The organism is Acidovorax sp. CCYZU-2555 (genome assembly GCF_018413525.1).
GTDB lineage: Bacteria > Pseudomonadota > Gammaproteobacteria > Burkholderiales > Burkholderiaceae_C > Comamonas.
Window position 1 is genome coordinate 1 of sequence record NZ_JAHCDD010000039.1, and the last position, 52298, is coordinate 52298.

Here is a 52298-nt window from a genome sequence, read left to right on the forward strand (position 1 = left end):
CTTGATCGCCAACCGCCGCCGCCGAAGCCGCCGCCACCACCACCGCCACCGCCGCTGCGGAAGCCGCCGCCGCGACGACCGGCCTGGGCCATGCTGTCCACGCTGGTGCGCATGGGATCAGGCTGGCCACCTGCCGAGTTGCCACGCGGCGTCACCGGGCGACCCAACTGGGTGCCCAGATGCGCGTTGGCGCGTGGGGGTTGGTCGTCAAAACGCGAATTGCCGCCTTCACGTGCCGGACGGCTCGATGGGCCGCGGTCGTCATGGCGGTCGCCACGGGGCTCCTGGCGATCACCGCCAAAACCCTGTCCGCCTTGGCGCGGACCCGCACCGCGGGGGCCGGCACCACGGGCACCTGCACCGCGCGGGCCATTGGGGTTGCTGCGGCCGGCGCCGCCATTGGCGGGACCACGGCCTTCGCCGTTGCCCTGGGCTGCACCGCGACCACCACCCGATTTGCCACCGCCATTGCCCTGGGGCTTGGCGCCGCGCTCGCCCGCTGCGGGCTTGTTGGCGCGGATGCGGTCCATCATTTCGGTGCGGGCGGCCTTGGCGGCTGCCTGCATCACGTCGCGGCTGGGCGGCTTGCCCGCACCGCCCCAGATGGTCTGGCGACCCATGGCGATGGGCTCGGCCTTTTCGCCTTCTTCAGGGCCGAAGTCCTGGAGCAGCTGGACGGGAATCTCCTGCTTGGTGAAGCGCTCGATGTCCATCATGAAGCCTTCTTCGTCCATGCAGACCAGGCTCACGGCCTGGCCTTCACGGCCGGCGCGGCCCGTGCGGCCGATGCGGTGCACGTAGTCTTCCGAAACGTTGGGAATTTCGTAGTTGACGACGTGGGGCAGTTCGTCGATGTCGATGCCGCGGGCCGCGATGTCGGTTGCGACCAGCGCGCGGATGTCACCGCTCTTGAAACCGGCCAGCGCCTGGGTGCGCGCGCTCTGGCTCTTGTTGCCGTGCAGCGCCATGGCGTTGACGCCGTTCTTGGTCAGGAAGTCGGCAACGTTGTTGGCGCCGAACTTGGTGCGCGTGAACACCAGCACCTGGCTCCAGTCGTGTTCCTGGATGATGTGCAGCAGGGCTTGCTTCTTCTTGCCGCGACCCACGGGGTGGATCACTTGGGTGATGCGCTGCACGGTGGTGTTGCTGGGCGTGACCTGGATGCTTTGCGGGTTCTTCAGCAGCGTGTTGGCGAGTTCGCGGATTTCGTCGCTGAACGTGGCCGAGAACAGCAGGCTTTGCTTGTTCTTGGGCACCAGGGCCAAAACCTTCTTCACGTCATGGATAAAGCCCATGTCGAGCATGCGGTCGGCTTCGTCCAGGATCAGGATCTGCACGGTCGACAGATCGAGGAAACCTTGCTGCTGCAGGTCCAGCAGGCGGCCGGGCGTGGCCACCAGAATGTCGACGCCGCGCTTGATGCGGTCGATCTGGGGGTTCATGCCCACGCCGCCGAAAATCACGGTGGAGCTGATGTTGTCGAGGTACTTGGCATAGCCACGCACAGACTCTTCGACCTGGGCCGCGAGTTCGCGGGTAGGCGTCAGGATCAGGGCGCGCACGCCCTTGTTGCCAAACTTGCTGGTGGCAGGATCGCCCTCTACCAGACGGTTGAGCATGGGCAGGGCGAACGCTGCGGTCTTGCCGGTGCCGGTCTGCGCGCCGGCAAGCAGGTCCTGGCCCTGGAGCACGGCCGGAATGGCTTGTGCCTGGATGGGCGTAGGCGTGTCGTAACCCTGTTCGAGCACAGCCTTCAGGATGGCAGGAGCCAGATTCAGTTCTTCAAATGTCATGTGATCAGGTGCGCCCATCCTGGGCGCGGGGGGTATCAGCCTGTCGTGGCAACCTTTGGGCGGTTGCCGGCCAGTCCTAGGCAGATGAGGTTCAAAGATGGGAGCCCGGAACTGCGTCCATTGTCCCCAGCTGGAATGCTGATGTTACGGACAACTGGAGCCCGTAACTGCGGGTATTGTCGCATGCGCGGATAATCACGGCTGGCGTGCAACCATTTTGTTGCCCAGTTTTTGAAGAATCAACAGACAAATCCATGGCCCAATACGTTTTTTCGATGAACCATGTCACCAAGACCGTGCCGCCCAAGCGGCAGATCTTGAAGGACGTTTCTCTCAGCTTTTTCCCCGGCGCAAAGATTGGCGTGCTGGGCCTTAACGGCTCCGGGAAATCCTCTCTGCTGAAAATCATGGCAGGGGTGGACAAGGAGATCGAAGGCGAAGCCATTCCGATGGCTGGCTTGTCCATCGGTTACCTGCCCCAGGAACCTCAGCTCAACCCCGAGCACACCGTGCGCGAAGCGGTTGAAGAAGCGCTGTCTGAAGTCAACAACGCGCGCAAGCGCCTGGACGAAATCTACGCCGCCTACGCCGAGGAAGACGCCGACTTCGACGCGCTCGCGACCGAGCAGGGCCAGATGGAAGCGATCATCGCTGCCGCCGGCACCGACTCCGAGCACCAGCTCGAAATCGCCGCCGACGCGCTGCGCCTGCCCGCATGGGACGCCGTGATCGGCAAGCTCTCGGGCGGTGAAAAGCGCCGCGTCGCGCTGTGCCAACTGCTGCTGTCCAAGCCCGACATGCTGCTGCTTGACGAACCCACCAACCACTTGGATGCCGAATCCGTGGACTGGCTCGAGCAGTACCTGCACCGCTTCACCGGCACCGTCGTGGCCATCACCCACGATCGCTACTTCCTCGACAACGCCGCCGAGTGGATTCTGGAACTTGACCGCGGCCACGGCATTCCCTACAAGGGCAACTACTCCGACTGGCTGCTGCAGAAGGGCAACCGCCTCGAAGCCGAAAACAAGGGCGAAGAAGCCCGCGCCAAGGCCCTGAAGAAGGAACTCGAGTGGGTGCGCCAGAACTCCAAGGGCCGCCAGGCCAAGTCGAAGGCCCGTATTGCGCGCTTCGAGGAACTGAGCGATCACGAATACCAACAGCGCAACGAAACGCAGGAAATCTTCATTCCTGTGGCCGAGCGCCTGGGCAGCAAGGTCATCGAATTCAACAACGTCACCAAGAGCTTTGGCGACCGCGTGCTGATCGACAACCTGAGCATGAACATTCCCGCGGGCGCCATCGTCGGCATCATCGGCCCCAACGGCGCGGGTAAGTCCACGCTGTTCAAGCTGATCGCCGGCAAGGAACAGGCCGACAGCGGCACGGTGGACATCGGCACGACCGTGAAGATGGCCTTCGTCGACCAGTCGCGCGATGCACTGGCCAACGAGAAGACCGTCTGGGAAGACATTTCCGGCGGCCTCGACATCATCAACGTCGGCAAGTTCCAGATGGCTTCGCGTGCCTACGCCGGCCGCTTCAACTTCAACGGCCAGGACCAGCAAAAGAAGGTCGGCAACCTCTCCGGTGGTGAGCGCGGCCGTCTGCATCTGGCCAAGACCCTGATCCAGGGCGGCAACGTGCTGCTGCTCGATGAACCCTCGAACGATCTGGACGTCGAAACCCTGCGTGCGCTCGAAGACGCGCTGCTGGAATACGCGGGCACCGTGATGGTCATCTCCCATGACCGCTGGTTCCTCGACCGTATCGCCACGCACATCCTGGCCGCCGAAGGCGACTCGCAGTGGGTGTTCTTCGACGGCAACTACCAGGAGTACGAAGCCGACAAGAAGCGCCGCCTGGGCGAAGAAGGCGCCAAGCCCAAGCGCATGCGCTTCAAGGCATTGAAGTAAAGCACCCCCTGAGCCGCTTCGCGGCTTCCCCCTCTCAACCTACGGTGGAGGGGGGCGCCCGGCTAGGGACGGCAGCCTCGGTGCGGGGCGGCCCTTCCTCGCTGCCCCCGAACGTTGGATACGCCAGTGCAACGGTTTTGCGTACAGCGCGGCATCATCGGTCATCGAAATCAGGCTCCTATCGGAGCCTGATTTCTTTACCGTTAGTCCTGAGCCATTACCGTTCGTCCTGAGCCTGTCGAAGGATGGACGGCCCGCCCTCAAGATCCCGCGCTGCCGGCAGCCAAAGCCCCTCGGCCGTCGTGATTCCGCGCGCGCAAAGCACGGCGCGCAGCGTGGCCCGCGCCGTGGCTTCGGCTGCCATGGTGGCCAGCGTCATCATGCCCAAAGTCTTGCCGCTGGCGCCCGTGCCCAGCGTGAACAGCGTGTCGCCGTCCGACATGGTGTGCACCGGGTTGATGGCGCGCGCCAGGCCGTCGTGCGACACCACGGCCAGGCGATGGGCCTGGGCCTTGGTGATGCGTGCGTCGGTGGCGATCACGCCTATCGTGGTGTTGGTGCCGGCAAGTACCGGCCGCGGCGCTTCGCCGCGCAGCAGCGCGCGGCGCGTATCGCGCAACTGCAGGCCGTCCTCGGTGCGCGCGCCCGCGATCAACCGGCCCGTGTCCGGGTCGAGCACATCGCCCAGCGCATTGCAGGCGATCAGCGCGCCCACGGTGACACCATCGACCGTCACCGAGGCCGTGCCTATACCGCCTTTCATGGCATGCGCCATGCCGAACACCTTGCCCACGCAGGCGCCCGTGCCCGCGCCCACATTGCCTTCGGCCGGCGGCGCGCTGCTGGCCGCGGCGCAGGCGGCATAACCTGATGCGGCGTCGGGGCGTATGCGCGCATCGCCCACGCCCAGATCGAACAGCACGGCCGCGGGCACCAGCGGCAGGCGCGCGTAGCGCACGTCCAGACCCACATCATGTTCTTCGAGCCAGCGCACGGCGCCGCTGGCCGCATCCAGCCCCCAGGCGCTGCCGCCCGCGAGCAGCACGGCATGCACTTGTTCGACCAGGTTGGTCGGGTGCAGCAGATCGGTCTCGCGCGTGCCCGGCGCCGCGCCGCGCACATCGACGCCGCCGACCGCGCCCGCGCGCGCGATGACCACGCTGCAGCCCGTGGGCCGGCGCGCGTCGGTGTGGTGGCCGACTTCGATGCCTTGCACGCGGGTGATGCTGCCCGCGTCGGCGAGTTCAGAAAAAGCAGGGGAGGGGAGGCTCATGCCGTCATTATGAAGACGGCCGATGCCCGGCGCGCAAGGCTAGACCGCGGTGTAGCGGCCCGGCCGGTGGTTCATGGCCAGCACCAGGTTCAGCACCAGCGCCGCGAGCACCGACCAGAACACGCGCGCCGGCTCGACGGTGAACAGCGCGAGCAGCAGGATGCAGCAGTCAACACCCATCTGCACCTTGCCCGCGCGCCAGCCGAAGCGCTCCTGCAGATACAGCGCGGCAATGCCCACGCCGCCCAGGCTGCTGCGATGGCGAAACAGCACCAGCATGCCCATGCCCATGATCACGCCGCCGGCCACGGCCGCGTACCAGGCGTCCATCTGCGCGATGCTGAGGAAGTGCGCCTGCACTTCGACCAGCAGCGACAGCATCAGAACAGCAGTGAACGTCTTGAGCGTGAAGCCCCAGCCCATCTTGCGCAGCGCGAGCCAGTAGAAAGGCAGATTGAGCAGAAAGAACAGCGGACCGAAGCCCAGACCCGTGGTGTAGTGCAGCACAAAGGCCAGTCCGGCCATGCCGCCGGTCAGCAGGCCGGCACTCGCCAGAAACGCAATGCCGACGGAGATCAGCACCACGCCCATGCAGAGTGCCAGCGCGTCTTCCACGCGCGAATGGGGGGCGGACTTGGCGGCAAGGGGCGACATGGGCAGTGCGGAGCAGGAAATGGAAGGCCCCGCTTTGCAGCGCGGCGGCGGCCCGTGCATGGCATCGGGCACGCCGCATGGGAGTGGCGCGTCATTCTATGCAATGGCGCGCCTGCCGTCCTGGCGGCGCGCCAGCAGCCACAGCGGCCGCCGGGGTTCAGCCCGGGCGGCGCGAGGTGTCCAGACGGCGCTGGGGGTCGAACAGCAGGTCCAGGCCGATCGCGCAGATCATGCCCACGGCCAGCGTGATCACCAGCAAGGGCAGGTCCATCACGCTGATCACGGTCGGGCTGGTGGGGATGGCCAGGCGATTGCTGGTGGTGCAGATGAACTCCGCAGCCGACATGCCGGTGTAGTGCATGGCGCACACGGCCAGCGCCATCACGGCGGCCGCGCCCATGCGCGCCACGGCGGTGCGGGTGTTGAACGCCAGCCACAGCGCGGCCGTGGCGGCGAAAATGGCAATCACCACGGAGATGGCCACCACATCGAGCGACCAGTTGAAATAGCCGCCGAAGCGCATGCCGTACATGCCCAGGTAATGCATGGTGGCGGCTCCCACGCCGAGCATGGCGCCAGCGCTGATCAGGCGGCTCCAGCTGCGCGGATTCTTGGCGACGATGGCCAGACCCCAGGCGGCGGCCAGACAGGCCGCCAGCAGCGAAATCACGGTCTCGACCATGGAGTAGCCCAGGCCTATGTCCATTTTCAGCGCCAGCATGCCGACGAAGTGCATGGACCAGACGCCGATGCCGCCCAGCGCAATGCCCGCAATGCCCAGGTGGGCCAGATGGCGCTTGCCTTGTTGTGCCTGCATTCGGTGGGTCGCCGACAGCGCCGCGTAGGAGCCTATCACCGAGATAAGGTACGCCAGAATCACCAGAGGCGTGCTGTACGTCGTCTGAATCACTTCGTTCATGGTTGCTCCTTCAAGAATGCTGTAACGCTTTGTCGGGCCATGGGTGCGTGGTGCACCGGAGTTATCCGCAAGCACGATAGCAAGTGATTCAATTTTTTCTTTTAATAACAATTTCGCGAGCGTACGTATTAGCCACATTTCATGGTTTTGCGCGTTCCGCAGGCTTTTACTGGCGCTTTTGAGACTTCATGGCTCAGGGGCGTAAGGCCGTTTTCTGCTGCGGCGCAGCGCGCTCCTGGGGTAAACCCTGTGTATGAAGACCGCTGGTTGTGATATTTCTCATGCAGCAGGGCAGGTCCGCCGCAGGCCGCAATTTCCCCGCATTTGCGTCGCCCAGGCGCGGGCCTGAGACAATCGCGGCCATGAGTGACCTGAGCGAAAACAATCCCCCCGCGAATCTCCCCGAATCCACCACGGAACTGCCGCCTGGCTGGTACGACGTGCTGTCCATGGACATGGACGCCCAGGGCGTTGCCCGGCAGGCCGATGGCAAGGTGGTCTTCATCGACGGCGCCTTGCCCACCGAGTTGGTGAGCGCCAACATCCACCGCAAGAAAAACAGCTTCGAACGCGGCAGCCTGACGGCCATCCACCGTGAGTCCTCGCAGCGCGTGACGCCCGGCTGCCCGCATTTCGGGCTGCATGAAGGCGCTTGCGGTGGCTGCAAGATGCAGCACATGCATGTGTCGGCCCAGGTGGCCGTCAAGCAGCGCGTGCTCGAAGACAACCTCTGGCACCTGGGCAAGGTCAAGACCGAAACCGTGCTGCGCCCCATCGAGGGACCGGCCTGGGGCTATCGTTACCGCGCGCGCCTGTCGGTGCGCTATGTGATCAAGAAGCAGAAAGTGCTGGTCGGCTTCCACGAGCGCAAGAGCCGCTACATCGCCGACATGGAAGTCTGCCGCGTGCTGCCGCCGCATGTCGACAACATGCTGATGCCGCTGCGCGCGCTGGTTTCGTCCATGGATGCGCGCGAGACCCTGCCGCAGATCGAAGTCGCCTGCGGCGACGATGTGACCGCCTTGGTGCTGCGCCACATGGAGCCGCTGTCCGAGGCCGATCAGCAGCGTCTGCGCGCGTTCGCGGCCGAACAGAACATCCAGTGGTGGCTGCAGTCCAAGGGCCCCGACACCGTGCAGCTGATGGATCCGCCCATCCAGGAACTGGCGTACAGCCTGCCCGACTTCGGCATCACCATGCCGTTCAAGCCCACCGACTTCACCCAGGTCAATCCCCACATCAACCGCGTGCTGGTGACGCGTGCGCTGCGCCTGCTCGCCGTGAAGAAGACCGAGCGCGTGATCGACTGGTTCTGCGGCCTGGGCAATTTCACGCTGCCCCTGGCCACGCAGGCACGCGAAGTGCTGGGTATCGAGGGCAGCGATGCGCTGGTCGCGCGTTCACGCGACAACTACACGCGCAACCAGGCCCAACGCCTTGAAGGCGATGCGCTCGCACCCACGGACTTCGTTGCCCGCAACCTGTTCAACATGACGCCCGAAATGCTGATCGCCGACGGCGTGGCCGACAAATGGCTGGTCGACCCACCGCGCGAAGGCGCGTTCGCGCTGGTGCAGGCGCTGGCCGACATCCACCAGGCCCGTATTGGCGCCGAAGACGCCGTGGCCTTGCCTGAAGGCAGCGAGTCCTGGCAGCCGCCGCAGCGCATCGTCTATGTGAGCTGCGCTCCGGCGACGCTGGCGCGCGATGCCGATCTGCTGGTCAACAAGGCGGGCTACCGCTGCGTCTCGGCGGGCGTGATCAATATGTTCCCGCACACCGCCCACGTCGAAAGCATGGCGGTCTTCGAGCGCGCCTGACGCGACAGCCTGGCCTCCTGCGCTGCAGGAAGGCCAAGCCAGGGCATCAGCTGCGATTGCGCGGCGTAGACGGCCGCAGTTCGGTCTCGATCTCGCTGTCGGGCGTGCGCGCGGGTTTCTCGCGCTGCGTGATGACCGACTGCGTGCCTTCGATCTTGTTCTCTCGCATGTACTGGTCCATCTCTTTCCAGCCCGCAAACACCAGCGCCTTGGTCGACTTGGGGTTGAGCGAATAGCAGTCTTCCAGGCCGCGCAAGGCATGGCGGCAGGCGCTTCCTACCGCCTTGGCCTCGTTCTCCCGCGCGATCGCCTGGGGCGTGGGCCCGAGTCCGGGAATGTTGCAGCCGGCAAGCAGCAGCAGGGGGAGGGCGTAGAGTGCAGACCGCATGGTGGTAGGGGCGTATTTGGACATGTCCCTTGCATTATCGGCAGCTTGCGTGAAAAGTTAAGGGCAAACTTGCGCAGCGGGTCTTGAGGCGCCCATGAAAAAAGGCCCCGCAGGGCCTTTTCGAGAGAAGTGGGGCCGCCGATTACTCGCGGTCGCCGCCCAGGCCCAGCAGGCTCAGCATGAACTGGAACACATTGAACAGGTCCAGGTACAGAGCCAGCGTGGCGCTGATGTAGTTGGTTTCGCCGCCGTCCATGATGCGCTTGAGGTCATACAGCATGAAGGCGCTGAAGATACCGATGCCGGCAACGGAAATGACCATCATGCCGACGGTCGAGCCGACGAACATGTTGATCAGGATGCCGACAAACAGCACCATCGCGCCGACGAACAGCCACTTGCCCATGCCCGACAGGTCGCGCTTGATCACGCTGGCCACGCTGGCCATCACGAAGAACACGCCGGCCGTGCCGGCGAATGCCGTCATGATCAGTTCGGAGCCATTGCTGAATCCGAGGATGTGACCCACCAGGCGCGAAAGCATCAGGCCCATGAAGAACGTGAAAGCCAGCAGCACGGGCACGCCAGCGGCCGAATGCTTGGTCTTCTCGATGGCATACATGAAGCCGAAGGCGCCCGCCATGAATACAACGAGGCCGACCACTCCGTTCAGGGATGCCGTGATGCCCGTGGCAACGCCTACCCAGGCGCCGAGTACCGTTGGCAGCAGGCTCAGGGCGAGCAGCCAGTAGGTATTGCGCAAAACCTTGTTGCGCTGTTGCTGCGAGACACCGTAGCCCGCAGAGCCCAGTGTGGTGACTTGATCATTCATTCGGACGCTCTCCTTTGTGCATGCACGATTGCATAGTCCATTCTAGGTGGCGATGACAAGTGGCTTTGCAATACCCGGTTGCAGTCAATTGGTTTTAGTTGTGAATCTTTTGCGCTGGAAGTGCCCAGTTGGCGTCGGTTTGCCCGTTATGCTGTCTGTTTTTCGCCGGAAATCTGGCCTTAACACGGAGCCTTTGCATGAAGACCAAGCACGAACTCGAACTCGCCGACGTGAAAGCCATTGCCGCAGCGGCAGAAGCCGAAGCCTTGAAGAACAAATGGGCAGTGAGCATCGCCATCGTCGACGACGGCGGCCATCTGCTGTGGCTGCAGCGCCTGGACGGCGCCGCCGCCACCTCGGCAAAGATCGCGACTTCCAAGGCCAATACGTCGGCACTGGGTCGCCGTGACTCCAAGGTCTACGAAGACATCGTCAACGGCGGCCGCACCGCGTTCCTGAGCGCTCCCGGCCTCAGCGGCCTGCTCGAAGGCGGCGTCGCCATCGTCAAGGATGGCCAGGTGCTGGGCGCCGTGGGCGTCAGCGGTGTGAAGTCGCACGAAGATGCGCAGATCGCGCGCGCAGGTATCGCTGCCATCGGTCTCTGATCGATCCAGCACTGCCGGGTCCGACCTGTGCGGGCCCCAATGAAAAAGCCGGTCAATGACCGGCTTTTTGCATGCTGCGAAGTGGAAAAAAGCCTGGCTACGCGGACAAACTCCGTTGGCTGGCAAAACGACCCGGATGTACGGGCCGCCCCACGATGAAACAGTGAATTATTTGGTGAGGATCAGCTTGCCCAGCTTGGTGGCCTGCAGGCGATAAGGCATGCCGTTGTGCAGGATGGTGACGGACTTGCGTCCCTGCAATAGTTCGGTGCTGTTCATGCCCAGGGCGCTTTCGGCGAGCAGTGCCGAGTCCAGGGGTTGAGACATCTGAATGGAAATTTGGCTGGCTTGGCCTGTACGGGGCAGGGAAAGGGTAGCGGGCATGTGTTGATCCTCAGGTCGGTGTGTGTGCTAATGATATTGATTCTCAATCACATGTCAATCGTTTGTGCTCCGGCTTTGTAAATAAATACTTCAGACAGATGCCGCGGGCCCGCAGCAAGCAAAAAGCCCTGCCTTCGCGAACGAAGTGCAGGGCTTTTTGCCGGAGTGTGCGGTTTATTGCACGGGGTCGGTCACGAAGCCGATCTTGCGCACGCCGGCGCGCTGGGCGGCCGCCATGGCCTGGGCCACGCGCTCGTAGCGCACGTTCTTGTCGCCGCGGATATGCAGGTCGGCCTGCGGATCCTTGGCGCCTTCGGTCTGAAGCTGCGTCAGCAGCGCTTCGTCCGTGATGGGCAGCGCGTTCCAGTGGTACTTGCCATCGGCATCGATGCTCAGGTTGACTGTTTCCGGCTTCACGTTCTCAGGCTGGTTGGTGGCCTGGGGCAGATCGACGTTCACCGAATGCTTCATCACCGGAATGGTGATGATGAAGATGATGAGCAGAACCAGCATGACGTCGACCAGCGGCGTCATGTTGATCTCGTTCATCACCTCATCGGACTCGTCCTGGGTTCCGAACGACATGGTCAGGCGCCTTTCTTCAGCGGCAGCACCTTGGCTTGCTCGCCGTCATTCTGGACATTCACGCGGGCACCGGTCACGAAGTAGGCGTGCAGGTCGTGCGCGAAGCTGTTGAGCGTGTTGAGGATGGACTTGTTGCCGCGCACCAGGGCGTTGTAGCCCAGCACCGCGGGAATGGCCACGGCCAGGCCCAGGGCGGTCATGATCAGCGCTTCGCCGATGGGGCCGGCGACCTTGTCGATGGTCGACTGGCCCGTGGAGCCGATCGCGACCAGCGCATGGTAGATGCCCCAGACGGTGCCGAACAGACCGATGAACGGTGCCGTGGAGCCCACGGAAGCCAGGATCGCCAGGCCGCCCTGCAGGCGGGCCGTGAATTCGTTGATGGTGTTGCGCAGGCTGCGCGTGACCCAGTCGCTGATGTCCAGCGAGTCATGCAGGTGGGCGCTGCTCTTGCGGTGGTGGGCCGTGGCTTCGCGGCCTTCGAGCGCGAGGTGGCGGAACGGGTTCGCGGGATCGGTGCCGAGCTTGGCCAGGCCGGTGCCGAAGTCTTCGCTGTGCCAGAAATCAAACGAGGCGCGCGCATGCTTGCGGTACTTGAAGATGTCCAGCGCCTTGATGATGATCACGATCCACGACACGAGAGACATGCCGATGAGAATGACGGCGATGGCGCGGGTGACGAAGTCCCCCTGGGTCCAGACGTTGGCAATGCCGAAATGGGAATCCATGAATACTCCTGAAAATTATTCGAGAACAAAATTGATGGGCACGATGTTCCACATTGCTTCGGGAACACCATTGCGCTTGCCGGGCACGAAGCGCCAGCGCTTGACCGATTCGATGGCCTGCTGATCCAGGCGTTCATAGCCGCTGGACTCGCGGATTTCTATGGTTTGCGGCTTGCCTTCGATGTCGATGAACACGCGCAGCACGACCTTGCCCTGCTCGCCCATGCGCCGGCTGATCGAGGGATAGCTGGGCTTGGGGTTGTTGAGGTAGGCCGCATTGCTCGATGGCAATTGGATCACGGGCGGTGCGGGAGGCGCTGGCGGCGCGGGTGGCGTCGGGGGTGCCGGCGGCGCGGGCGGAGCCGGCGGGGCCTGGGTCACGGGCGTAGGGTCGGGCTCGATCACGCCCACGGGCGCATTCGGGCGCGGTGTGGGGTCGGCAATCGCCTTGGGCATGGGCGCCTTGCGCTCCACGGGTTTGGGCTGTGGCTTGGGCGGCGGTGGAGGGGGCGGAGGCGGCGGTGCCACTTCCGGCGCAGGCGGGGCGATGAACTCGGCCAGCACTTCGGCGGGCACCACGAGTTCCACGGCTTTTCGCATCAGGCCGCTCTGCAGGGCCCAGATACCGGCCACGTGCAACAACACTACGGAGCCGGCAATGACAGCATTGCGGCTCATCCCCCCGGAAGAGGAAAATCTATCAGACTGGGACATATTCGAGAGGTGGGTCAGCGCGCACTACACCTGGGCAGGTTGAAAACAAAAGCCAGGTTTATTGGCGGAAAATCCACCAGGTGCATCCAATGACGAGGATCAGGCTGCCGAGCAGAACGGGGAAGAGGGCCATGCATTGCTTTCCAAAATATTGTTGGCAAGCTGGATCGGCTGGGTTGCGTTCTGGATATGGGCAACCGCTCCCGAAGCACTGCACTGCGCGACCACATCGCGGGCGCAGTTTTCACAGCGTCCGCATTGGGTGGCTACACCGAGTTCGAACTGGATTTCGTCAAAACTCATGCCCGCATGCGCGTGGCGTGCGATTTCGCGGTCAGAAACCCGGCGGCAAACACAGACGATCATGGCAGCAGGCAGTTGTGGCTGGCTATTGAAGGGATGAAAAGAATTATAAATGAGAACTCATCGCATTCGTAATTCCAATTTCAGCCGGGAATTATGAAGGTCTTTCTGAATGCGTGCACGCCTCAATCGTCGAACAGCGCAGATGTCGCGTCCGCAAGGGTTGCGCAGCCGGTCACCGCCATGGCGATCTCCAGTTCATCGCGCAGCAGCCGTAGTACATGAGCAACACCCGCGGCGCCGGCGTTGGCCAGTCCCCACACAATGGGCCGGCCTATCATCACCGCGCTCGCGCCCAGGGCCATGGCCTTGAGCACATCGGTGCCGCGGCGAATTCCGCCGTCGACGATCACGGGCAGCGCGCCGGCGGCCGCGTTTTGCAGCGCCTGCACGATGCGCGGCAAGGCCAGCGCGGTCGCGGGTGCGCTGTCGAGCGTGCGCCCGCCATGGTTGGAGACGATGATGCCCGCGGCCTGCAGGCGCGCGGCCTGCAGCGCATCGCGCGGATGCAGAATGCCTTTGAGCAGCACCGGCAGGCGGGTTTGTTCCAGCAGCCAGGCCAGGTCTTCCCAGGTGGGTGCGTGGCGCAGCACGCCGGCGCACAGGGCGCCGTCGGCCGGCGCGGCCGCCGGGACCGGGCCCAGCCCCTGGAGATTGACCGCAGAAATGCCCGCGGGCAAATGAAAGCCCGCGCGGCGCTCGCGGTCGCGAACCCCGGAAACCGGCGCGTCCACGGTCAGCACCAGGGCTTCGTAGCCCGCGCGCTCGACACGCTGCACCAGTTCACGCGTGAAGCCGCGGTCATGTTGAAGATAGAGCTGGAACCATAGCGGTCCGCGTCCCATGGTGCCGAGCACGGCCTGGGCCGGCAATTCCAGCGGCAGGCTGGACTGGGTGCTGAGCGTGAAGCCCGCGCCCAGCGCGGCCGCAGCATAGGCGCTGGCCAGCTCGCCGTCGGCATGGGCCAGGCGCTGGAAAGCCATGGGCGCGACCAGTAGTGGATGGGCATATTCCCGGCCCAGCAACTGAATGCGGGTGTGTCCCTGGGCCAGCGGGCGCAGCACGCGCGGCCACAGCGGCAAGGCGTCCCAGGCGCTGCGATTGGCTAGCAGGCAGCGTTCGTCGGCGGCGCCACCGCTGAAATACGCCCAGGCGTTGGCGTCCAGCACTTCGGTGGCGCGGCGTTCGTGGTCTGCGAGGCACACGATTTCGGGCGCTATGGCTTGCAGGGCGGGGAGGGAAGAGGTCATGCGGCGGCCGGGCGATATCGAAGAATGATTTATGCCACAGCGCGCAAGCGGGCGAACCGGAAGCCGCGGCTCAGACGTCGGCCCAGAGGCGCAGAAGATTATGGTAAGTGCCGGTCAGCTGCACCATGCTCGGGTGCTTTTCGCCGACTTCGGCGCGCAGCTTGAGCAGCGCCATGTCCATGTCGAACAGCATCTGCCGCTGCTCGGTGCCGCGCACCATGCTCTCGACCCAGAAGAAGCTCGCGATGCGCGCGCCGCGCGTGACGGGAGCGACCTGGTGCACGGTGCTGCTGGGGTAGAGGATCACGTCGCCTGCGGGCAGCTTGATGCGGCGCTCGCCCAGGGCTTCCTGGATCACCAGCTCGCCGCCGTCGTATTCCTCGGGAGCGCTGAGGAACAGGGTGCAGGAAATGTCGCTGCGCACCCATTGCGCCGGGTTCTGCGAATGCAGCACGGCGCCATCGATGTGGGCGCCGTAGAAATTGGAGTCACCGCTGTAGCGGTTGAACAGGGGATTGAAGACGCGCTTGGGCAGGGCCGCTGAAAAGAACAGCGGGTCCCTGGCCAGCGCGGCGCGCACCTGGGCCTGCAGCTGGCGCGAGACATCGCTGCCTTGCGCCAGTTGCAGGTTGTGCTTGAACGACTGGGCCTGACCGCCCGCGCTGGTCCTGCCATCCACCCAGGGCGCGTCGTCTCCGAGGAGCTGGCGCGCGTTTTGGACTTCGTCCGGAGTGAAAACCTGTTTGAGGTGCAGGAACATGGCGGGTAGGGGGCAGGATCAGAAGCGGGTCTTGACGGTCAGTTGCACGGTGCGCGCTGCGCCTGCCGTGTAGAAGCCGCGGTACAGCGAATCGGCATACAGCTTGTCGCTCAGATTGGTGACATTGAGCTTGAGCGATGTCTTCTGATCGAAAGTGTACTCAGCCATGGCATCGATGGTCGCAAAACCGCTGGCCACCAGGGCGCGCGAACCTTCGGGGCTTTGCTTGCCGCGATACGTCAGGCCCGCACCCAGGCGCAGTTTGGGAGTCACTGCATAGGTCGACCAGACGCTGCCGCTGTGCTTGGGGGTCAGCGCAGGGCGATCGCCCCGGCCTTGAGCGCCCGTGCCCGTGGCAGCCAGGGTGCTGCGATCGATTTCGGCTTCAGGAATCCAGGTGTGGTTGTAGAAGATGTCCCACTTCGGCGTGATGTGGCCCGCGAGGTTGAATTCCATGCCGGCGGCGTGGCGCTTGCCCGACAGCAGGTAGCCTGGGTTGTCCGGATCGGTATTGCGCTCGTTGAACTTCTCGCTGTAGAACGCAGCAACGCCCAGCAACGCGCGTTGCTCGAACAGCTCCCACTTGCCGCCGACTTCGAAGTTGCGGCTCTTTTCGGGCGGCGTGTTGGCCAGCGACTCGGTGCTTGGAGTCGTTGCGCTGCCCGCAGTGGGGTTGGAGAACTGGTAGGTGTCGCCCGACGTGTTGTACGAGGTGCCGAACGACACATAGTACGAAGTCAGCTCATCGGGCTGGAAGATGGCGCCGACGCGCGGGCTCCACAGGCCTTCCGATGTCGAGTCGCGCAGCGCACCCGTGGCATTGCGGTAGCTGGCCTTGAACTGGTCATAGCGCAGACCACCGACCAGCTTGACGGTCGAAGTCAGCGACATCGTGTCCTGCAGGTACAGGCCGATGTTCTGCGCCTTGAACGTGTTGAAGGCGACGGGCGCGCGGTTGTCAGGTGCCGAAGCGCCGTTGTTGGGCGAGCCCACGGAGGTCAGCAGGCTGGGATTGGCGGAGGAGTTGCCGGCCGCGTTGGCGTAGTTGGCGTTGCGATCCGCATCGTCGTGGTAGTAATCCACGCCCGCAATGATCTTGTGCTTGTTGCCGCCCCAGTTGAACTCGTTGGTGTAGTCGCTCTGGATCTGCGTCATCGTGCTTTCGCCGATGCGACCCTTGGAGGTGCGCGTGAGCGGCGTGGCGCTGGTGATCTGGTCCAGCGACGTGGGGCGGGTGCCCGAGAAGCCGATCACGCTGGCCAGCAGGTCGCGCTCGTACTTGCCGTGGCGCAGGCGTGTCTGCAGCTCGCCGCCATCGTCGAAGCGGTGGATATGGCCCAGCGTCAGGTATTGCGACGAGGTGTTGAGGTGGTCGCTGTTGAGACCGTAGTAGTTCTTCGCGGGCAACGTGGGGATGATCTTGCCGTTGCTGGCGATCCAGGGCGAGTTGTAGTTCGGACGGCCCTTGATGTCGAGGTAGTACAGGCCGACGGAGAATTCGTCGCGCGTGCCAATGCCCCAGGCGAACGTCGGCGCAATGCCGCGCTTTTCCTGCTTGGCGCCGTAGTTGTCCGCGTCGTGGATCATGGCGTTGACGCGCAGCGCCGCGTTCTCGCCGGTCTTGAAGTTGAAGTCGCCTTGCGCACGGTTGTACTTGCCGGTGCCCAGGGTGTACGAGATTTCGTGCTGATCGATCAGCAGCGGTGCCTTGTTGACCTGGTTGACCACGCCACCCGTCGAGCCCTTGCCGAACAGCATGGAGGCCGAGCCCTTGAGCACTTCGACGCGGTCGTTGTTGAACGTGTCGCGCTCGTACAGCGGAGCGTCCTTCATGCCGTCGACGTAGATGTCGCCGGCCTGGCCCAGCGAGAAGCCGCGCAGACGCACATCTTCCTCACCCGTTTCACCGGCCTGGAACGTGACGCCGGCGGTGGTGCGCAGCACTTCGCGGAAATCGTCCTGGTTGCGGTCGTTCATCAGGCGTTCGGTGAACACCGTGACCGACTGGGGGATGTCCTTGATGTCCTGCTTGCCCTTGCCGACCGTGGTCTGCTTGATCAGCAGCGTGTCCTTGCTCTGCACTTCCAGGGCATCGCGCACGGTCACCGTGCCCAGCGTGGCCTCGGGCGCCTGGGCCCAGCTGCCAACCGAGGCGGCGAGCATCAGTGCGCCCAGGGGCAGCAGAGCTTTGTCGGAGGTGGACGCAGGGAAGGCGACGGGGCCGAGTTCGGCCGCCGTCATGGGCGCTGTTTTCTTCAAGATAATGCTCCGGAAATGATGTTGGACCCTCTATGAGAGTCGCTTGATTTTTGGACCGGAGAGCGGCGCGTGTGCCACTTCTGTCGGCCGGAGCGAATCATAAATAGAAATGGGATTAATTCGCATTGCGTAGTTTGTTTTTCGCAACGCTTTTGCCAAATTTCCCTTCGTACAGGCGAAAAAAAGCCGGCAAGCTGCCGGCTTTTCTAGGCGTGACGGAATTACTTCACGTGCTTGCCGATCAGGCCCGCCATTTCGAACATCGAAACTTGGGGCTTGCCGAACACTTCCTTGAGCTTCGCGTCGGCGTTGATCATGCGCTTGTTGGCTTCATCTTGCAGCTTGTTGGCCTTGATGTAGACCCACAGCTTGCTGATGACTTCCGTGCGTGGCAGCGGAGCCGAACCCACAACCGCGGCCAGGGCCGGGCTGGGAGTCAGCGGTTTCATGAAGGCGGCGTTGGGGGTGCGTTTCTTAGCGGGTGTCGCAGAAGCTGCGGCCGGTGCCTTCTTTGCAGTTGCCATGTTGCTTTTCCTAGTTGGTGATAATTCTTGACCAATGCCAAGCATGCGCTTCTTATCGGTTCAACAGATGCTACTGGGAAATTTTCTGCTTTCCAAGTAGCGCAAGCGCTTTTTTGCCTCGAATTGTTGCGCTAGTGCACTGTAAATGCCTCGGAACCCCCGGGGAAGTCTCTTTCACCCTCGTTTTCCCGGGGCCGGCGCGCGCTTTGTGGGCGCGCACCGGCTGGGCCATTAGGCACGCAAAGGCCTGTCGGCGCTCAGAATTTATGGTTGAGCGTGGCCGTGACGCTGCGCGGAGCACCCCAGGCGCCGTGGCTGTAGTAGCCAATCTGGCTGTAATATTTTTCGTCGAACAGGTTCTTGACGTTAACTTGTAACGAAGTGCGTGGATTGAACTGATAGCGCGCCATCAGGCTGAAAAGGGCATACGAATCCTGCTGCACGCGCTCCTGGCCGTTCGGGCCGTTGGCGATGGTGTAGTTGCTGCTCTGCCAGTTGACGCCGCCGCCCAGCGTCAGGCCGCTCAAGCTGCCGTTCAGGCGATAGGTCGTGAAGATCCGCAGCAAGGTGCGCGGCTGGTTGGTGTTGACGGCGGAATCGGCCGCGTCCTTGGCGGTGTAGTGCGTGAAGCCGCCGGAGATGTTCCAGCCCGACTGGATTTCACCCGACACGTCGATGTCCACACCGTTGCTCTTGACGCCCTTGGCGCCATAGTAGGCCTGGTCCAGGCCGTCGGGGATCAGGAAGTCGCCGTCCGCCTGCGCCAGGTTCTCCTGCTGGATGCGGAACAGCGCCAGCGACGTATTGAGCTTGCCGCCATACAGGCTGTTCTTGATGCCCAGCTCGAAGTTCTTGCCGACGATGGGGTCGAGGTAGCGGCCCGTGCGATCGCGCGCATCCTGCGGGTTGAAGATGCTGGTGTAGCTGGCGTAGGCCGTGGTGTTCTTGCCGAGGTCGTAGGTCAGTCCGGCATAGGGAATGAACTTCTGGTCTTCGCGCAGGTAGTCCGCATTGCGGTCGCGCCAGGTGCTGTAGCGCCCGCCGACGATCAGGTTCGTTGCGTCGTTGAGGGAGAAGCGCGCGGCGCCGTAGTAGCCCCGCTGCGTGACCTTGCCTTGGTCGAGGGTGCGCGTGGCACTCCAGTTGGGTTCGGGATAGGAGCCGTCCCAGCTGCTGTTGAACACCACGGGAGCGAGGTCCTGCGCCTGCTGGTAGTCGTAGCGGTATTTCTGCTCGCTGCTCAGCAGGCCGAATGTCAGTTCATGCTTGCGGCCCAGCAGTTCGATGGGCCCGCCGATTTGCGCATTGATGCTGTCCTGCGCGCGGTAGCCGTTGTAGATGCTGCCGATCGCGCGCATGCCGGTGGCGACATCGGGCCAGCCGATCAGGAAGATCAGCTTGGTGTCCAGCGCCTGCTTGCTGTGGGTCAGGCCCAGGTTGGCTTTCCAGTCGTTGTCGAAGCGGTGCTCGATGTTGGCGAACGCGGTTTCGGTCTGCGTGGCCCAATAGGTCCAGTGGGCCGCGGGCGTGGCCGAACGGTCCCAGTTGGTGCGCGAACCATCGGCGTACCACAGCGGGAATCCGCCCCAGGGCGTGCCCTTGGGGTCGTTGTCCTGGTAGTCGGCGCCTATGCTCAGCTTGGTCGAGGACGTCAGATCGGCGTCGATCACGCCGTAGAAGACTTTCTTCTTCACCGTGCTCAGGTTCACATACGAATCGGAGTCCTGGTAGGCGGCGACCAGCCGGCCGCGCACGCGGCCGTCGGCGGTGATAGGTGTGGAGAGATCGACCGAGCCGCGGTAGTTGCTCCACGAGCCCGCGCTCAGCGACAGCTCGCCCGTGAGCGCCTTGCTGTCGGCGCGCTTGCGCACCAGGTTGATCGACGCGGCCGGATTGCCGGCGCCGGTCAGCAGGCCGGTCGCGCCACGCACGACTTCGACGCGGTCATAGAGCGCGGCGTCGAGCTCGGCTTCGCCCGCATACCAGTTCGACGTGCCGGCCGTGGGAATGCCGTCGTACATGAAGTTCGTGATCGGAAAGCCGCGCGCGTAGTACGTCATGCGGTTGCCGTCGTTGATGCTGGCCGAAATCCCGGTGGTGTTGGCCAGCAGTTCGGTGAGGTTCTGCAGGCGCTGGTCCTCGATGCGCTGCTGGGTCACGATGCTCACCGACTGCGGCGTGTCCTTGAGCGAGAGCGCCAGGCCCGTGGCCGCCGATGTGGCGCGCGTGGTGTACGAACCCGTGCCTTCGGTGGTCGCCGACGGCACGGCCTGGGCGACCACGTTCACCGCGGCCATGGTCTGGCCCGAAGCGTCGGCGGGCAGGCGCTGGATGGTCAACGTATTGCCTTCGAACCGTCCCTGCAGGCCGCTGCCCTGGAGCATTTCGCCCAGCGCGCTGCGCGCGTCGCGCGTGCCCTGGATGCGCGGCGCCTGCTTGCCCTGCACCTGTTCGGGCGAGAAAGCGAGCTGCAGGCCCGACTGGTCGGCCAGCGCCTTGAGCGCGCTCGCCAGGGGCTGGGCCGGAATGTCGAAGCGCATGTCCTGCGCCATGGCGGACTGCAGGCTCAACGCGAAACCGAGGGAGGCGACGGCGCAGGCCAGACGGGTGCGGCGTGCGGGAAATTTCTTCTGCATGGATGGGACCTGGTTGGGTTGTTTCGGGCTCTCAACCTGTAAGACCCATGGAACGCAAAAACAGGGCAGACTTTTTTTCCAGGTCGCGCAGCGCGCGCTAGCGTCGGTCGATTTCCATGCCGCCACCGGCCTGTCGGTTGACGCGCACCGGCAGCACGTTGGGCAGCGATGCAAGCCAGCTGCGCGCATCGGCCACGCGCACCGTGCCGCTGATGGGCAGGTGGGCGACGGCGGGCGTGGCGCGCAGCGGCGCGGGCGAATAGCGCTCGACGCGCGCCAGTGCCTGGCCCAGCGGCACATTGTCGAAGTCCAGCTCGCCCTTGCGCCAGGAAGCAGGGCTCGCGACTTGCGTCGGCACGACGTTGTCGGGCTCGACGCGCAGGCTTTGCCCCGCGCTCAACTCGGTGGTCTGCCCATGGGCCTCGACGCGCACCAGGCCCGACTCGACCTGCACCGAGATGTTGTCGCCGCCGTCGATTTCGACGCCGAAACGCGTTCCCAGCACGGTCACCTTGGCGCCCAGCGCGTGCACGACGAAAGGCCTGGCCGTGTCTCTTTGCACCGCGAAGAACGCCGCGCCCGCGTGCAGCCGCAGCGCGCGCACATCGGCCGAAAAGTCGACGTCGATGCGGCTGAGCGCATCGAGCGTCAGCTCGGAGCCGTCGGGCAGGCTGCGCTGCAGCATGCGGCCGCGCAGCGTCGCGAGCGTGGTCTGGTAGCGCAAGGCCTCGCGCTGCAGCAGGTGCCAGATGGCCGTGCTGCCCAGGCCCACGGTGAAAACGCCCAGCAGGGCCGTGAGCGATTTGCGCCGGCTGCGCGTCTGCGCGGCGGCGCCGGGCCTCTTCGCTGCAACCGGCGACTGGCGCCAGGTGTGCAGCGCGTCCTCGATGCCGCGCGTGGCCTGCGTGATGTCGCGCTTGACGGTGTCGATCGAGACACCCAGGCGCTGGGCGATGTCTATCTGCTTTTCGTCGTCCAGGCCATGGGCCAGGTAGACCTCGCGCGCGCGCCGGCAGCCGGGCCAGCGCGCCTTCTACGGCGTGCACCGCCTGGCGGTACATCGCGGAGTCGGCCACGTCGGGCGCCTGGGCCGGCGACACGGCGTCGATCTGTGCGCATTCGGCGAGATGCGTCTGCATCCAGTGGCCGCGGCGCAGATGGTTCATGACCAGGTTGTGCGAGATGGTGAACAGATAGGCGCGCGGATCGTCCAGTGCCGCATCCTTCTCGGGTGCGCGCTCGGCGATGCGCAACCAGGTGTCGTGCGCCAGCGCACGCGCCTCTTCCACATTGCCGGTGCGGCGCGCGATGTAGCGCACCAGTTCGGCATAGTGTTGCGAGAACGCGCTGAGGAGGGCGTTGTGCGAAGGCGAGGAGGGTGTCATGGGCGCTGGAATCATATCTTATTGTGAGAATGATTCTCAATATGATGGCGCTCGGTGTGTACCGGGTCGGGTTGATAGGCGCGGTTGCAAAAAAATCGGAAAAAAGGCGGCCATTTTGGCGAACTGGGGTGTCAAGCAGTCCAGACACACCACTTTCGCCAGCGCGAGGTGTGCCGCCACAACACACCATTTGAGGGAAACCATCTGCCATGAGTCCGCATCCGTCCGTTCGCCCAAGCCTGCCGCGTCGCACCGCCTTCGCCGCCCATCTGTTGTGTGTAAGCCTTGCGGCCTGCGCCGCCACGGCCTTGCCCCATGCGGCATTGGCCCAGCCCGCGTCCGCCGCTGCGTCCGGTGCCGCCGCACGCAACTACAGCATTCCCGCGGGCCCGCTGGGCCAGGCGCTCAACTGGCTGGGGCGCGAGTCGGGCACGCTGATCACGTTTGCGCCCGAACTGGTCGCGGGCGTGCAATCTCCGGGCGCGCGCGGCAGCCTGACGCTGGAGCAGGCGCTGAACGCGCTGCTCGCGGGCACGGGGCTTGCGCCGGTCTCCAGCGTGGCGGGCGAATACACGCTGCAGCGCACGCCGGCGGCCAGCAGCCGCCCGGCCTCGAAGGACGCGATTGCGCTGGGAGAAGTGCAGGTCGTGGCTTCGGCCGAACGCGATGCGACGACGGAGGGCACGGGCGCCTATGCCTCCAAGGCGCCCAGCGCGACCTCCACGCGGCTGCCGCTCGAGTGGCAGGAAACGCCGCAGTCGCTGACCATCCTGACGCGCCAGCGCCTGGACGACCAGCGTCTGGACCGCGTGGACAGCGCGGTGGAAAGCGCGATCGGCGTGATCGCCTTTCGCCAGAGCATGGGCAGCGATCTGACCAGCGGCCTGATGTCGCGCGGTTTTGCCGTGGGCAACTACGAGGTCGACGGCATTCCCAGCTCGTCTTCGCTCAACACCGGCAATTCGACCGTGCTGTATGACCGCGTGGAAATCGTGCGCGGCGCCACGGGGCTGATGAGCGGCCTGGGCACGCCGGGCGCGACCATCAATCTGATGCGCAAGCGCCCGACCATCACGCCGCAGCGCAGCGTGAGCGTGGACGCAGGCAGCTGGAGTCGACATGGCGGCACGGCGGACTTTTCGGGCCCGCTCAACGCCAGCGCAAGCGTGCGCGGCCGCCTGATCGTCGACGCGCGCGAAGCCGACTCGTTCGTGGACCGCTACCGCAACAAGAACAGCACGGTCTACGGCATTGTCGAGGCCGATCTGAGCAATGCCACGCTGCTGACGGCGGGCTTGAGCCAGCAGCGCGATGACAACAGCGCTCCGCTGCGCACCGGCTTTCCGCTTTACTACAGCGACGGCTCGCGGCTGGTGCTGCCGCGCTCGTACAACAGCTCGCCCAACTGGAGCTATTACGACTCCACGGTCAAGAACGCTTTTGTCTCGCTGGAGCACCGACTCGACAACGGCTGGCGCGGCAAGCTCGAGTACAACCACCGGCAGTTCAGCTACGACGGCATCGTGAGCTACCTCAGCGGTGACATAGACCGCTCCACCGGGCTGGGCGGCGAGGTCCAGGCCGCGCATTGGAATGGCGCGCCCGAGGAAAACAACCTCGACGGCTATGTGACCGGGCATTTCCCCCTGTTCGGCCGCCAGCATGAACTGGTCGCGGGCTTCACGCTGTCGCGCATGCAGGCGCGCAATGCGCCGTCCTATGGCTGGTTCGTGAGCCGCTGGACCGGATATGACGGCGCGATCGGCGACATCCATACCTGGGACGGGAGCGTCACGCCGCCCGTGTTCACCTTGGCCAGCCACGGCGATACGCAAGTGCGCCAGCATGCGGCCTATGCGACTTCGCGTTTCAATCTGACCGACGACGCCAAGCTGATCGTCGGCGCGCGCGTCACCGACTGGGAGCAGACCACGGCGACGCGGCCGGTCAGCGGTGCGGCCAGCAGCACGCTGCAGCGCGAAACGGGCGTGGTGACGCCGTACGCGGGCCTGGTGTACCGCCTGAGCGATAGCTTGTCCGCCTACGGCAGCTATACCAAGATCTTCAAACCCCAAGGCTATGGCGTTTTCGACATCAACGGCCGCGGACTCGATCCCGAGGCCGGCACCAGCGTCGAGACCGGCCTCAAGGCCGATCTGCTAGGCGGACGGCTGCAGGCCAGCGCCGCGGTGTTCCAGACCAGGCTCGACAACAGCGCCATCCGTGATGAAAGCATCCAGGACACGCGCATCTTCATCGCCCAGAAAGGCCTGAAGTCGCGCGGGCTGGAGCTGGAGCTGGCCGGCGAGCTGGCCCGGGGATGGAACCTGAGCGCGGGCTACGCGTTCACTTCCACCAAGGATGCGCAGGGCGCGGACACGATGACGCAGATTCCGCGCAACAGCGTCAAGCTGTTCACGACCTACCGTGTGCCCGCGCTGCAGGCGCTGACGCTGGGCGGCGGGTTCACCTGGCAGAGCGCGAGCGGCTACTCGGGCTACTACATGGAAGGCAGCCATGCGGTCGCCAGCCTGCTGGCGCGCTATGAGATCAACCGCAACCTCACGCTGGCGCTGAACGTCAACAACCTGTTTGACAAGAACTACTACACGGGTACGGCGACCCATGCGCTCTACGGCGCGCCGCGCAATGCCGTGGCGACGCTGACCTACAAATATTGAGCAAGCGCATCCCCCGGGCGCAGGGGGGGCGCTTGTGCCGCTAGGTGCCGGCGAAATCATGCGCCGCCGCCAGCAACCATTCGCGCAGCCCGGCCACGGCATCGCTGGTCGGGCGCGAATCGGGTGTCACGAAGTAGTAGGCATTGGGCGAACGCAGCGAGTGCTTTACCGGAGAGAGCAACTCGCCCTTGGTCAGGTACTCCTCGACCAGAAAGCGCGGCACCAGGCCCACGCCCAGGCCGGCGCGCACGCCGCTGATGACCATGGTGTGGTGTTCGAAGCGCGCGCCGCCCATGGGGTTGGCCAGGTCAATGCCGGCGGACTCCGTCCACAGCTTCCAGTCGAGCGCGCGCGACGCGAGATGCAGCCGCGGCGCTGTGGCCACTTCCATTTCAGAGACTGCCGTTCTGCCGCCAAAGAAATCCGGGCGACAGACGACCACCGACTCCTCGCCGAACATCAGATCGGTACGCGCTCCCGGGTAAACATCCGTGCCGAAATGGATGGAGGCGTCATAGGGCGCGCCATCAAAGAAGAAGATGCTGGTCATGGCGCTGATGTTGACGACCACTTGCGGGTGCCTGGCATAGAAGTCGGGCAGGCGCGGAATCAGCCACTCGACGGCCAGCGTGGGCACGCAGGCCAGCTCGATGATGCCGCCGGAGCCTTCGTGCGCCATGACATCGAGCGTGTTGCGTTCGAGCTGCCCCAACACCTCGCGCACCTGGCGGCTGTAGGCCGCGCCGGCCGCGGTCAGCGTCACGCGCTTGTTGGCCCGCCGGAACAGCTCCACGCCCAGGAATTTCTCCAGCGCGATGATTTGCCGCGATACCGCGCTTTCGGTGATGAACAGGTCTTTGGCCGCGCGCCGCAGATTGAGGTGCGAGGCCGCGGCCTCGAATGCGCGCAGGCTGCTCAGGCTGGGAATGCGTTGTCTCATGCAGGCCTACTTGATGACTTTTGGTTGTCATTGTAAGTAAATAATTCGCTTTGGAGAGTTGGCTTGATGAGTAATGATGCCGGCCATCACTGCTCAGCGTGAGCGCGTGATGTCGGCGCGGAGCAAGCCGACTCCACCCATAAGGAAAACATAAATGAAGCGTCTCGTCCGTTCTCTCGTCCAGGCCAGCGTCGTTGCCGGCACCCTGGTTTCAACGCTTGCCATCGCTGGGCCTTTCCCTGAAAAGCCGGTGCGCATCATCGTTCCGTATCTGGCCGGCGGCACGACCGACATGGTGACGCGCGTGGTCGGCGACCAGCTGTCGCTGCTGTGGAAGCAGCCCGTGGTGGTCGACAACCGTCCCGGCGCCGCAGGCATGGTCGGCACCAGCGGCGCGGCCAATTCTCCGGCGGACGGCTACACGCTGCTGGTCGGCTCGGTCGGCGAGTTCTCCATCAATCCGACGCTCTATAAAAAGATCGCCTACAACGCCGATACCGACTTCGCGCCGGTCTCGCTGATTGCGCGCGTGCCCAACGTGCTGGTGATCTCGCCGGTGTTCGCCGAGCGCGCGCGCATCCAGACGCTGGCCGATCTGGTGGCTTACGCCAAAGCCCATCCCAAGAGCGTGAACATGGCTTCCGCCGGTGCGGGCACGTCGACCCATCTGGTCGGAGAGCTGTTCCAGCGCATGACCAAGATCGAGATGAGCCACATTCCCTACAAGGGCAGCAGCGCGGCGCTGGCCGACCTGATCGGCGGCAGCGTCGATGTGATGTTCGACAACCTGCCTTCGTCGCTGGCGTTCGTTCGCTCGGGCAAGCTGAAGGCGCTGGCCGTGACCACGGCGGCGCGCTCGCCCGCGCTGCCCGACGTTCCCACGATCGCCGCCGCCGCCGCGCTGCCCGATTACGACGCCGGCCCCTGGTTCGGCCTGCTGGCGCCCAGCAAGACGCCCGATGCGGTGACCAAGAAGATCAACGAGGACCTGGTGCGCGTTCTGCAAATGCCTGTTGTGCAGGCCAAGATGCGCGAAGCCGGTGCCGAGCCCAGCCCGACAACGCGTGCGGAGTTCGCTGAAGTGCTCAAGCGCGATCGCGTGAAGTGGGGCGACATCGTGAAGATTTCCGGCGCCACCGTGGATTGAATGGGCAATGGCGGGGCTGTGCCACCCGGCTTCAGCCCCGCCGATCTTTGGTTACATCATGAGCAATATGAACTACTCCGGCAACCCCTCCTTCGTCGGTTCGGACGAAGTCCGCGCGCGCTTCTCGCAGGCCATGTCCGCCATGTACCGCCAGGAAGTGCCGCAGTACGGCACGCTGGTCGACCTGGTGGCCGACATCAATCGCGATGCGCTGAACGCCGATCCCGTGCTGCATGCACGGCTCGAACGCGCGGGTGAACTCGATCGCCTCGATGTGGAGCGCCACGGCGCGATCCGCGTGGGCACGGCGGCTGAGCTGGAAACGTTGCGGCGTCTGTTCGCCGTCATGGGCATGGAGCCCGTGGGCTATTACGATCTGTCCGTGGCTGGCGTTCCCGTGCACTCGACGGCCTTCCGTCCCGTGGGCGATGCCGCGCTGCTGGTCAACCCTTTTCGCGTGTTCACTTCGCTGCTGCGGCTGGAGCTGATCACCGACCCGGCGCTGCGCCAGAAGGCCGCCGATATCCTGGCGCGCCGCAACATCTTCACGCCGCGGGCGCTGGAGCTGATCGCCCAGTGCGAAGCCGCGGGCGGCCTGTCTGCAGCGGACGCTGACGCTTTCGTGCAGGAAGCGCTGGAAACCTTCCGCTGGCACAGCACGGCCACCGTGGACGCCCAGACCTACCGCGCGCTGCAGTCGTCGCACCGCCTGGTCGCCGACGTGGTGTGCTTTCGCGGGCCGCACATCAACCACCTCACGCCGCGCACGCTGGACATCGACGCCGCCCAGGCCGCGATGCCCGCGCGCGGCATGGACGCCAAGGATGTGGTCGAAGGCCCGCCACGGCGCAACTGCCCCATCCTGCTGCGCCAGACCAGCTTCAAGGCGCTGCAGGAAACGGTGCGCTTCACCGACGACGAAGGCGCGCATACCGCCCGCTTTGGCGAGATCGAACAGCGCGGCGTGGCGCTCACGCGCAAGGGCCGCGCGCTCTACGACGCCTTGCTCAACGAAGTGCGCGACATGCGCAGTGCGGGCAGCGCCGCGGACGACTATTCGCAGCGGCTGGAGCAGGCGTTTCGCGCCTTCCCGGACGATCACGGCGCGCTGCAGGCCCAGGGCCTGGCGTTCTACCGCTACAGCCTGACGGCCATAGGCCAGGTGCAAGCGGGCGCAGGGGATGCCGACATCAGCCTGGAGCTGCTGCTGGCCCAGGGCTGGGTGCATGCCGATCCCATCACCTATGAAGATTTTTTGCCGGTGAGCGCGGCCGGCATCTTCCAGTCCAATCTGGGCGGCGAAGAGCAAAAGCAATACCAGGCGAATGCCGCGCAGCAGGCCTTCGAGGCCGCGCTGGGCGCGCGCGTGCACGACGAAATCGCGCTGTACGAAGCCGCGCAGCAGCGCTCCATAGCCCAGCTGCGTGCCGCATTGCGCGGCGCGCTGACGGCGGAGGTCGCATGAGCGTGGCTGGCGCAGCGGCCGACATGCCGGCGTTTGCCGCGATGTTCGCCCAGCCCGCGGGCTCGCCGATACGCGAGCTGTTTCCCTACCTCAGCCAGCCGGGAATGATCTCGCTGGCCGGCGGCTATCCATCGCCCAGCCTGTTCGATGCCGAAGGGCTGGCGCTGGCCGCGGGCCAGGCCATGGCCGGCGGCGCCCAGGCGCTGCAATACTGCGCCACCGAAGGCCTGGCGCCGCTGCGCGAGGCGCTGGCCGCCCAGACGCGCGCGCGCGGCATGCAGGCCAGCGCCGAGCAACTGCTGGTGACCACGGGCTCGCAGCAGGCGTTCGACCTGCTGGTGCGGGTGCTGATCGAGCCCGGCGATACCGTGCTGGTCGAAGTGCCGGCCTATCCCGCGACGCTGCAGGCCTTGCGCCTGGCGCAGGCGCGCATCGTGCCCGTGCCCATGGACGAGCATGGTCTGCAGACCGATGCGCTCGCCGAGCTGCTGCGCGAGCTGCCCGCGGACCAGCGCCCCAAGCTGCTCTACACCGTGCCCAGCTTCTCCAACCCGCGCGGCACGCTGCTCAGCGCGCAGCGGCGCGAGGCACTGGTGCAGTTGGCGAGCCGCCATGGTTTCTGGCTGGTCGAAGACGACCCGTATGGCGAGCTCAGTTTCGACGCCGCGGACGGCAGCACGCCGCCCATGCCCACGGCGCTGCGCACGCTGGGCGAAAAGCTGGGCGGCGCGGTCAATCCCGTGGTCTATCTTTCCAGCTTGTCGAAGACCGTCGCGCCGGCCTTGCGCGTGGGCTGGATGCTGGCCGATGCCGAGCTGCTGCGCCGCTGCACCATCGCCAAGCAGACGGTCGATCTGTGCACTTCGCCGCTGGCGCAGATGGTCGCGGCGAGCTACCTGCAAAGCGGCCGCTACCCGGCCACCGTGCAGCGCGCGCGTGCCGAGTACCAGCGGCGCATGCTGGCGCTGGTGCAAGGCATTGGCGCGCAGCTGGACGGCCTGGTGCATTGCGCGCCGCCCGCGGGCGGGATGTTCGTCTGGGCGACGTTTGCGCCGTCGATAGACCCGCAGGCGCTGTTCGATGCCGCCGTGGCGCGCCAGGTGCTGTATGTGCCCGGCAAGGCGTTCCATCCCGACAACGCACCGGTGCATGCCATGCGCCTGTCGTTCGCCGCGCCCGACGTGGCGCAGATAGAGCAGGCCGTGCAGCGCCTGGCCGCGGCCGTGGCCCACGCCAGGCGCTGACCACGCCCGGGGCGCTGCGATCAGGCTCGCCCCACGAAACGGTCGCCGGCGTCGGCGGGCAGGCGCAGCGCGCCGGTCAGCCCGGCGAGCGCGCACACGGCGGCGATCACCAGCGCCACCTTGTATTGCCCCGCGGGCGCGTTCAGCGCCAGCACGTCCAGCAGCACCTGGCCGAACTGCACGCAGATCGCGCCCAGCGTGATGCCGGCGGCCATGCTCACCTGCGAGATCACGTTGAACAAGCCGTTGGCGTCGGACATCTGCCGGTCGGGCACATCGGCGAACGCAATGGTGCCCAGGCAGGTGAACTGCATGGAGCGCGTCATGCCGCTGACCAGCAGCACGGCCACGGTGAAGGCCAGCGGCGTGTCCGGGCCCAGCAGCGCGCAGGCCGCGAGACTGGCCGCCGCGAGCACGCCATTGACCAGCATCACCTGCCGGTAGCCGAAGCGCCGCAGTATGGGCGTGGTCACTATCTTCATTCCCACGTTGCCGACAAAGACGACCAGCAGCAGCGAGCCCGCATGGAACGCGTCCATGCCGAAGCCCAGCTGGAACATCAGCGGCAGCAGGAAGGGCAGGCTGCCTATGGCCATGCGCGAGACCGAGCCGCTCAGCAGGGCCACGCGAAAAGTGGGAATGCGCAGCGGCGACAGGTCGAACATGGGACTGGCCGCGCGCTTGAAATGGCGCAGCGCCGCGGCCAGCAGCACGCTGCCCGCGATCAGCATGCCCAGGCCGGGCACGCCGGGCTCGGCCGCGAGTTGATCGAGCCCGGTCAGCAGCATGAAGACGCCCAGCCCGCACAGCACGAAGCCGGTCCAGTCAAACCGGCGGCTTGGTTCGGGCGCGGTCACGGGAATGAGGCGCAGCGCGAGCACGAACGCGGCGATGCCCAGCGGCACGTTGAGAAAGAAGATCCAGTGCCAGCTCGCATGGGTGGCGATGAAGCCGCCCAGCGGCGGCGCGATCACGGGCGCGACCAGCGCCGGCCAGACCAGGTTGGACATCGCGACCATGCGCCGTTCGGGCGGCGTGTGGCGCAGCACCAGCAGCCGCCCCACGGGCACCATCAGCGCGCCGCTCGCGCCCTGCAGCACGCGCAGCGCAACGAAAGTGTGCAGGTCGTCGACCAGGCCGCAGGCCAGCGACGTGAGCGTGAAGCCCGCGATCGCCGCCGCAAACACGCGGCGCGGGCCCAGGCGGTCGGCGATCCAGCCGCTGACGGGAATGAACACGCCCAGCGCCAGCAGATAGGCGCTCATCGCCACGTTCAGGCGCAGCGCATCGACGCCGAACGACAGCCCCATCTGCGGCAAGGCCGTGGCGATGATGTTGCCGTCGAGCACTTCCATGAACATCGCGCCCGTCACCAGCCAGGCCACCAGGCGCATGCGCATGTCTTGCGGCGCGTTCGGGGCCTGCGCGCCGGGCTGCGCTTGGCCCGCAGGTTTTGTTTGCTTGGTTGTTTCAGTCACTGTTATTGGCAGGCCCCGGCCGAGCAGGTCGGCGCGTCGCGCTGGCTATGGATTTCCAGGATATTGCCAGACGGATCTTCCCTGTAAAACTGCGCCAGGGTCTCTCGCCCGAAAAACATCCGCGCGCCGGCATGCCTGCGCTGCGCTGGCCGGCACTACGCCTGCTGACAAAAAACTCTTCCATGTACGCCCAAAAAGCGGCTTGCGGTCCGCCACAATGAAGCGTTCACGATCGGGAATCCCATGCAATCCACTCCATTTGCCTTCCTGCCTCTCGTCTTTGCGCTGGCCGCCGGCGCGCTCGCGCCCGGTGCGGCGACTGCCGCCAAACCTGTTGTGCACAAGAAACCCGCGGTCGAAGCGCCGGCGCCATTGGCTGGGCAGTCCGCTGTAGAGGGCGGCGTGCCGGCCATCCCCGCCAAGGCCTGGCTGCTGATGGACTACGATTCGGGAGAGATACTGGCCTCGGCCAACCCCGATGAGCCGCTGCCGCCGGCGTCGTTGACGAAGATGATGACCAGTTTCCTGGTCGAACAGGCGCTTCGCTCGGGCAAGCTCAAGGAAGGCGATCTGGTCTCGGTCAGCGAGAACGCCTGGTGCCGGGGCTCGAGCAGCGAGTCGTGCATGTACCTGCCGCTCAACGGCCAGGCCACGGTGATCGACATCCTGCGCGGCATCGTCATCCAGTCGGGCAACGACGCGTCCAAGGCGATCGCCGAACACATGGCCGGCTCGGAAGAGGGCTTCGCCAAGCTCATGAACGCCGAAGCCAAGCGCCTGGGCATGACGCACACGAATTTCGTCAACCCCACGGGCCTGCCCGACCCGGCGCACAAGTCGTCGGCACGCGATCTCGCCATCCTTGCGCGCGCGATCATCCGCGACAGCTCCGACTACTATCCGATCTACGCCGAGCGCGAGTTCAAGTACAACGGCATCAAGCAGGGCAACCGCAACGCCTTGCTCTACACGGACTCCACGGTCGATGGGCTGAAGACCGGCCATACCCAGGAAGCCGGCTACTGCCTGGTTACGTCCTCCAAGCGCAACGACATGCGCCTGATCACAGTCATCCTCAACACCAACAGCGCCAAGGCGCGTGCCGACGAGAGCCGCAAGCTGCTGGGCTGGGGCTTCAGCCGCTTCGAGAAGGCCACCCCCGTTCAGCCGGGCGCCGTGGTCACGAATGCCAAGGTCGGCTTCGGCAAGGCCGACACCGTCGCCGCGGGCCTGGGCGCGCCCTGGACGCTGACCGTGCCGCGCGGCCAGAAATTGCAGACGTCGGTACAGGTCAAGCCCGATCTGGAGGCTCCGGTCGCCAAGGGAGCGGTGATCGGCAAGGTGATCGCCGAGTCGAACGGCAAGCCGGTGGGCGAAGCACCGCTGATTGCGCAGGCCGACGTGGAGCGCGCCGGCTTCATGCTGCGCATGTGGCAATATCTGGTCAAGTAATGCGCGAGCGCCGAAGCGGCCAGGATGCGCCGCCGTCGGCCAGGCGAAGTGCGGCTCTTGGGGTGAGCGTATAGGGAAATTCCCGGTCTCGCATACAATACTCGCCCCACCCATCCGCCAGGTCGCCCTGCGAAAAACAAATGAGATCAGATACTTTTGACGCAGTCGCGACGTCCGCCAGCGCGCCCATTCCGAAGATCGGCTTCGTGAGCCTGGGGTGCCCCAAGGCTCTGACCGACTCCGAACTGATCCTCACGCAGCTCAGCGCCGAAGGCTATTCCACGTCCAAGACCTTCGAAGGCGCCGACCTGGTGATCGTCAATACCTGCGGCTTCATCGATGAGGCCGTGCAGGAAAGTCTGGACACCATCGCCGAGGCGCTGGCGGAAAACGGCAAGGTCATCGTCACCGGCTGCCTGGGCGCGAAGTCCTCGGCCGATGGCGGCAACATGGTGCGCCAGATCCACCCCAGCGTGCTGGCCGTGACCGGCCCGCATGCGACGCAAGAAGTGATGGACGCAGTCCACACCCACCTGCCCAAGCCGCACGATCCGTTCCTCGACCTGATTCCCGGTGCGTTCGGCGAAGCCGGCCTCAAGCTCACGCCCAAGCATTACGCCTATCTGAAGATCAGCGAAGGCTGCAACCACCGCTGCACGTTCTGCATCATCCCGTCGATGCGCGGCGATCTGGTGTCGCGCCCGATTGGCGATGTGCTCAAGGAAGCCAAGGCGCTGTTCGACGGCGGCGTCAAGGAGTTGCTGGTCATCAGCCAGGACACTTCGGCCTATGGCGTCGATGTGAAGTACCGCACCGGTTTCTGGGACGGCAAGCCCGTCAAGACCCGCATGCTGGAGCTGGTCCAGGCGCTGGGCGAACTCGCCGAGCCGCATGGCGCCTGGGTGCGTCTGCATTACGTCTACCCTTACCCCAGCGTGGATGACATCATTCCGCTGATGGCTTCGGGCCGCGTTCTGCCTTACCTCGATGTGCCGCTGCAGCACAGCCACCCCGATGTGCTCAAGCGCATGAAGCGCCCGGCCAGCGGCGAGAAGAACCTCGAGCGCATCCAGCGCTGGCGCGAGCTGTGCCCCGATCTGATCATTCGCTCGACCTTCATCGCCGGCTTCCCCGGTGAGACCGAAGAAGAGTTCGAACATCTGCTCGACTTCATCCGCGCCGCGGAAATCGACCGTGCGGGCTGCTTTGCCTACAGCGCGGTCGAAGGCGCGACCGCCAATGACATTCCCGGCATGCTGCCTATCGAAGTGCGTGAAGCCCGCCGCGCGCGCTTCATGGAAGTCGCCGAAGAGGTCTCGGCCAACCGCCTGCGCCGCCGTATCGGCTCGACCATGCAGGTGCTGGTCGATTCCGCGCCCGCGCTGGGCCGCAAGGGCGGCGTGGGCCGCAGCTATGCCGACGCGCCCGAGATCGACGGCGTTGTGCACCTGCTGCCGCCGGAGAAGATCAGCAAGACCATGAAGACCGGCGAGTTCACGCGCGCGCGCATCGTCGGCACGCAAGGCCACGACCTGGTCGGCGTGCCGATCTGATTTCCCGTGCGCAGCGGCCCAGTCCGCTGCGCACGGCGCAACGCGGCATAGCCGCCATCGCCAGCGCAGGCTTTGGCGGGTGAGAGATCTGGCGCATGTCATCAAGCCGCAATCTCTGCTTGAAATAATTCAACGTACAAGTTGCAGTCTGCAACATTTCGTTGGTTCATTTCTCAGAGATTGGATGTGCAATGAACATCAAGCAGCGCATCGTCATGCTTGTGACGCTCGTGTTTGCCGCCTTGGCCGTCATAGGCGGCTTCGCCGTCATTCAGGCGCGCAGCAACTCCGAACAGGTGAAGCAGGTGACCGAGGGCGTGGTGCCCAGCGCCATCGCGTCGGTCGAGTTGATGACGCAGTTGAAGGACGTGCAGATCGCCGTGCTGGCGATGATTTCCGCCGCCGATGAAAACCTGGTGCGCATCGCGCTCGAAGAGCTGAATGCGAAGCGGGAAACCCTGACGCAGGCGCTCAAGGACCAGCACGCCCAGGCCGACAGCCAGGCCCAGCGCGGCCTGATCGAGGCGGCGCAGGAGAGCATGCAAAACTACTTTGCATCGATCAACGACACCGCGCAGTTCAAGCTCGCCGGCCAGACGGAACTCGCCGAGGCCAACATGGGCGCGACCGTCGATCAGTACCTGCGTGAACAAGGCCAGATGATCGATGCGGTGCAGGTGGAAAAGCGCCGCAGCAAGGACGAAGCGATCGATACGCTCAATGCCGAGCTGTCGAACACGACGGTGGCGCTGATGGCCATCAGCGGCGCGGCCACGCTGGTGCTGGGCCTGATCGGCGTGCTGCTCTACAAGCAGGTGATACACCCCATCGCGCAGATGGAAGCGAAGATGACGCAGATCGCCACCAGCCAGGACTTCACGCACCGGCTCGACGTGGCCAGCGACGATGAGATCGGGCGCTCGATGAAGGCCTTCAACACCATGGTGGAGAAGATCGAGGAAAGCAGCGCGCTGGTGCGGCAGAAGGCGGCCGACATCCAGGCCATGCTGCGCTATGTTCCCCAGGGCATTCTGACCGTGCAGCCCGACGGCAGCGTGCACCACGAGTATTCCGAGTACCTGGAAAGCATTCTCGAAACGCGCGAGATCGCCGGGCGCAATGTCATGGACCTGGTGCTCAAGGACACGCCGCTGGGCGAGGACGCGCGCTCGCAGGTGCTGGCCGCGCTGTCGTCCTGCCTGGGCGAGGACGCGATGAACTTCGAGTTCAACAGCCATCTGTTTCCCACCGAGATCCAGCGCCAGTTCGCCGACGGCCGCAGCAAGATCCTCGATCTGAGCTGGGCGCCCATTACTGCCGAAGACGGCACCGTCATGCGTCTGCTGCTGTGCGTGCGCGATGTCACCGAGCTGCGCAAGCTGGCGCTGGAAGCGAGCGCGCAGGGCCGCGAGTTGGCCATCATCGGCGAGATTCTCGCGATGGAGCCGGCGAAGTTCGAACGCTTCCTCGACAGCAGCCAGGCCTATCTGGCCGAGAACGTGCAAGCGGTGCGCGGCACCGACGCCGCGGATGCGCGCGCGACCGCGCCAGCGGTCGATCTGCTGTTTCGCAACATGCACACCATCAAGGGCAATGCCCGAACCTACGGCTTGCAGCAGCTCACGGATGTCGTGCACCGCGTAGAGCAGGACTACGATGCCTTGCGCACGGGCGACAAGGCCTGGGATGCCGAAGCCTTGCTGAGCGATCTGCAAACGGTGCGCGCCGCGCTGGACGAATATGCGGCCATCCACACGCACAAGCTGGGTCGCGGTGCCTCCGAGGCCAGCCTGGAGGCGGGCCCGCTGCTGCGCCTGGACCGCGCCGAACTCGACGCGGTGCTCGCGCGCCTGCAGGTGAAGGACGGCGACAGCCGCGATGTGCTGGCCGCGGCCGTGCAGCACACGCGCTCGGCGCTCGAGCGCCTGGACACCCAGCGCCTTGGCGTCATGCTCAAGGATGTGCTCGGGGCCTTGCCCGCGCTCGCCGTGGAACTCGAGAAGGAAGAGCCGCGCATCACCCTGGCCGACGAAGGCGTGGGCATACGCAGCGCTGCGGCCGCGGCGCTGCAGGACACATTCATGCACTTGCTGCGCAATGCGCTGGACCATGGCCTCGAGACGCCGCTGGCGCGCATCGCCAAGGGCAAGCCGGCGGCGGGGCAGATCCGCATCGACGTTGTCAGCGATGCGCGCGGCCTGCACATCACCACCAGCGATGACGGCCGCGGCCTGGATCTGAACGCGATCCGCGCCAAGGCGCTCGAAAAGCAGCTGGTCGATGCCGATGCCGTGGTGTCGCAGGCCGAGATCGCCCAATACATCTTCCTGCCCGGGTTCTCCACGGCGCAGCAGGTGACCGACATTTCGGGGCGCGGCGTGGGCATGGACGCGGTGCGCAGCCTGGTGCAGTCTCAGGGCGGGCGCATCGATATCCAGCTGCTGGGACGCGAAGGCGATCCCGTGCGCGGTTTCCAGACCGTGTTGACACTGCCTGCGGCATTGGCGATCAGCTATACAGAAGAAACGGTGGTTGTGGCATGAGCCTGGTTGCAATTTTTGCCGCGGGCCTGGCTTGCGCCGGCGCGGTGTTTTCTCTTTGGGTCTGGCGCCTCAAAAGCCGCCTCAGGGCCTACGAGGCGCAGGTGCAAGTGCTGCAGTCGGCGCATGTGGATACGGACGAATGCGACGCGCTGCGCGCCGAAATCGACAGCTTGCGCGCTGTCGGCCAGGCCGCGGCCATGGAGTGGCAGGCGCGCGAGTCGGCGCTGCAGGCCGACCATGACCAGGCCTTGCAGTCGGTGATGCTGCAGGCCAATCAGGCCTTCGATGCGTCCAAGGGCAATACCCACGAACTCGCGGGCGCGATCCGTGATCTGTACGGCATCGAGATGACGTTCGAGCGCTGGCATGCCGACATGACCGTGCTGCTCGCGCACAACCGCGGCATGCATGCCAAGAACGAAGAGTTCTCGCTGATCGTGCGCCAGATGGTGATGGTGGCGCTCAACGCGTCCATCGAGTCGGCGCGCGCGGGCGCGACCGGGCGCGGTTTTGGCATCGTCGCCAATGAAATGCGTTCGCTGTCGGCACGCGCCGAGGCGCTGTCCATGGACTACCGGCGCACGCTCTACGAAAACGACTTGATCACCACCACCACCTTCCAGGACATGCAGGCCGGCGGCCGCATGATCCTGGGCGCGGTGCGCGGCCTGGAGCTGACCAACCGCAAGGGGAACGAGGCCACGGCACTGTCGCTGGAGTGCGCATGATTTCGTCCAGCGCCTGCGAGAGCCTGGACCGGATGTTCGTTCACAGTCTCCAGAACACTTTTTTCACGCTGTCCGGCGAGCGCGCCGAGGTGACGCAGGTGGCGCAATCCGCGCCCGATTCCGGCTCGCAGATGGTGGTGCTGATGATTGCCGCGCACACTTTCCGGCTGGTCATGGCCCTGCATTTTCCCAAGGCCGCGGACGCGATGCGCTTTCTGGCACCCGACAGCCAGGGCGACGACGCGGGGCCGCAAGCGTTTCGCGATCTGATGTCGGAGCGCGGCAACATGTGCTGCGGCATGGTCAACCGCGAAATCGGGCGCTTCTTCGCGCACACCGGCATGTCGACGCCCCACATCATCGACAGCCGCAGCGGGCCGTTCATGACGGCCTTGCCGCACGCCTACGCGACCCACTGGCGCATCGCGGTCGATGCGCAACTGCACATCGACGCCAGCCTGTGCATTCACAACCGCGCTCCCATGGACTTCGAATGGCATGCGGATGCGCAGGAAGAAGTCACCGGCGAACTCGAATTTTTCTGAACAAGGCATTTCTCATGGCACAGATTCTCGTCGTCGACGACTCCAGCACCGTTCGCAATGAAGTCGGCGGTTTCCTCCAGCGCAACGGCCTCACCGTGGCCTATGCCGTGGACGGCAAGGACGGGCTCAGCAAGCTGTCCGCCGATCCCTCGGTGAAACTCGTCGTGTGTGACGTCAACATGCCCAACATGGACGGCCTGACGATGGCCGAAAAAGTGCGCAGCGATCTGCGCAACAGCGCCGTCAACATCGTGATGCTGACCACCGAAAACGCGCCCGCGATGAAGGAACGCGGCAAGGCCGCGGGCATCAAGGGCTGGATCGTCAAGCCGTTCAACGGCCCGGCCGTGCTGGCGACTTTCAAGAAGCTCGCCGGCGCGGCCTGAGGCCCGCCGTCAGGTTCAGCAGGCCGCAGGGGCGACCCGGCGACCTGCACCGCGCATGGTTCGCGCCACCAGCAGCAGCGCGATGACCGAGAAGCCCGCGCCCGTCACCGCCACCGCGGCATAGCCGCCGCCCACGCTGAGCACCGCCGCGCCAGCCGCTGCTCCAATCGCGTTGCCCAGATTGAAGGCGCCGATGTTCACCGACGACGCCAGCCCGGGCGCTTCCACGGCGGCGCGCATTACGCGCATCTGCACCGGCGGCACCAGCGCAAACGCGCCTATGGCCCAGACGAACACGCAGGCGGCTGCGCCGAGATGGGTCTGGGCCAGCCATGGGAAGGCCAGCATGCTCACCGTGACCAGTGCAAGGAAGCCGATGATGGTCTTCTCTATCGAGCGGTCGGCCAGCTTGCCGCCAATCGCATTGCCGATGGTGAAGCCCACGCCGGTCAGCGCCAGCATGCCCGTGATGAAGGCTGGCGAGGCGCCGGTGAATGTCTTCAGCGCGGGGTTGATGTAGGTATAGAGGGTAAACATCGCGGCCGAGCCCAGCACCGTCGTCAGCAGGCCCATCAGCACTGCGGGGCGCGTCAGCACCTGCCATTCGGCGCGCAGATCCATGCGCTGGCCGCCACCGCCCTTGGGCAGGGCGAACAGCAGCGCCACCATGGCCAGCAGGCCCAGCGCACCGATGCCCGCAAACGACTGGCGCCAGCCGAAGGCTTCGCTGATCCAGGTGGCTGCGGGAACACCGCCGATGTTGGCAACGGTCAGGCCGGTGAACATCATGGCCACCGCGCTGGCCTGCTTGTCGCGCGGCACCAGGCTGGCGGCCACCACCGAGCCAATGCCGAAGAACGCGCCATGGTTCAGGCTGGTGATGACGCGCGCCACCATCAGGCTCGCGTAGCCCGGGGCCAGCGCCGACAGGATATTGCCTATGGTGAAGATCGCCATCAGCAGTATCAGCGCCTTGCGCGGCGACCATCTGGCCAGCAGCAGGGTCATGATGGGCGCGCCTATCATCACGCCCAGCGCATAGGCCGAGACCAGCAGCCCGGCCGACGGCACCGAGACCTGCAGTCCGTCGGCAATGGTCGGCAGCATGCCCATGGGGCCGAACTCGGTCGTGCCTATGCCGAAGGCGCCGACGGCCAGCGCCAACAGGGGGAGGGTGGCGCTGCGCGGCGGCCCGGAGGGCGCGGCGGCGTGAGAAGAGGGAGTCGGTGAAGCGTGCATTGGGATGAACTGGTTCCGTACCTTGTGGGTTCGGGTTTTTACTGATTACGCATTGTGAAGGCAGGCTTTCTTGCGAAAAAGTGTCTAATGCCGAAAACACTTTTGCTGGTATTGGGAAAATGCGCTTTACGCTGGAAGAATTGACCGTCTTTCTCGCCGTCGTGGACTCGGGCTCGCTGACCGCGGCCGCCGAACACCTCGGCCAGCCTGTATCCACCACCAGCCGGCTGCTCGCACGCCTCGAAGGCAAGGTGCAAGCCACCTTGCTGCGGCGCACCACGCGGCGCATGGATGTGACGGACGAAGGCCATGGCTTTGCGCGCGACGCGCGCAACATCCTCGAGGCCGTGAAGGTCGCCGAAGAGGGACTGATGCAGCGGCGCGAACGCCTGGCGGGCCCGCTGCGCATCGATGCGGCCACGCCTTACATGCTGCACGTTCTCGTGCCGCTGATGCCGGGCTACCGCGAACGCCATCCCGATGTGGAACTGGTGCTGACGAGCAACGAAGGCTTCATCGACTTGCTGGAGCGTCGCGTGGATCTGGCGATACGCATAGGTGCGCTCAAGGATTCGACGCTGCACAGCCGGCTGCTGGGCCATTCGCGGCTGCGCCTGCTGGCAAGCCCGGCCTACCTCAGCAAACACGGCTGCCCGCACACGCCCAGGGATCTCGCGCAGCATGAAAGGCTGGGCTTTGTGCAGAACGACATCCTCAATCTGTGGCCCGTGCGACAGGCGGATGGCAAGCAGATGCAGATCGAGCCCACGCTCGCTTCGTCCAGCGGCGAAACCCTGCGCCAGCTGGCCTTGCAGGGCATGGGCATCATCTGCCTGGCCGACTTCATGACCGCTGCCGATCGCGAGGAAGGACGCCTGGTGGAAGTGTTGGCGCAGGCAACCCTGCCCGTGGACCGGCCGGTGCAGGCGGTGTACTACCGGCACTCGGCGGTATCGGCCAGGATCGCATCCATGGTGAAATATCTGGCCGAAGTGCTGCCCGCGCGGCATTGAAACGCGCCATCACGGCCTGCGGCCGCACGCAAAAAAGCCCCTATAAAGGGGCTTAGTGCAGCGGCGATGCGCAGCCAGCGAGCATGGGGCGGGTATCCGCAGGCGCCGGGCCGCCCCAAGCCTGCGGACGGCCCCCCTGGGGGGCAGCGGCTACGCGAAGCGAGCAAGCGTGGGGCGGCTATCCGCAGGCGCCGGGCCGCCCCAAGCCTGCGGACGGCCCCCCTGGGGGGCAGCGGCTACGCGAAGCGAGCAAGCGTGGGGGCTATTTACACGCGCTTGCGGTATTCGCCGGTGCGGGTGTCGATTTCGATCTTGTCGCCTTGGGCAACGAACAGGGGCACAGCGACTTCGAAGTCGGTGGAAATCTTGGCAGGCTTGAGCACCTTGCCCGATGTGTCGCCCTTGACCGCGGGTTCGGTCCAGGTGATTTCGCGCACGACGCTGGTGGGCAGCTCGACCGAGATGGCCTTGCCGTCATAGAACACCACTTCAACGGTCATGCCGTCTTCGAGGTAGTTCAGGGCGTCGCCCATGTTTTCGGCTTCGACTTCGTACTGGTTGAACTCTTCGTCCATGCAGACATACATAGGATCGGCGAAGTAGGAGTAGGTGCACTCTTTCTTGTCCAGGATCACGTTGTCGATCTTGTCGTCGGCCTTGAACACGTTTTCGGTGCCCATGTTGCCCAGCAGGGCCTTGAGCTTCATGCGCACGGTGGCGGCGCCGCGGCCGCCACGGGCGTATTCGGTCTTCAGAACGATCATGGGGTCCTTGCCGTGCATGATCACGTTGCCGGCGCGGATTTCTTGGGCGATTTTCATAGCTAGATTGCTGGGGTTGTGCCGCTCAACGCGTCCAGCTGCACGGCCCTGAGGGTTGGTGCATCGAAACATGTTCCGCGGCGGGGGGAAATAAGGGCGCAGCCTGCTAAGCACGTGCGCGTAAAACGAAGATTTTAGCTTTTTTCTGCCACAAACTGCTGCAGTTGGCTGACGAGATCGCTTGCCACCCATTGGCGCGTGCGCGCGGCGAGTGCGCAATCACGCCATTCGCCCAGCATCTGCGCGGTGATCAGGGGCAGGTTGGGGGCGCTGACCATGCCATTCCAGACATGGTGAAACAGCCGCAGCGACGGTGGGGCTTCTAGCCAGTCGAGAAAAGCGTCGAGCTTGGCGTGGTGGGCGTTGTCGTGCTGCGGATAGATCTGCCAGACAAAAGCCTGGCCCGCCCAGAGCGCGCGCACCAGCGAGTCTTCGCCGCGCACCAGGTTCAGATCGCTGGCCCAGAGCATTTCATCGAACTGCGGCTGGGCGCAGGGCGCAAGCCAGGTGCAGTCGAGCGCGGCCTGCGATGCCAGTGCGGCGCGCACGGCGTCGGCGGCGCGCCCCGGCGTGACCAGCAGATGGCTGGGCGGCGCGCTGCCCTGCAGTTGTTCGAGCAGCGCAGGCAGGGCCGGCGGCTCATAGCAGAACAGCGATACCAGGCGCGTGGTTTCATCGATGCCGCGCGCGCTGCGCCAGGCTTGACGATCGAACGCCGCCTGGCGCTCGCCCAGCGCGGCCTCGCGCAGCAGGCCGCCGGTGCGCGGCGTGAAGCCCGGGTAGAAGAACCAGCGCGTGAGTCCGGCCGCGGGCCCGCTCATCAGCAGCGAAGGCAGGCGGTGGCAGCGTTCCACATAGGGCTCGGCGCTCAGGTATTCGAGGTTGATCCAGACCGGAGCCTGCTCGGGGTGGCGGCCATGCGCGGCGTAATGCTTTGCGATGGCCTGCACGAACACTTCGGGCAGCGTGCAGCCGAACGCTTCGATCACCACATCGCCCACGCCATCGGCGGGCAGCAAGGCCGGTTGGTCGGGCCAGGCGTGCACGCTCAGGCCTGCGGGGTGGGGCGCGGGCGCCATCCAGGCCAGCGCGCTGGCGTCGTCGAGAAACAGCCGCACCTGCTCGCCGCGCGCGGCCAGCTCCGCGGCAGCGCGCCAGCAGACGCCGACATCGCCGAAGTTGTCGATCACCTGGCAAAAGATATCCCAGCGAAGAGGGCGGTTCAGCGGCATGGAAAGAGGCTTCAAAACTTGGGGCAGGGGGCGCCGATCGTACCGCTTTCGGTCGGGTGGCTGAAAGCGTGCACCAGGCCCGCCACAATAGAGGCATGTCTGAAATGCATTCCGATGAACTGCTGGCCCAGGTCGCAGCCCTGCCTTCACTGCCGGGCGTGTACCGCTACTTCGATGCCGAGGGCGGGCTGCTCTACGTGGGCAAGGCGCGCAACCTCAAGCGCCGCGTCGCCAATTATTTCCAGAAGAGCCATGGCGGCACGCGCATCGGCCACATGATCAGCAAGATCGTGCGCCTGGAGACCACGGTGGTGCGCTCCGAAGCCGAGGCGCTGCTGCTCGAAAACAACCTGATCAAGACCCAGCACCCCAAGTACAACATCCTGTTTCGCGATGACAAAAGTTATCCGTATCTGATGATTTCGGGTGTGGCGGGGCGCGACGGCGAGGGGCCGCAGCCCGGCCAGCGCTTCGCGCGCATGGCCTATTACCGCGGCAGCGTCGACAAGAAAAACCGCTACTTCGGGCCCTATCCAAGCGCCTGGGCGGTCAAGGAAACCATACAGCTGCTGCAGAAAGTGTTCCGCCTGCGCACCTGCGAAGACACGGTGTTTTCCAACCGCTCGCGGCCCTGCCTGCTCTATCAGATCAAGCGCTGCTCGGGCCCCTGCGTAGATCTGATCTCGCCCGAGGCCTATGCGATCGATGTGCGCAATGCCGAAGCCATGCTGCGCGGCGAGACCCAGGCGCTGCTGCAACAGCTCGAGGCGCGCATGCTGGTGCATGCCGAGGCGCTGGAGTTCGAGCAGGCGGCCGAAGTGCGCAACCAGATGACGGCGCTGGCGCGCGTGCTGCACCAGCAGTCGATAGAAACCACATCGGACAAGGATGTCGACATTCTCGCGGTGCGCGTGCAGGGCGGGCGCGCCTGCGTCAACCTGGCCATGGTGCGCGGCGGCCGCCATCTGGGCGACCGGCCGTATTTCCCTTCACAACTGGGCGACGCGGCGGCAGTGCATGACGCTCAAAGCCAAGCCGAGACCGAGGAGGAGGGCGAAGCCGCGCCAACCCAGCCCGTCGAAGTGATGGTGCTCGAAGCTTTCCTGGCCCAGCACTACACCAGCGTGGCCGTGCCGCCGCTGCTGGTGCTGAGCCATGCGGTCGACAAGGCGCTGCTCAAGGCGCTGTCGGAGTCGAGCGGCGTGCGCGTGAGCGCCTTGCACCAGCCGCGCGACGAGCGCCGCGCCTGGCTCGACATGGCGCAGCGCAATGTCGAGCTGCAACTCGCGCGACTTTTGGCCGAGGAAGGCTCGCAGCAGGCGCGCACGCGCGCGCTCGCCGAAGCGCTCGATCTGCCCACCCATGACCTCGACAGCCTGACCATCGAGTGTTTCGACATTTCGCACACGTCGGGCGAAGCCACCAAGGCGTCGTGCGTGGTGTTCCATCACCACAAGATGCAGGGCAGCGAGTACCGGCGTTTCAATATCGAAGGCATCACGGGCGGCGATGACTACGCGGCCATGCGCCAGGTGCTGATGCGCCGCTACAGCCGCGTCGCAGAAGCCCAGCGCGAGGCGGGCGGCGCCGAGCCCACGGCGGGCCAGGCGCGCCTGCCTGATCTGGTACTGGTCGACGGCGGCGTGGGCCAGGTCAGCATGGCGCGCGAAGTGTTCGAGGCACTGGGGCTTGATCTGTCGCGCATCGTCGGCGTGGAGAAGGGCGACAAGCGCAAGGTGGGTCTTGAGGAACTGGTGTTTGCCGACGGGCGCGAAAAAGTCTATCTGGGCAAGGATTCGGCAGCGCTGATGCTGGTCGCGCAGATTCGTGACGAAGCCCATCGCTTCGCGATCACCGGCATGCGCGCGGCGCGCGCCAAGGTGCGCATAGGCGGCGGGCAACTCGAGGAGATCGCGGGCGTGGGACCGAAGAAGCGCGCGCGCCTGCTGCAGCGCTTTGGCGGCGTGCGCGGCGTGGCCGATGCGAGCGTCGAAGACCTGATGAAGGTCGAAGGCATTTCGCCCGAACTGGCAGACACCATCTATCGCGCCCTGCATTGAGACGGCCTCAATGCTGCGCGTAAAGGTCTTCGCCGCATGACACAATTGCAAATATGTTTCTGACCATCCCCACCTTGATGACCTGTACGCGCTTCGTCGCGATACCTTTGATCGTGGGAGTGTTCTACACCCCTATGGAACCAGCGCTGCAAAATCTGATTGCCACGCTGATGTTCATTGTTTTTGCGGCGACCGACTGGCTCGATGGGTATCTGGCGCGCAAGCTCAACCAGACTTCCTCCTTCGGCGCCTTTCTCGATCCTGTGGCCGACAAATTCCTGGTCTGCGCCTCGCTGCTGGTGCTGGTGCACCTGCAGCGCGCCGATGTGTTCGTCGCGCTGATCATCATCGGCCGCGAAATCGCCATTTCGGCGCTGCGCGAATGGATGGCGCAGATCGGCGCGAGCAAGAGCGTGGCGGTGCACATGCTGGGCAAGCTCAAGACCACGGCGCAGATGGTGGCGATTCCTTTCCTGCTCTATGACGGCATGCTGTTCGGCGTGATGGACACCGGCATCTGGGGACATGTGCTGATCTGGATCGCGGCCGTGCTCACGGTCTGGTCCATGGTGTACTACCTGCAAAAAGCCCTGCCCGAGATCCGCGCCCGCGTCGACAAGTAACTTGGCCGCGGCCGGCGCGCGCCGGCCCGGTTGTCAATCCGTGAAGCCTCTAGCGGCCGCGCGCCACAAAAACCGCAGCATACGCCGGGCAGCAGGGCAATTGCAGCTAGAATCGCTGCAGCCGCTGGGATTGCAGCGGATAACATTGACACTTGGAAGGTCGATGGCATGGCCCTGAATGCATACACCTGAGGTGACTGCAGGCTCGTCGGTAGATACAGTTCTTGAACTGCAAAAGCGCCGCACGGCAGCGACATTCCATCCACCATTTCTCGAGAGGCTTCTTGTGAATAAGACCGAACTGATTGAGCACATCGCAAACAATGCCGACATCTCCAAAGCCGCCGCTGCGCGCGCGCTGGAATCGACGATCGAGGCAGTGAAGAAAACCCTCAAAAAGGGTGGTACAGTATCGCTCGTCGGTTTCGGAACCTTCACCGTCGGTGAACGTTCCACACGTACCGGCCGCAACCCACGCACTGGCGCCACGATCGAAATCAAGGCCGCCAAGGTACCAAAATTCCGTCCGGGCAAGGCATTGAAAGATGCGTTGAACTGACAAGCAGTTGCAAGGGGGTGCTTAGCTCAGTCGGTAGAGCGGCTCCTTTACACGGAGTAGGTCGGCGGTTCGATCCCGTCAGCACCCACCACCCATTGCAGATGAAATCAAGGGCCCGGAGCAATCCAGGCCCTTTTTCTTTGCCTGCCTTTTGCGTTGACCGTGTTGGCGGTGTAGGCCTTCAGGCGTAACAGGTAGAATCTGCGCAGTTTCCTTCACCAAGGGTGCGTGGGTCGTTGGCAGGCTTTGTCGTTGATGGATGGATGGGGTCAGTCCCTTGCCTTCCTCAGTCAGGTTCCTTTGGCTACGTACACCTTACAAAGGCGAACATAAGTTCGCCTTTTTTATTGCTTCCACAGAAAGATCGACTATGTTTGAAGCCATCCGCAAGCACTCCAAGTTCGTGATGATCTTGTTGTTCTTGCTGATCATTCCCTCGTTCATCTTCGTTGGCATCGACCAGAACTATTTCTCGGAATCCAGTCCGACGGTGGCTCGGGTGGATGGCCACGAGATCAAGCAATCGGACTGGGACAACGCCCACCGCATGGAGAGCGATCAGCTGCGTGCCGCGAATCCCGAAGTCGATGCCAAGCTGCTCGACTCGCCCCAGGCGCGCTACGCGACGCTCGAGCGCATGGTGCGCGACCGCGTGCTCGTGGCCGCGGCGCAGAAGATGCACATGGTGGCCAGCGATGCCCAACTGGTGCGCAGCCTGCAGCAGATTCCGGCGATCGCCGCGCTCAAGCGCGCCGACGGAACGCTCGATGCCGAAGCCTATCGCGCGCTCGTTGGCGCGCAAGGCATGACGCCCGAAGGCTTTGAAGCCAATCTGCGCAGCAACCTGTCGCTGAGCCAGGTGATGGGTTCGGCGATCAATTCCTCGTTCGTGACCGATTCCCAGGTCAAGCTGGCGATGGATGCGCTGTACCAGCGCCGCGAAGTGCAGGTGGCCCAGTTCAAGGCCAGCGATTTCGCATCCAAGGTCAAGGCTACGCCCGAAGAGCTGCAGGCCTACTACAAGGCCCATCCGGACAAGTTCCAGCAGGCTGAACAGGCCAGCGTCGAATACGTGGTGCTCGACTCTGCCAGCGTGCAGGCTTCGATGGTGCTCAATGAAGACGACCTGCGTACCTACTACCAGGAAAACCTGTCGCGCCTCGCGGGCCAGGAAGAGCGCCGTGCGAGCCATATCCTGATCAACGCCACCAAGGATGCATCGGCCGCCGATCGCACCAAGGCGCGTGAGCAGGCCCAGGCACTGCTCGAGCAGGTGCGCAAGGATCCCGAGTCGTTCGCCGCGGTCGCCAAGCAATCGTCGCAGGACAGCGGCACCGCACAAAGCGGTGGCGATCTGGGCTTCTTCACGCGCGGCGACATGGTCAAGCCTTTCTCGGACGCAGCCTATGCGTTGAAGAAGGGTGATATCAGCGACGTGGTCGAAAGCGATTTCGGCTTCCACATCATTCAGCTGACCGACATCAAGACGCCGCCCCAGCCCAGCTTTGCCGAGCTGCGTCCGCGCCTCGAAAAGGACCTGAAGGAACAGCAGGCCCAGCGCAAGTACGCCGAAGTGGCTGAACAGTTCGCCAACGGCGTGTACGAGCAATCGGACAACCTGCAAGGCGTGGCCGAAAAGCTCAAGCTGACGGTGCAGAAGGCCGAACGCGTGTCGCGCATTCCCGCCCCTGGCGCCCAGGGCGCGCTGGCCAACCCGCGCTTCCTCGAAGCCCTGTTCGCGCCTGAATCGCTGGAAAGCAAGCGCAACACCGAAGCCGTGGAAATCGGTTCGGGCATGATGGCCGCCGGCCGCGTCACCGCCTATTCGCCAGCCCACACGCTGGCGTTCGAAGAAGTGGCTGACAAGGTGCAGGCGCTGTACGTTGCACAGAAGTCGGCCGAACTGGCGCGCGAAGAAGGCCAGGCCAAGCTCAAGGCCTGGAAGGAACAGCCTGCTGGCGCAGCATTGGGCGCTGCGGTGGTGATCGGCCGTGACCAGCCGCAGAACCTGCCACGCGAAGTCATCGACGCCGCGCTGCACGCTTCCGTGGAAGGCCTGCCCGCCTGGACCGGTGTGGACCTGGGCAACCTCGGCTATGCCGTGATCAAGGTCAATTCCGTGGTCGAGCGTCCTGCCCAGGATGCGCAGATCGTTGCCGCACAGAAGCAGCAACTGGCGCAGTGGTGGGCCGGCGCCGAAGGCGCGGCTTACTATGAAATGCTCAAGGCGCGCTTCAAGGTGCAGATCAAGGTCGATCGCCCCTGAGATTTAATGCCGCTCCAGCGCGAAACTCGTTTCGGGGCGGCATTTTTGCGATTACAATAGATGCTTCTACGGTGGCTGTAGCTCAGTTGGTAGAGTCCAGGATTGTGATTCCTGTTGTCGTGGGTTCGAGCCCCATCAGCCACCCCAAAATCTTGAAAACGCCCTGAATGCAAATTCAGGGCGTTTTTTCGTTGGGGCCGGTTTCTTAGCGCAGCGTGGCGAGATAGGCTGCCATATCCTGTGCATCGCGCGCCGAGACGCCCAGCTGGGGCATGGCCGTGCCGGGCTTGACCTGCTGCGTATGGGTGAGCCAGAGCGCGAGGTTGGGCGGCGTATTGGCCAGCGTGCCCGCAATCAGCGTGCGCGTGCCCATGCCTTTGAGCGGCGGGCCGACATGGACCTTCGATCCGGTGACGCCGGGAATGCTGTGGCAGGCCGAGCAGGCGTACTGGTGCAGCGCCTGGCGGCCGCGTTCGACATCGACAGCGAATGTCGCGGCCGCCGCAGGCACGGGGTGCTCACCGCGGGGCATGGCCTGCTGCGTCCATTGCGCGTACTGCGCAGCATCGAGCTGCGGCAGCTGCTGCATGAACGCCACGAGATCCCATATTTCTTCGTCGGCCAGCCGGTACTGCCAGGCCGGCATGCCGGTCATCTTGATGCCATGGCGCACCACCCAGTAGAGTTCGCGCGGGCGCCAGTGCTGCTTGGCGTCGACCAGCGGGCCGGGCAGGGGCTGCATGCTCAGACCTATACCGGATTGCGCCACGCCGGGCGCGCCATGGCATTGCACGCAGTTTGCATGAAAGCTGACGGCGCCGCGCAAGGCCATCTGCGGGTCGCTGAGCGCCGGCTCGTCGATGTCCTTTGCGTGGCGGCGCACCGACTGGCGCATGGCGATCTCCAGCATTGAATGCGTGGCCTGCCAATGCTGGCGTGTGGCCGAGATGTCATAGGCGCCCGAATACAGCACCGCCGCAGCCATGAGTGCGGCTGTAAGCCCAAGTCCAGTGGTCGTGACAGCAATGATCGACAGCAGCTTGATTTTTCGCATCTGCTGCGATTTTGCGTCAGTTGTCCTCATTTGTGCGACAGAATGCGCCAATGATCCGCAAGTATGCCTTTTCACCTACGCTGCTACCGGTGCTGCTGGCCGGCTGCGTGCTCGGTGATGCCTGGGCGCAGGATCGCATGACGATAGAACGCGGCAAGGCGCTGATGGGGCAATATCAGTGCGGGTCTTGCCACTCCATTCCAGACGTGCCGGCGGCGCGAGGCCAGCGCTCGCAGCCGCTGGATGCCTGGAGCCGGCGCAGCTATATCGCGGGCCGGCTGCCCAACCGGCCCGACACGCTGGCCCGGTGGATCGCCGCGCCCCAGTCCCTGGTGCCGGGTACGCCCATGCCCAGCATGGGCGTCTCGCCCGCCGATGCCCAGGCCATGGCGGCCTTTCTTTTCTCGCTCGAATGAAGCCCGCAGCCGGCGATGCCGCCCAGTCGATAGAGACCGTGACCTGGGTGCTGTTTGGCGGCGGCTTGCTGATTTTCCTTGGCGTGATGCTGTTGCTGGCCTGGTCGCTGCGCAGCCGCGCGACTTCCGTGCGCCCGCGGCTGTGGGTCTGGGGCGGCGGCGTGGTCTTTCCGGCGCTGGTGCTGGCCGCGCTGTTCGCCTGGGTGCTGCCGCGCATGCCGGCCTGGAAACCCGTGCCGCCCGCGGACGCGCTGATCGTCACCGTGAAGGCGCATATGTGGTGGTGGGAAGTGCGCTACCGCGATACCGTGACCGGCGCCGATGTGGTCACGGCCAATGAAATCCGCATTCCCGTGGGCAAGCCGGTGTACTTCGCGCTGACCAGCGCGGACGTGATCCACAGCTTCTGGGTGCCCCAGCTCGCGGGCAAGATGGACATGCTGCCCGGGCGCATGCAGCACCTGCTCGTGACCGCGCAGCAGCCCGGCGTGTGGCGCGGCCAGTGCGCCGAGTTCTGCGGCGCGCAGCATGCGCAGATGGCGCTGCATGTGGTGGGTCTGCAACCCCAGGCCTTCGACGCCTGGCTTGCGGCCCAGGCCAGGCCAGCGGCGGCGCCGGCAACGCCGCGCCAGCTGCAGGGCCGCGATGCATTTCTCGCTCAGCGCTGCAACGCCTGCCATACCGTGCGCGGCGTCAGCGACGAAGGCCGGCTGGGGCCTGACCTCACGCATTTCGGCAGCCGACTGCACCTGGGCGCGGGCATTTTGGAGAACACGCCCGAAGGCCGCGCGCGCTGGCTCGCGCATATCCAGCAGATCAAATCCGGAGCCCGCATGCCTTCTTACGACCGACTCGACGCGCCCACGCTCGAAGCCCTGGGCGACTGGCTGGGTGCGCTGCAATGAGCGACGCCTTGCCCACATCGCTGCCCAACGCGCTGCCGCGCCCCGCGGATGAACTGCAGGCGCTGCAGCGCGCCTGGGAGCCGCCCAAGGGCTGGCGGCGCTTTTCGGCGGTGAACAACAGCCAGGTCGGCATCTACTACCTGGCGACGGCGCTGGTGTTCTTCGTGCTCGCGGGAATCCTGGCGCTGATCATGCGCGCGCAGCTGGCGTTGCCCGACAGCACGCTGGTCGCCGCCGGCACCTACAACCAGCTGTTCACCATGCACGGCTCGGTGATGATGTTCCTGTTCGCCGTGCCCGTGGTCGAGGCCGTCGCCGTGTGGCTGCTGCCCAATATGCTGGGCGCGCGCGATCTGCCGTTTCCGCGGCTTTCGGCCTATGCGTTCTGGGCCTATGCGATCGGCGGCCTGGCGTTCTTCATCACCATCTTTTTCGGCGCCTCGCCCGATGGCGGCTGGTTCATGTACCCGCCGCTGACCAGCAAGGAGTTTTCGCCCGGCATAGGCGCCGACTGGTGGCTGCTGGGCATTGGCTTCATCGAGATTTCGGCGATCGCGGGCGCGATCGAGCTGATCATCGGCATTCTTTTCACGCGCGCGCCGGGCATGTCGCTGATGAAGATGCCGCTGTTCGCCTGGGCGGTGCTGGTCGCGGCGCTGATGGTGATCTTCGCGTTTCCGGCGCTGATCGCGGGCACGCTGCTGCTCGAACTCGAGCGCGCGTTCGACTGGCCGTTCTTCATTCCCGCGCGCGGCGGCGATCCGCTGCTGTGGCAGCACCTGTTCTGGTTCTTCGGCCATCCCGAGGTCTACATCATCTTCCTGCCGGCGGCGGGCATGGTGACGATGATGGTGCCGGTGATGGCCGGCACGCCGCTGGTGGGCTACCGCGCCATCGTGTGGGCGCTGGTGGCCGTCGGCGCGATCAGCTTTTTGCTGTGGATGCACCATATGTTCACCGCAGGCCTGGGGCCGCTGGCCTTGCATGTGACGTCGGTGGCGAGCTTTGCCGTGGCCATTCCCAGCGGCGTGCAGGTGTTCGCCTGGATCGCAACGTTCTGGAAAGGCCGCGTGCGCATGCTGGCGCCCTCGCTGTTCCTGCTGGGTTTTCATTTCGTCTTCGTGCTCGGCGGCCTCACGGGCGTGATGCTCGCGGTGCTGCCGTTCGACTGGCAGGCGCACGACAGCTATTTCGTCGTCGCCCATCTGCACTACGTGCTCATAGGGGGCCTGGTGTTTCCGCTGTTCGCGGGCATCTATTACTGGGCGCCGCTGTACAACGGCCAGCGCCTGTCCGAGCGCCTGGCGCGCTGGAGCTTCTGGCTGATGTTCGGTGGCTTCAATCTGGCGTTCTTTCCCATGCATATCGCGGGCCTGGCGGGCATGCCGCGGCGCGTGTATACCTATGCCGATGGGCTGGGGTGGACGCTGTGGAATCTGCTGTCCACCGTGGGATCATTCATCTTTGCCGCGGGCGTGCTGCTGTGTCTGATCGATCTGGTGCGCACGCTGGCGCGGCCTGAGCGCGAACACGGCGACCCATGGAATGCGGATTCGCTCGAATGGCTGCCCCAGGGCGATTACGGCGTGCGCAGCATTCCGCAGATCGAAGCGCGTGCGCCGCTGTGGCACAGGCCGTCGCTGGCCAGCGAAGTGGAAGAGGGCCGCCATTGGCTGCCGGGCACGGTGTTCGGCGGGCGCGAGACGCTGGTCACCAGCCCGGTGGACGCGCGCATACGGCATCTGCTGCGCCTGCCCAGCGACGGCTGGTCGCCGTTCATCGCCGCCGCGGGAACGGCCGGTTTCTTCCTGCTGCTGACCGTGTACTGGATTGTGCCGGCCTTCATTTCGGGCGCGATTTCGGTGATCGCCATGCTGGTCTGGCTCTGGGGATCGGACCTGCCGCCGCTGCGGCCCAAGGCCACGATCGGCGACGGCGTGAGCGTGCCCACGGCGGCCACGGGCCGGGCCTCGCATTCGTGGTGGGCGACCCTGATTTTGCTGGCCGTGGACGCGACGATCTTTGCGTCGTTTGCGTTCGCGCATATCCATGTGTCGATGGCGCTGGATGTCTGTCCGCCGCCGGGCGCCAGCCTGCCCGTGGGCGGGCTCTGGCCCGCGGGCCTGCTGCTAGGTGCGTCGGCGCTGATGGTCTGGTCCC

General features: G+C 65.0%; 46 protein-coding genes, 2 tRNA genes and 1 pseudogene. 24 read left to right on the plus strand and 25 right to left on the minus strand.

Translation table 11 applies throughout. The features are described from left to right. Both KHY18_RS14635 and KHY18_RS27360 read right to left on the minus strand, forming a co-directional pair. Positions 1 to 1793, minus strand: a 1793-nt coding sequence (locus KHY18_RS14635) for a DEAD/DEAH box helicase (RefSeq protein WP_213301133.1), incomplete at its 3' end; no start/stop codon positions are given. A gap of 91 nt (positions 1794 to 1884) precedes the next feature. Continuing rightward, the gene (locus KHY18_RS27360; protein ID WP_349630300.1) at positions 1885 to 2202 is read right to left on the minus strand and encodes a hypothetical protein; all 318 of its coding nucleotides are present in this window, start codon (positions 2200 to 2202) and stop codon (positions 1885 to 1887) included. Between KHY18_RS27360 and ettA the strand changes: the two genes are divergently transcribed. Next, positions 2090 to 3709, plus strand: a complete 1620-nt coding sequence (gene ettA, locus KHY18_RS14640) for an energy-dependent translational throttle protein EttA (protein WP_349630299.1) — start codon at positions 2090 to 2092, stop codon at positions 3707 to 3709. The two genes, KHY18_RS27360 and ettA, sit on opposite strands and share 113 nt — an antisense overlap. A 217-nt stretch (positions 3710 to 3926) precedes the next feature. Here ettA and KHY18_RS14645 read toward each other — a convergent pair whose 3' ends face one another. The 3 genes from KHY18_RS14645 to KHY18_RS14655 all read right to left on the minus strand — a co-directional run bounded on the left by KHY18_RS14645 (position 3927) and on the right by KHY18_RS14655 (position 6555). Continuing rightward, positions 3927 to 4982 (minus strand): P1 family peptidase, encoded by a 1056-nt coding sequence (locus KHY18_RS14645; RefSeq protein WP_213301139.1) that lies wholly within the window; start codon positions 4980 to 4982, stop codon positions 3927 to 3929. A 39-nt stretch (positions 4983 to 5021) separates the two neighbouring features. Next, on the minus strand, positions 5022 to 5636 hold the full coding sequence (locus tag KHY18_RS14650; RefSeq protein ID WP_213301142.1) for a YitT family protein: 615 nt from the start codon (positions 5634 to 5636) through the stop codon (positions 5022 to 5024). A gap of 157 nt (positions 5637 to 5793) precedes the next feature. Continuing rightward, entirely contained in the window at positions 5794 to 6555 is a 762-nt protein-coding gene (locus KHY18_RS14655; RefSeq protein ID WP_213301147.1) for an MHYT domain-containing protein, read from the minus strand. A gap of 362 nt (positions 6556 to 6917) precedes the next feature. Here KHY18_RS14655 and rlmD point away from each other — a divergent pair, with 362 nt between their 5' ends. After that, positions 6918 to 8375, plus strand: coding sequence for a 23S rRNA (uracil(1939)-C(5))-methyltransferase RlmD (gene rlmD, locus KHY18_RS14660; RefSeq protein ID WP_213301150.1), 1458 nt, complete (start codon positions 6918 to 6920; stop codon positions 8373 to 8375). A gap of 46 nt (positions 8376 to 8421) precedes the next feature. On the opposite strand, the gene KHY18_RS14665 is transcribed toward rlmD, so the two are convergent. Together KHY18_RS14665 and KHY18_RS14670 are read right to left on the minus strand one after the other, a co-directional pair. Further along, complete coding sequence (locus tag KHY18_RS14665; protein WP_213301153.1) at positions 8422 to 8787, minus strand: hypothetical protein; 366 nt, start codon at positions 8785 to 8787, stop codon at positions 8422 to 8424. 118 nt (positions 8788 to 8905) lie between these two features. Continuing rightward, positions 8906 to 9595, minus strand: a complete 690-nt coding sequence (locus KHY18_RS14670) for a Bax inhibitor-1 family protein (RefSeq protein ID WP_213301156.1) — start codon at positions 9593 to 9595, stop codon at positions 8906 to 8908. 197 nt (positions 9596 to 9792) lie between these two features. Between KHY18_RS14670 and KHY18_RS14675 the strand changes: the two genes are divergently transcribed. After that, a complete protein-coding gene (locus KHY18_RS14675; protein WP_213301158.1) occupies positions 9793 to 10200 on the plus strand; it encodes a GlcG/HbpS family heme-binding protein in 408 nt (135 codons plus the stop codon). 168 nt (positions 10201 to 10368) lie between these two features. Here the strand turns inward: KHY18_RS14675 and hemP are convergent, their stop codons facing one another. From hemP to KHY18_RS27105, 12 genes and pseudogenes are all read right to left on the minus strand, one after another. After that, on the minus strand, positions 10369 to 10527 hold the full coding sequence (gene hemP / locus KHY18_RS14680) for a hemin uptake protein HemP (RefSeq protein ID WP_249729139.1): 159 nt from the start codon (positions 10525 to 10527) through the stop codon (positions 10369 to 10371). A 231-nt stretch (positions 10528 to 10758) separates the two neighbouring features. Next, positions 10759 to 11169 (minus strand): ExbD/TolR family protein, encoded by a 411-nt coding sequence (locus tag KHY18_RS14685; protein WP_213301164.1) that lies wholly within the window; start codon positions 11167 to 11169, stop codon positions 10759 to 10761. A 2-nt stretch (positions 11170 to 11171) separates the two neighbouring features. Next, on the minus strand, positions 11172 to 11897 hold the full coding sequence (locus tag KHY18_RS14690; protein WP_213301167.1) for a MotA/TolQ/ExbB proton channel family protein: 726 nt from the start codon (positions 11895 to 11897) through the stop codon (positions 11172 to 11174). A 15-nt stretch (positions 11898 to 11912) separates the two neighbouring features. Then, a complete protein-coding gene (locus KHY18_RS14695) occupies positions 11913 to 12611 on the minus strand; it encodes an energy transducer TonB (RefSeq protein ID WP_213301172.1) in 699 nt (232 codons plus the stop codon). Between the two features lie 99 nt (positions 12612 to 12710). Beyond that, complete coding sequence (locus KHY18_RS14700; RefSeq protein ID WP_213301175.1) at positions 12711 to 12977, minus strand: (2Fe-2S)-binding protein; 267 nt, start codon at positions 12975 to 12977, stop codon at positions 12711 to 12713. Positions 12978 to 13099: 122 nt separating this feature from the next. Then, positions 13100 to 14224, minus strand: a complete 1125-nt coding sequence (locus tag KHY18_RS14705) for an alpha-hydroxy acid oxidase (protein WP_213301178.1) — start codon at positions 14222 to 14224, stop codon at positions 13100 to 13102. A 70-nt stretch (positions 14225 to 14294) separates the two neighbouring features. Next, positions 14295 to 14984 carry a Fe2+-dependent dioxygenase gene (locus tag KHY18_RS14710; protein WP_213301181.1) on the minus strand — a complete coding sequence of 230 codons (690 nt, stop codon included), beginning with the start codon at positions 14982 to 14984 and terminating at the stop codon, positions 14295 to 14297. 18 nt (positions 14985 to 15002) lie between these two features. Next, the gene (locus KHY18_RS14715) at positions 15003 to 17225 is read right to left on the minus strand and encodes a TonB-dependent receptor (protein WP_213301250.1); all 2223 of its coding nucleotides are present in this window, start codon (positions 17223 to 17225) and stop codon (positions 15003 to 15005) included. A gap of 239 nt (positions 17226 to 17464) precedes the next feature. Further along, a complete protein-coding gene (locus tag KHY18_RS14720; RefSeq protein WP_159918033.1) occupies positions 17465 to 17767 on the minus strand; it encodes an SWIB/MDM2 domain-containing protein in 303 nt (100 codons plus the stop codon). A gap of 257 nt (positions 17768 to 18024) precedes the next feature. After that, complete coding sequence (fhuE, locus tag KHY18_RS14725) at positions 18025 to 20403, minus strand: ferric-rhodotorulic acid/ferric-coprogen receptor FhuE (RefSeq protein ID WP_213301184.1); 2379 nt, start codon at positions 20401 to 20403, stop codon at positions 18025 to 18027. Between the two features lie 97 nt (positions 20404 to 20500). Continuing rightward, on the minus strand, positions 20501 to 21175 hold the full coding sequence (locus KHY18_RS27100; protein WP_349630298.1) for a FecR family protein: 675 nt from the start codon (positions 21173 to 21175) through the stop codon (positions 20501 to 20503). Positions 21176 to 21602: 427 nt separating this feature from the next. After that, positions 21603 to 21803, minus strand: a pseudogene (locus KHY18_RS27105) (hypothetical protein); the annotation flags it as partial. A 194-nt stretch (positions 21804 to 21997) separates the two neighbouring features. On the opposite strand from KHY18_RS27105, the gene KHY18_RS14735 reads away from it, so the two are divergent. Continuing rightward, complete coding sequence (locus KHY18_RS14735; RefSeq protein WP_213301187.1) at positions 21998 to 24469, plus strand: TonB-dependent siderophore receptor; 2472 nt, start codon at positions 21998 to 22000, stop codon at positions 24467 to 24469. A gap of 40 nt (positions 24470 to 24509) precedes the next feature. Here KHY18_RS14735 and KHY18_RS14740 read toward each other — a convergent pair whose 3' ends face one another. Beyond that, the gene (locus KHY18_RS14740) at positions 24510 to 25409 is read right to left on the minus strand and encodes a LysR substrate-binding domain-containing protein (RefSeq protein ID WP_213301190.1); all 900 of its coding nucleotides are present in this window, start codon (positions 25407 to 25409) and stop codon (positions 24510 to 24512) included. A 154-nt stretch (positions 25410 to 25563) separates the two neighbouring features. Between KHY18_RS14740 and KHY18_RS14745 the strand changes: the two genes are divergently transcribed. The 3 genes from KHY18_RS14745 to KHY18_RS14755 all read left to right on the plus strand — a co-directional run bounded on the left by KHY18_RS14745 (position 25564) and on the right by KHY18_RS14755 (position 29265). Beyond that, positions 25564 to 26556 (plus strand): Bug family tripartite tricarboxylate transporter substrate binding protein, encoded by a 993-nt coding sequence (locus tag KHY18_RS14745; RefSeq protein WP_213301193.1) that lies wholly within the window; start codon positions 25564 to 25566, stop codon positions 26554 to 26556. A gap of 67 nt (positions 26557 to 26623) precedes the next feature. After that, the gene (gene hglS / locus KHY18_RS14750) at positions 26624 to 28021 is read left to right on the plus strand and encodes a 2-oxoadipate dioxygenase/decarboxylase HglS (protein ID WP_213301251.1); all 1398 of its coding nucleotides are present in this window, start codon (positions 26624 to 26626) and stop codon (positions 28019 to 28021) included. Further along, positions 28018 to 29265, plus strand: a complete 1248-nt coding sequence (locus KHY18_RS14755; protein ID WP_249729140.1) for an aminotransferase-like domain-containing protein — start codon at positions 28018 to 28020, stop codon at positions 29263 to 29265. The genes hglS and KHY18_RS14755 overlap by 4 nt, the downstream gene beginning before the upstream one ends. A gap of 20 nt (positions 29266 to 29285) precedes the next feature. Here the strand turns inward: KHY18_RS14755 and KHY18_RS14760 are convergent, their stop codons facing one another. Beyond that, positions 29286 to 30665, minus strand: coding sequence for an MFS transporter (locus KHY18_RS14760; protein WP_249729141.1), 1380 nt, complete (start codon positions 30663 to 30665; stop codon positions 29286 to 29288). A gap of 125 nt (positions 30666 to 30790) precedes the next feature. Here KHY18_RS14760 and KHY18_RS14765 point away from each other — a divergent pair, with 125 nt between their 5' ends. The 7 genes from KHY18_RS14765 (at position 30791) to KHY18_RS14795 (ending at position 37950) form a co-directional block, all read left to right on the plus strand. After that, complete coding sequence (locus KHY18_RS14765) at positions 30791 to 30964, plus strand: hypothetical protein (RefSeq protein ID WP_213301196.1); 174 nt, start codon at positions 30791 to 30793, stop codon at positions 30962 to 30964. Positions 30965 to 30986: 22 nt separating this feature from the next. Then, on the plus strand, positions 30987 to 32195 hold the full coding sequence (locus KHY18_RS14770) for a D-alanyl-D-alanine carboxypeptidase family protein (RefSeq protein ID WP_213301199.1): 1209 nt from the start codon (positions 30987 to 30989) through the stop codon (positions 32193 to 32195). A 140-nt stretch (positions 32196 to 32335) separates the two neighbouring features. Beyond that, positions 32336 to 33748: a 30S ribosomal protein S12 methylthiotransferase RimO gene (gene rimO / locus KHY18_RS14775; protein WP_213301202.1), complete on the plus strand. Its 1413-nt coding sequence runs from the start codon at positions 32336 to 32338 to the stop codon at positions 33746 to 33748. 191 nt (positions 33749 to 33939) lie between these two features. Beyond that, positions 33940 to 36291 (plus strand): ATP-binding protein, encoded by a 2352-nt coding sequence (locus tag KHY18_RS14780; RefSeq protein ID WP_213301205.1) that lies wholly within the window; start codon positions 33940 to 33942, stop codon positions 36289 to 36291. Continuing rightward, the gene (locus KHY18_RS14785) at positions 36288 to 37019 is read left to right on the plus strand and encodes a methyl-accepting chemotaxis protein (RefSeq protein ID WP_213301208.1); all 732 of its coding nucleotides are present in this window, start codon (positions 36288 to 36290) and stop codon (positions 37017 to 37019) included. Before KHY18_RS14780 ends, KHY18_RS14785 begins: the two co-directional genes overlap by 4 nt. After that, the gene (locus KHY18_RS14790; RefSeq protein WP_213301211.1) at positions 37016 to 37564 is read left to right on the plus strand and encodes a hypothetical protein; all 549 of its coding nucleotides are present in this window, start codon (positions 37016 to 37018) and stop codon (positions 37562 to 37564) included. The genes KHY18_RS14785 and KHY18_RS14790 overlap by 4 nt, the downstream gene beginning before the upstream one ends. Positions 37565 to 37578: 14 nt before the next feature. Next, the gene (locus KHY18_RS14795) at positions 37579 to 37950 is read left to right on the plus strand and encodes a response regulator (RefSeq protein ID WP_213301214.1); all 372 of its coding nucleotides are present in this window, start codon (positions 37579 to 37581) and stop codon (positions 37948 to 37950) included. A 15-nt stretch (positions 37951 to 37965) separates the two neighbouring features. Here KHY18_RS14795 and KHY18_RS14800 read toward each other — a convergent pair whose 3' ends face one another. Further along, complete coding sequence (locus KHY18_RS14800; RefSeq protein ID WP_213301217.1) at positions 37966 to 39189, minus strand: MFS transporter; 1224 nt, start codon at positions 39187 to 39189, stop codon at positions 37966 to 37968. A gap of 119 nt (positions 39190 to 39308) precedes the next feature. Here KHY18_RS14800 and KHY18_RS14805 point away from each other — a divergent pair, with 119 nt between their 5' ends. Then, positions 39309 to 40202, plus strand: a complete 894-nt coding sequence (locus tag KHY18_RS14805; protein WP_213301220.1) for a LysR family transcriptional regulator — start codon at positions 39309 to 39311, stop codon at positions 40200 to 40202. Between the two features lie 266 nt (positions 40203 to 40468). Here KHY18_RS14805 and efp read toward each other — a convergent pair whose 3' ends face one another. Together efp and earP are read right to left on the minus strand one after the other, a co-directional pair. Then, positions 40469 to 41023 carry an elongation factor P gene (efp, locus tag KHY18_RS14810; protein WP_213301223.1) on the minus strand — a complete coding sequence of 185 codons (555 nt, stop codon included), beginning with the start codon at positions 41021 to 41023 and terminating at the stop codon, positions 40469 to 40471. Positions 41024 to 41157: 134 nt separating this feature from the next. Next, on the minus strand, positions 41158 to 42255 hold the full coding sequence (gene earP / locus KHY18_RS14815; RefSeq protein ID WP_213301227.1) for an elongation factor P maturation arginine rhamnosyltransferase EarP: 1098 nt from the start codon (positions 42253 to 42255) through the stop codon (positions 41158 to 41160). Between the two features lie 95 nt (positions 42256 to 42350). Here earP and uvrC point away from each other — a divergent pair, with 95 nt between their 5' ends. The 6 genes from uvrC to KHY18_RS14845 all read left to right on the plus strand — a co-directional run bounded on the left by uvrC (position 42351) and on the right by KHY18_RS14845 (position 47910). Beyond that, complete coding sequence (gene uvrC, locus KHY18_RS14820) at positions 42351 to 44315, plus strand: excinuclease ABC subunit UvrC (RefSeq protein WP_213301231.1); 1965 nt, start codon at positions 42351 to 42353, stop codon at positions 44313 to 44315. 53 nt (positions 44316 to 44368) lie between these two features. After that, positions 44369 to 44938 (plus strand): CDP-diacylglycerol--glycerol-3-phosphate 3-phosphatidyltransferase, encoded by a 570-nt coding sequence (gene pgsA / locus KHY18_RS14825; protein WP_213301234.1) that lies wholly within the window; start codon positions 44369 to 44371, stop codon positions 44936 to 44938. Between the two features lie 178 nt (positions 44939 to 45116). Beyond that, complete coding sequence (locus KHY18_RS14830; protein WP_283771333.1) at positions 45117 to 45497, plus strand: HU family DNA-binding protein; 381 nt, start codon at positions 45117 to 45119, stop codon at positions 45495 to 45497. Between the two features lie 15 nt (positions 45498 to 45512). Then, positions 45513 to 45588: transfer RNA gene (locus KHY18_RS14835), tRNA-Val, on the plus strand. 279 nt (positions 45589 to 45867) lie between these two features. Then, the gene (locus KHY18_RS14840; RefSeq protein ID WP_213301237.1) at positions 45868 to 47763 is read left to right on the plus strand and encodes a SurA N-terminal domain-containing protein; all 1896 of its coding nucleotides are present in this window, start codon (positions 45868 to 45870) and stop codon (positions 47761 to 47763) included. A gap of 71 nt (positions 47764 to 47834) precedes the next feature. After that, positions 47835 to 47910, plus strand: a tRNA-His gene (locus KHY18_RS14845). Positions 47911 to 47968: 58 nt separating this feature from the next. Here KHY18_RS14845 and KHY18_RS14850 read toward each other — a convergent pair. Then, positions 47969 to 48817, minus strand: coding sequence for a c-type cytochrome (locus KHY18_RS14850; RefSeq protein WP_213301240.1), 849 nt, complete (start codon positions 48815 to 48817; stop codon positions 47969 to 47971). A gap of 50 nt (positions 48818 to 48867) precedes the next feature. Here KHY18_RS14850 and KHY18_RS14855 point away from each other — a divergent pair, with 50 nt between their 5' ends. The 3 genes from KHY18_RS14855 to ctaD form a co-directional block, all read left to right on the plus strand. Further along, positions 48868 to 49233: a c-type cytochrome gene (locus KHY18_RS14855; RefSeq protein ID WP_213301243.1), complete on the plus strand. Its 366-nt coding sequence runs from the start codon at positions 48868 to 48870 to the stop codon at positions 49231 to 49233. Further along, positions 49230 to 50138 carry a cytochrome c oxidase subunit II gene (gene coxB, locus KHY18_RS14860; RefSeq protein ID WP_213301246.1) on the plus strand — a complete coding sequence of 303 codons (909 nt, stop codon included), beginning with the start codon at positions 49230 to 49232 and terminating at the stop codon, positions 50136 to 50138. Before KHY18_RS14855 ends, coxB begins: the two co-directional genes overlap by 4 nt. Next, positions 50135 to 52298, plus strand: a 2164-nt coding sequence (gene ctaD / locus KHY18_RS14865; protein WP_213301248.1) for a cytochrome c oxidase subunit I, incomplete at its 3' end; no start/stop codon positions are given. The genes coxB and ctaD, both read left to right, overlap by 4 nt.

Coding starts and splice junctions, on each gene's coding strand:
- KHY18_RS27360 (WP_349630300.1), bottom strand. CDS start 2,202: ATGATTTTCAGCAGAGAGGATTTCCCGGAGCCGTTAAGGCCCAGCACG.
- KHY18_RS14645 (WP_213301139.1), bottom strand. CDS start 4,982: ATGAGCCTCCCCTCCCCTGCTTTTTCTGAACTCGCCGACGCGGGCAGC.
- KHY18_RS14650 (WP_213301142.1), bottom strand. CDS start 5,636: ATGTCGCCCCTTGCCGCCAAGTCCGCCCCCCATTCGCGCGTGGAAGAC.
- KHY18_RS14655 (WP_213301147.1), bottom strand. CDS start 6,555: ATGAACGAAGTGATTCAGACGACGTACAGCACGCCTCTGGTGATTCTG.
- rlmD (WP_213301150.1), top strand. CDS start 6,918: ATGAGTGACCTGAGCGAAAACAATCCCCCCGCGAATCTCCCCGAATCC.
- KHY18_RS14665 (WP_213301153.1), bottom strand. CDS start 8,787: ATGTCCAAATACGCCCCTACCACCATGCGGTCTGCACTCTACGCCCTC.
- KHY18_RS14670 (WP_213301156.1), bottom strand. CDS start 9,595: ATGAATGATCAAGTCACCACACTGGGCTCTGCGGGCTACGGTGTCTCG.
- KHY18_RS14675 (WP_213301158.1), top strand. CDS start 9,793: ATGAAGACCAAGCACGAACTCGAACTCGCCGACGTGAAAGCCATTGCC.
- hemP (WP_249729139.1), bottom strand. CDS start 10,527: ATGTCTCAACCCCTGGACTCGGCACTGCTCGCCGAAAGCGCCCTGGGC.
- KHY18_RS14685 (WP_213301164.1), bottom strand. CDS start 11,169: ATGTCGTTCGGAACCCAGGACGAGTCCGATGAGGTGATGAACGAGATC.
- KHY18_RS14690 (WP_213301167.1), bottom strand. CDS start 11,897: ATGGATTCCCATTTCGGCATTGCCAACGTCTGGACCCAGGGGGACTTC.
- KHY18_RS14695 (WP_213301172.1), bottom strand. CDS start 12,611: ATGTCCCAGTCTGATAGATTTTCCTCTTCCGGGGGGATGAGCCGCAAT.
- KHY18_RS14700 (WP_213301175.1), bottom strand. CDS start 12,977: ATGATCGTCTGTGTTTGCCGCCGGGTTTCTGACCGCGAAATCGCACGC.
- KHY18_RS14705 (WP_213301178.1), bottom strand. CDS start 14,224: ATGACCTCTTCCCTCCCCGCCCTGCAAGCCATAGCGCCCGAAATCGTG.
- KHY18_RS14710 (WP_213301181.1), bottom strand. CDS start 14,984: ATGTTCCTGCACCTCAAACAGGTTTTCACTCCGGACGAAGTCCAAAAC.
- KHY18_RS14715 (WP_213301250.1), bottom strand. CDS start 17,225: ATGACGGCGGCCGAACTCGGCCCCGTCGCCTTCCCTGCGTCCACCTCC.
- KHY18_RS14720 (WP_159918033.1), bottom strand. CDS start 17,767: ATGGCAACTGCAAAGAAGGCACCGGCCGCAGCTTCTGCGACACCCGCT.
- fhuE (WP_213301184.1), bottom strand. CDS start 20,403: ATGCAGAAGAAATTTCCCGCACGCCGCACCCGTCTGGCCTGCGCCGTC.
- KHY18_RS14735 (WP_213301187.1), top strand. CDS start 21,998: ATGAGTCCGCATCCGTCCGTTCGCCCAAGCCTGCCGCGTCGCACCGCC.
- KHY18_RS14740 (WP_213301190.1), bottom strand. CDS start 25,409: ATGAGACAACGCATTCCCAGCCTGAGCAGCCTGCGCGCATTCGAGGCC.
- KHY18_RS14745 (WP_213301193.1), top strand. CDS start 25,564: ATGAAGCGTCTCGTCCGTTCTCTCGTCCAGGCCAGCGTCGTTGCCGGC.
- hglS (WP_213301251.1), top strand. CDS start 26,624: ATGAACTACTCCGGCAACCCCTCCTTCGTCGGTTCGGACGAAGTCCGC.
- KHY18_RS14755 (WP_249729140.1), top strand. CDS start 28,018: ATGAGCGTGGCTGGCGCAGCGGCCGACATGCCGGCGTTTGCCGCGATG.
- KHY18_RS14760 (WP_249729141.1), bottom strand. CDS start 30,665: ATGCGCATGCGCCTGGTGGCCTGGCTGGTGACGGGCGCGATGTTCATG.
- KHY18_RS14765 (WP_213301196.1), top strand. CDS start 30,791: ATGGATTTCCAGGATATTGCCAGACGGATCTTCCCTGTAAAACTGCGC.
- KHY18_RS14770 (WP_213301199.1), top strand. CDS start 30,987: ATGCAATCCACTCCATTTGCCTTCCTGCCTCTCGTCTTTGCGCTGGCC.
- rimO (WP_213301202.1), top strand. CDS start 32,336: ATGAGATCAGATACTTTTGACGCAGTCGCGACGTCCGCCAGCGCGCCC.
- KHY18_RS14780 (WP_213301205.1), top strand. CDS start 33,940: ATGAACATCAAGCAGCGCATCGTCATGCTTGTGACGCTCGTGTTTGCC.
- KHY18_RS14785 (WP_213301208.1), top strand. CDS start 36,288: ATGAGCCTGGTTGCAATTTTTGCCGCGGGCCTGGCTTGCGCCGGCGCG.
- KHY18_RS14790 (WP_213301211.1), top strand. CDS start 37,016: ATGATTTCGTCCAGCGCCTGCGAGAGCCTGGACCGGATGTTCGTTCAC.
- KHY18_RS14795 (WP_213301214.1), top strand. CDS start 37,579: ATGGCACAGATTCTCGTCGTCGACGACTCCAGCACCGTTCGCAATGAA.
- KHY18_RS14800 (WP_213301217.1), bottom strand. CDS start 39,189: ATGCACGCTTCACCGACTCCCTCTTCTCACGCCGCCGCGCCCTCCGGG.
- KHY18_RS14805 (WP_213301220.1), top strand. CDS start 39,309: ATGCGCTTTACGCTGGAAGAATTGACCGTCTTTCTCGCCGTCGTGGAC.
- efp (WP_213301223.1), bottom strand. CDS start 41,023: ATGAAAATCGCCCAAGAAATCCGCGCCGGCAACGTGATCATGCACGGC.
- earP (WP_213301227.1), bottom strand. CDS start 42,255: ATGCCGCTGAACCGCCCTCTTCGCTGGGATATCTTTTGCCAGGTGATC.
- uvrC (WP_213301231.1), top strand. CDS start 42,351: ATGTCTGAAATGCATTCCGATGAACTGCTGGCCCAGGTCGCAGCCCTG.
- pgsA (WP_213301234.1), top strand. CDS start 44,369: ATGTTTCTGACCATCCCCACCTTGATGACCTGTACGCGCTTCGTCGCG.
- KHY18_RS14830 (WP_283771333.1), top strand. CDS start 45,117: ATGCATACACCTGAGGTGACTGCAGGCTCGTCGGTAGATACAGTTCTT.
- KHY18_RS14840 (WP_213301237.1), top strand. CDS start 45,868: ATGTTTGAAGCCATCCGCAAGCACTCCAAGTTCGTGATGATCTTGTTG.
- KHY18_RS14850 (WP_213301240.1), bottom strand. CDS start 48,817: ATGCGAAAAATCAAGCTGCTGTCGATCATTGCTGTCACGACCACTGGA.
- KHY18_RS14855 (WP_213301243.1), top strand. CDS start 48,868: ATGATCCGCAAGTATGCCTTTTCACCTACGCTGCTACCGGTGCTGCTG.
- coxB (WP_213301246.1), top strand. CDS start 49,230: ATGAAGCCCGCAGCCGGCGATGCCGCCCAGTCGATAGAGACCGTGACC.